General features: G+C 40.7%; 57 protein-coding genes (1 of these 57 cut by a window edge). 11 read left to right on the top strand and 46 right to left on the bottom strand.

Annotation, left to right across the window (positions count from 1 at the left end; translation table 11 throughout):
* Window positions 1-11 precede the first annotated feature (11 nt).
* From HMPREF9957_RS10380 to HMPREF9957_RS10330, 11 genes are all read right to left on the bottom strand, one after another.
* Window positions 12-668: a CBS domain-containing protein gene (locus HMPREF9957_RS10380; RefSeq protein ID WP_000268665.1), complete on the bottom strand. Its 657-nt coding sequence runs from the start codon at window positions 666-668 to the stop codon at window positions 12-14.
* A 413-nt stretch (window positions 669-1081) separates the two neighbouring features.
* Window positions 1082-1792, bottom strand: coding sequence for an ABC transporter ATP-binding protein (locus tag HMPREF9957_RS10375; protein WP_000062200.1), 711 nt, complete (start codon window positions 1790-1792; stop codon window positions 1082-1084).
* Window positions 1792-2556, bottom strand: coding sequence for an ABC transporter ATP-binding protein (locus HMPREF9957_RS10370; protein WP_001185997.1), 765 nt, complete (start codon window positions 2554-2556; stop codon window positions 1792-1794). Before HMPREF9957_RS10370 ends, HMPREF9957_RS10375 begins: the two co-directional genes overlap by 1 nt.
* On the bottom strand, window positions 2556-3512 hold the full coding sequence (locus HMPREF9957_RS10365; RefSeq protein WP_000662281.1) for a branched-chain amino acid ABC transporter permease: 957 nt from the start codon (window positions 3510-3512) through the stop codon (window positions 2556-2558). The genes HMPREF9957_RS10370 and HMPREF9957_RS10365 overlap by 1 nt, the downstream gene beginning before the upstream one ends.
* 3 nt (window positions 3513-3515) lie before the next feature.
* The gene (locus tag HMPREF9957_RS10360; protein ID WP_000941427.1) at window positions 3516-4385 is read right to left on the bottom strand and encodes a branched-chain amino acid ABC transporter permease; all 870 of its coding nucleotides are present in this window, start codon (window positions 4383-4385) and stop codon (window positions 3516-3518) included.
* A gap of 115 nt (window positions 4386-4500) precedes the next feature.
* A complete protein-coding gene (locus HMPREF9957_RS10355) occupies window positions 4501-5661 on the bottom strand; it encodes an ABC transporter substrate-binding protein (protein ID WP_000726114.1) in 1161 nt (386 codons plus the stop codon).
* Window positions 5662-5726: 65 nt separating this feature from the next.
* Complete coding sequence (locus HMPREF9957_RS10350) at window positions 5727-6014, bottom strand: YlbG family protein (protein WP_000462127.1); 288 nt, start codon at window positions 6012-6014, stop codon at window positions 5727-5729.
* Window positions 6015-6092: 78 nt separating this feature from the next.
* Window positions 6093-6683, bottom strand: coding sequence for an ATP-dependent Clp protease proteolytic subunit ClpP (gene clpP, locus HMPREF9957_RS10345; protein ID WP_000613475.1), 591 nt, complete (start codon window positions 6681-6683; stop codon window positions 6093-6095).
* 173 nt (window positions 6684-6856) lie between these two features.
* On the bottom strand, window positions 6857-7486 hold the full coding sequence (gene upp, locus HMPREF9957_RS10340) for a uracil phosphoribosyltransferase (RefSeq protein ID WP_000515974.1): 630 nt from the start codon (window positions 7484-7486) through the stop codon (window positions 6857-6859).
* A gap of 88 nt (window positions 7487-7574) precedes the next feature.
* Window positions 7575-8042, bottom strand: coding sequence for a deoxycytidylate deaminase (locus HMPREF9957_RS10335; RefSeq protein ID WP_000136979.1), 468 nt, complete (start codon window positions 8040-8042; stop codon window positions 7575-7577).
* An 18-nt stretch (window positions 8043-8060) separates the two neighbouring features.
* The gene (locus HMPREF9957_RS10330; protein WP_000004136.1) at window positions 8061-8618 is read right to left on the bottom strand and encodes a TetR/AcrR family transcriptional regulator; all 558 of its coding nucleotides are present in this window, start codon (window positions 8616-8618) and stop codon (window positions 8061-8063) included.
* Between the two features lie 124 nt (window positions 8619-8742).
* Here HMPREF9957_RS10330 and HMPREF9957_RS10325 point away from each other — a divergent pair, with 124 nt between their 5' ends.
* Genes HMPREF9957_RS10325 through HMPREF9957_RS10315 form a run of 3 tightly spaced genes read left to right on the top strand, consistent with a single transcriptional unit; the run spans window position 8743 to window position 11394 of the window.
* Window positions 8743-9588 (top strand): DegV family protein, encoded by an 846-nt coding sequence (locus tag HMPREF9957_RS10325; RefSeq protein ID WP_000219923.1) that lies wholly within the window; start codon window positions 8743-8745, stop codon window positions 9586-9588.
* Window positions 9589-9645: 57 nt separating this feature from the next.
* Complete coding sequence (aao, locus tag HMPREF9957_RS10320; RefSeq protein ID WP_000680048.1) at window positions 9646-10818, top strand: aminoacetone oxidase; 1173 nt, start codon at window positions 9646-9648, stop codon at window positions 10816-10818.
* Between the two features lie 54 nt (window positions 10819-10872).
* Complete coding sequence (locus tag HMPREF9957_RS10315) at window positions 10873-11394, top strand: DUF1697 domain-containing protein (protein WP_000400049.1); 522 nt, start codon at window positions 10873-10875, stop codon at window positions 11392-11394.
* 41 nt (window positions 11395-11435) lie between these two features.
* On the opposite strand, the gene HMPREF9957_RS10310 is transcribed toward HMPREF9957_RS10315, so the two are convergent.
* The gene (locus HMPREF9957_RS10310) at window positions 11436-12176 is read right to left on the bottom strand and encodes a MerR family transcriptional regulator (RefSeq protein ID WP_000274797.1); all 741 of its coding nucleotides are present in this window, start codon (window positions 12174-12176) and stop codon (window positions 11436-11438) included.
* Between the two features lie 234 nt (window positions 12177-12410).
* On the opposite strand from HMPREF9957_RS10310, the gene HMPREF9957_RS10305 reads away from it, so the two are divergent.
* Window positions 12411-13751: a sodium-dependent transporter gene (locus HMPREF9957_RS10305; RefSeq protein WP_001291628.1), complete on the top strand. Its 1341-nt coding sequence runs from the start codon at window positions 12411-12413 to the stop codon at window positions 13749-13751.
* Window positions 13752-13791: 40 nt separating this feature from the next.
* Here the strand turns inward: HMPREF9957_RS10305 and manA are convergent, their stop codons facing one another.
* From manA to lctO, 7 genes are all read right to left on the bottom strand, one after another.
* Entirely contained in the window at window positions 13792-14736 is a 945-nt protein-coding gene (manA, locus tag HMPREF9957_RS10300; RefSeq protein WP_001294274.1) for a mannose-6-phosphate isomerase, class I, read from the bottom strand.
* A gap of 162 nt (window positions 14737-14898) precedes the next feature.
* Window positions 14899-15246: a VOC family protein gene (locus tag HMPREF9957_RS10295; protein ID WP_000365359.1), complete on the bottom strand. Its 348-nt coding sequence runs from the start codon at window positions 15244-15246 to the stop codon at window positions 14899-14901.
* Window positions 15247-15400: 154 nt separating this feature from the next.
* Window positions 15401-17176, bottom strand: a complete 1776-nt coding sequence (spxB, locus tag HMPREF9957_RS10290; protein ID WP_000191829.1) for a pyruvate oxidase — start codon at window positions 17174-17176, stop codon at window positions 15401-15403.
* Window positions 17177-17387: 211 nt separating this feature from the next.
* The gene (locus tag HMPREF9957_RS10285) at window positions 17388-19631 is read right to left on the bottom strand and encodes a heavy metal translocating P-type ATPase (RefSeq protein ID WP_000136276.1); all 2244 of its coding nucleotides are present in this window, start codon (window positions 19629-19631) and stop codon (window positions 17388-17390) included.
* 9 nt (window positions 19632-19640) lie between these two features.
* Window positions 19641-20012: a cupredoxin domain-containing protein gene (locus HMPREF9957_RS10280; RefSeq protein WP_000935077.1), complete on the bottom strand. Its 372-nt coding sequence runs from the start codon at window positions 20010-20012 to the stop codon at window positions 19641-19643.
* Window positions 20013-20022: 10 nt separating this feature from the next.
* Window positions 20023-20418, bottom strand: a complete 396-nt coding sequence (locus HMPREF9957_RS10275) for a CopY/TcrY family copper transport repressor (protein WP_001167194.1) — start codon at window positions 20416-20418, stop codon at window positions 20023-20025.
* Window positions 20419-20693: 275 nt separating this feature from the next.
* A complete protein-coding gene (lctO, locus tag HMPREF9957_RS10270) occupies window positions 20694-21830 on the bottom strand; it encodes an L-lactate oxidase (protein WP_000120723.1) in 1137 nt (378 codons plus the stop codon).
* A 215-nt stretch (window positions 21831-22045) separates the two neighbouring features.
* On the opposite strand from lctO, the gene HMPREF9957_RS10265 reads away from it, so the two are divergent.
* The 4 genes from HMPREF9957_RS10265 to HMPREF9957_RS10250 are packed head-to-tail and all read left to right on the top strand — an operon-like array spanning window position 22046 to window position 25000.
* Complete coding sequence (locus HMPREF9957_RS10265) at window positions 22046-22726, top strand: amino acid ABC transporter permease (RefSeq protein WP_000384096.1); 681 nt, start codon at window positions 22046-22048, stop codon at window positions 22724-22726.
* The gene (locus tag HMPREF9957_RS10260; RefSeq protein WP_001154151.1) at window positions 22686-23363 is read left to right on the top strand and encodes an amino acid ABC transporter permease; all 678 of its coding nucleotides are present in this window, start codon (window positions 22686-22688) and stop codon (window positions 23361-23363) included. Before HMPREF9957_RS10265 ends, HMPREF9957_RS10260 begins: the two co-directional genes overlap by 41 nt.
* Window positions 23364-24122, top strand: coding sequence for an amino acid ABC transporter ATP-binding protein (locus HMPREF9957_RS10255; protein WP_000005000.1), 759 nt, complete (start codon window positions 23364-23366; stop codon window positions 24120-24122).
* 11 nt (window positions 24123-24133) lie between these two features.
* A complete protein-coding gene (locus HMPREF9957_RS10250; RefSeq protein WP_000771295.1) occupies window positions 24134-25000 on the top strand; it encodes a cysteine ABC transporter substrate-binding protein in 867 nt (288 codons plus the stop codon).
* A gap of 61 nt (window positions 25001-25061) precedes the next feature.
* On the opposite strand, the gene pyrE is transcribed toward HMPREF9957_RS10250, so the two are convergent.
* The 9 genes from pyrE to typA all read right to left on the bottom strand — a co-directional run bounded on the left by pyrE (window position 25062) and on the right by typA (window position 35702).
* Window positions 25062-25694, bottom strand: a complete 633-nt coding sequence (pyrE, locus tag HMPREF9957_RS10245; RefSeq protein WP_000170897.1) for an orotate phosphoribosyltransferase — start codon at window positions 25692-25694, stop codon at window positions 25062-25064.
* 33 nt (window positions 25695-25727) lie between these two features.
* Complete coding sequence (pyrF, locus tag HMPREF9957_RS10240; RefSeq protein WP_001206742.1) at window positions 25728-26429, bottom strand: orotidine-5'-phosphate decarboxylase; 702 nt, start codon at window positions 26427-26429, stop codon at window positions 25728-25730.
* A gap of 232 nt (window positions 26430-26661) precedes the next feature.
* Window positions 26662-27873: a cell division protein FtsQ/DivIB gene (locus HMPREF9957_RS10235; RefSeq protein WP_000031177.1), complete on the bottom strand. Its 1212-nt coding sequence runs from the start codon at window positions 27871-27873 to the stop codon at window positions 26662-26664.
* Window positions 27874-27882: 9 nt separating this feature from the next.
* Window positions 27883-28941 carry a UDP-N-acetylglucosamine--N-acetylmuramyl-(pentapeptide) pyrophosphoryl-undecaprenol N-acetylglucosamine transferase gene (locus HMPREF9957_RS10230; RefSeq protein WP_000724822.1) on the bottom strand — a complete coding sequence of 353 codons (1059 nt, stop codon included), beginning with the start codon at window positions 28939-28941 and terminating at the stop codon, window positions 27883-27885.
* A 1-nt stretch (window position 28942) separates the two neighbouring features.
* Window positions 28943-30295, bottom strand: a complete 1353-nt coding sequence (murD, locus tag HMPREF9957_RS10225) for a UDP-N-acetylmuramoyl-L-alanine--D-glutamate ligase (RefSeq protein WP_000863058.1) — start codon at window positions 30293-30295, stop codon at window positions 28943-28945.
* A gap of 103 nt (window positions 30296-30398) precedes the next feature.
* Entirely contained in the window at window positions 30399-31040 is a 642-nt protein-coding gene (locus HMPREF9957_RS10220; protein ID WP_000571287.1) for an ABC transporter ATP-binding protein, read from the bottom strand.
* A gap of 1 nt (window position 31041) precedes the next feature.
* The gene (locus HMPREF9957_RS10215) at window positions 31042-33063 is read right to left on the bottom strand and encodes a bacteriocin-associated integral membrane family protein (RefSeq protein WP_000732403.1); all 2022 of its coding nucleotides are present in this window, start codon (window positions 33061-33063) and stop codon (window positions 31042-31044) included.
* Between the two features lie 523 nt (window positions 33064-33586).
* Window positions 33587-33841 carry a DUF3165 family protein gene (locus tag HMPREF9957_RS10210; protein ID WP_000262803.1) on the bottom strand — a complete coding sequence of 85 codons (255 nt, stop codon included), beginning with the start codon at window positions 33839-33841 and terminating at the stop codon, window positions 33587-33589.
* Between the two features lie 19 nt (window positions 33842-33860).
* Complete coding sequence (gene typA / locus HMPREF9957_RS10205) at window positions 33861-35702, bottom strand: translational GTPase TypA (protein WP_000164111.1); 1842 nt, start codon at window positions 35700-35702, stop codon at window positions 33861-33863.
* A 161-nt stretch (window positions 35703-35863) separates the two neighbouring features.
* Between typA and HMPREF9957_RS10200 the strand changes: the two genes are divergently transcribed.
* Window positions 35864-36589, top strand: a complete 726-nt coding sequence (locus HMPREF9957_RS10200; RefSeq protein WP_001235012.1) for a 16S rRNA pseudouridine(516) synthase — start codon at window positions 35864-35866, stop codon at window positions 36587-36589.
* 33 nt (window positions 36590-36622) lie between these two features.
* Here HMPREF9957_RS10200 and HMPREF9957_RS10195 read toward each other — a convergent pair whose 3' ends face one another.
* The 7 genes from HMPREF9957_RS10195 to HMPREF9957_RS13195 form a co-directional block, all read right to left on the bottom strand.
* Window positions 36623-37006 (bottom strand): rhodanese-like domain-containing protein, encoded by a 384-nt coding sequence (locus HMPREF9957_RS10195; RefSeq protein ID WP_000259257.1) that lies wholly within the window; start codon window positions 37004-37006, stop codon window positions 36623-36625.
* Complete coding sequence (locus HMPREF9957_RS10190; protein ID WP_000600089.1) at window positions 37006-37275, bottom strand: YqgQ family protein; 270 nt, start codon at window positions 37273-37275, stop codon at window positions 37006-37008. The genes HMPREF9957_RS10195 and HMPREF9957_RS10190 overlap by 1 nt, the downstream gene beginning before the upstream one ends.
* 47 nt (window positions 37276-37322) lie before the next feature.
* Entirely contained in the window at window positions 37323-37919 is a 597-nt protein-coding gene (locus tag HMPREF9957_RS10185) for a response regulator transcription factor (RefSeq protein WP_000698195.1), read from the bottom strand.
* Entirely contained in the window at window positions 37900-38700 is an 801-nt protein-coding gene (locus HMPREF9957_RS13630; RefSeq protein ID WP_255263240.1) for a sensor histidine kinase, read from the bottom strand. The genes HMPREF9957_RS10185 and HMPREF9957_RS13630 overlap by 20 nt, the downstream gene beginning before the upstream one ends.
* A gap of 854 nt (window positions 38701-39554) precedes the next feature.
* Window positions 39555-41570, bottom strand: a complete 2016-nt coding sequence (locus tag HMPREF9957_RS10175) for an FtsX-like permease family protein (protein WP_000283296.1) — start codon at window positions 41568-41570, stop codon at window positions 39555-39557.
* 9 nt (window positions 41571-41579) lie between these two features.
* The gene (locus HMPREF9957_RS10170) at window positions 41580-42314 is read right to left on the bottom strand and encodes an ABC transporter ATP-binding protein (RefSeq protein WP_050541856.1); all 735 of its coding nucleotides are present in this window, start codon (window positions 42312-42314) and stop codon (window positions 41580-41582) included.
* Window positions 42315-42445: 131 nt separating this feature from the next.
* A complete protein-coding gene (locus HMPREF9957_RS13195) occupies window positions 42446-42553 on the bottom strand; it encodes a QVPTGV class sortase B protein-sorting domain-containing protein (RefSeq protein ID WP_004256158.1) in 108 nt (35 codons plus the stop codon).
* A gap of 709 nt (window positions 42554-43262) precedes the next feature.
* On the opposite strand from HMPREF9957_RS13195, the gene HMPREF9957_RS10165 reads away from it, so the two are divergent.
* Window positions 43263-44171, top strand: coding sequence for a LysR family transcriptional regulator (locus tag HMPREF9957_RS10165; RefSeq protein WP_025170721.1), 909 nt, complete (start codon window positions 43263-43265; stop codon window positions 44169-44171).
* Window positions 44172-44224: 53 nt separating this feature from the next.
* Here HMPREF9957_RS10165 and HMPREF9957_RS10160 read toward each other — a convergent pair whose 3' ends face one another.
* The 5 genes from HMPREF9957_RS10160 to miaA are packed head-to-tail and all read right to left on the bottom strand — an operon-like array spanning window position 44225 to window position 48676.
* Window positions 44225-44980, bottom strand: coding sequence for an SDR family NAD(P)-dependent oxidoreductase (locus HMPREF9957_RS10160; protein WP_001142149.1), 756 nt, complete (start codon window positions 44978-44980; stop codon window positions 44225-44227).
* Between the two features lie 20 nt (window positions 44981-45000).
* Complete coding sequence (rnz, locus tag HMPREF9957_RS10155; protein WP_000354334.1) at window positions 45001-45930, bottom strand: ribonuclease Z; 930 nt, start codon at window positions 45928-45930, stop codon at window positions 45001-45003.
* A 14-nt stretch (window positions 45931-45944) separates the two neighbouring features.
* On the bottom strand, window positions 45945-46568 hold the full coding sequence (locus tag HMPREF9957_RS10150) for a hypothetical protein (RefSeq protein WP_000129710.1): 624 nt from the start codon (window positions 46566-46568) through the stop codon (window positions 45945-45947).
* Entirely contained in the window at window positions 46561-47799 is a 1239-nt protein-coding gene (gene hflX, locus HMPREF9957_RS10145; RefSeq protein ID WP_000573168.1) for a GTPase HflX, read from the bottom strand. The genes HMPREF9957_RS10150 and hflX overlap by 8 nt, the downstream gene beginning before the upstream one ends.
* On the bottom strand, window positions 47792-48676 hold the full coding sequence (miaA, locus tag HMPREF9957_RS10140) for a tRNA (adenosine(37)-N6)-dimethylallyltransferase MiaA (RefSeq protein ID WP_000850178.1): 885 nt from the start codon (window positions 48674-48676) through the stop codon (window positions 47792-47794). Before miaA ends, hflX begins: the two co-directional genes overlap by 8 nt.
* A gap of 120 nt (window positions 48677-48796) precedes the next feature.
* Between miaA and HMPREF9957_RS10135 the strand changes: the two genes are divergently transcribed.
* On the top strand, window positions 48797-48967 hold the full coding sequence (locus tag HMPREF9957_RS10135; protein WP_001051780.1) for a DUF3042 family protein: 171 nt from the start codon (window positions 48797-48799) through the stop codon (window positions 48965-48967).
* Window positions 48968-49014: 47 nt separating this feature from the next.
* Here HMPREF9957_RS10135 and HMPREF9957_RS10130 read toward each other — a convergent pair whose 3' ends face one another.
* The 6 genes from HMPREF9957_RS10130 to HMPREF9957_RS10105 all read right to left on the bottom strand — a co-directional run.
* On the bottom strand, window positions 49015-49854 hold the full coding sequence (locus HMPREF9957_RS10130) for a thymidylate synthase (RefSeq protein WP_000158631.1): 840 nt from the start codon (window positions 49852-49854) through the stop codon (window positions 49015-49017).
* 96 nt (window positions 49855-49950) lie between these two features.
* A complete protein-coding gene (locus HMPREF9957_RS10125; RefSeq protein WP_000078563.1) occupies window positions 49951-50910 on the bottom strand; it encodes an ROK family glucokinase in 960 nt (319 codons plus the stop codon).
* 104 nt (window positions 50911-51014) lie between these two features.
* On the bottom strand, window positions 51015-52262 hold the full coding sequence (gene ldcB / locus HMPREF9957_RS13815; protein WP_001042487.1) for an LD-carboxypeptidase LdcB/DacB: 1248 nt from the start codon (window positions 52260-52262) through the stop codon (window positions 51015-51017).
* A 49-nt stretch (window positions 52263-52311) separates the two neighbouring features.
* Window positions 52312-52929 (bottom strand): alpha/beta fold hydrolase, encoded by a 618-nt coding sequence (locus HMPREF9957_RS10115; protein ID WP_000779716.1) that lies wholly within the window; start codon window positions 52927-52929, stop codon window positions 52312-52314.
* Window positions 52930-54651 (bottom strand): aminodeoxychorismate synthase component I, encoded by a 1722-nt coding sequence (pabB, locus tag HMPREF9957_RS10110; RefSeq protein WP_000554846.1) that lies wholly within the window; start codon window positions 54649-54651, stop codon window positions 52930-52932.
* A gap of 73 nt (window positions 54652-54724) precedes the next feature.
* A protein-coding gene (locus HMPREF9957_RS10105) for a ZmpA/ZmpB/ZmpC family metallo-endopeptidase (protein WP_000751574.1) crosses the window boundary here: on the bottom strand, window positions 54725-57671 show its 3' portion. 2858 nt of this gene lie beyond the right edge of the window; the window shows 2947 of its 5805 coding nt (coding positions 2859-5805); its start codon lies off the right edge, out of view; it ends in the stop codon at window positions 54725-54727.

Below are 57671 nucleotides of genomic sequence, written 5' to 3'. Positions count from 1 at the left end.
GGCTTCCCTTCTTACAAGACTTTTGCTGAAGTACGAGTGATTTCTTCCACTTGAATGCCATTTGCTTCAAATTTTTCTTTCAAGGCTGGTAAATCAATTGATCCATCGATTTGAACTTCGATAATCACCTTACCATCCTTACGCGGAATATTGACTGTATGCGAAATATTCAAATTTTCTTCAACGATTAGAGAAACAATCTTACCAAGGACACCAACTTCATCTTCTGTAACAAAGCGCACACGAATTCCTTCTTCTCCATAACCAGCAATTTCAAGAAAGGCTTGGAAAACGTCACGGTCCGTAATAACCCCATAGACTTGATGGTTATCTACGACAGGAAGAATACCAATCTTGTTTTTCAACATCAGATAAGTTGCATCTTCTAGACTAGCATAGCCAGAGACAGTGACAACATCGCGAATCATGACATCTTTTACTTTTGTCTTATTTAGAAGATAATTCATCTCATAGATAGACAGACTGGTTGCTTTTGATGGACTAGCTTGGGCAATGGTTCCCTCAGTTACCAAACCAACCAATTGATCATTTTCGATAACAGGCAAGCGGTGCAACCCTTGCTCTCTCATCAAATCTGCTGCATGAGATACTGTTGTATCTGGACTAATATAAACTACCTTGCGGGTCATAAAATCTTTAACTGCCATGAGACTTCTCCTTTTCTATTCTTATCCTTATTATACAATCTTTTTGTAAATCTATCAAACGCTTACATTTCTTTTTCAAAATTCAGAAAAGTATGAATAAGCTAGCAAAAAGAGCTCTGAAATCGAGCTCTGTGAATGAAGGATAGGTACGCTTCATTCGGTTTTTTCAATTATTAGAAATTAACTTTTCAATGTAGATGAAGATTGCTTTGCAATCTCTATCCGCAACCTAAACTAGTCTCCCAGACTATGCGATGTTTGCTTCGCAATCTTCATCCACCGACTAAAACAATCCACTGGATTCTGATGATTACTTCGCAATCTCTATCTGCCGACTAAAAAGGTCCCCCGGACCATAATGATGATTACTTCGTAATCTTCATCTGCCGACTAAAACAATCCACTGGATTGTTTTAGCCACCTAGATATGCTTTTCTGACTTCTTCTGATGAGGCGAGTTCTTTTCCTGTTCCTGATAGAACGATTTTCCCTGTTTCCAGTACATATCCTCGGTCAGAGATAGCGAGTGCCTTATTGGCATTTTGTTCAATCAAGAGGACAGTTGTCCCTTGCTTCTGGATATCTTGAATGATATCAAAAATCTCTTGGATAAAGATTGGGGCAAGTCCCATTGATGGTTCATCTAAAAGAAGAAGTTTTGGTGTTGACATAAGAGCGCGTCCCATGGCAAGCATTTGTTGTTCCCCCCCTGAAAGAGTTGCTGCATCTTGGTTCTTCCGTTCTTCAAGACGAGGAAAGCGTGAGAAAACCTTCTTCAAGTTAGCTTGATTTTCTTCACGATTTTTCTTTAAGAAAGCTCCCATTTCAAGATTTTCCATAACAGTCAAGCCAGGGAAGACGTGACGTCCTTCTGGAACTTGTGAAAGGCCACCTGCTACGATTTTCTGAGCCGGCATTTTTTGGATTTCTTGACCTAAAAATTCAATTTTTCCTGAACTCGGTCTAACCAAACCAGACAAGGTACGGAGAATGGTTGTCTTACCTGCACCATTGGCACCGATAAGGGAAACAACTTCTCCTTCATTCACTTCAAAGCTTACATCACGGACTGCTTGGATCATACCGTAATGCACAGAAAGATTATCAACTTTTAACATAGACATTAGGCTTCACCTCCTAGATAAGCTTCGATAACGCGTTTATTGGTCTTAATTTCGTCTGGAGTTCCCTGAGCAATCAAACGACCATATTCAAGTACGTAGATACGTTCTGTTACTTCCATGACCAGATTCATATCGTGTTCAATCAGCATGATCGTAATCTTAAATTCATCTTTGATACGACGAATTAACTCAGTCAATTCAGCTGTTTCCTGCGGGTTCATACCTGCTGCTGGTTCATCTAAAAAGAGAATTTTAGGTTCTGTAGCAAGGGCACGAACAATTTCCAAACGACGTTGTTGTCCGTAGGCAAGATTTTTAGCAAGAGTTTCTGCATCACCATCCAAATCAAAGATTTTCAGCAATTCCAAGGCTTTAGCCTTTAATTCTTTTTCACTCTTGTAAAAAGCTGGTAAGCGCAAAAAACTAGCAAAAACATGTTGTTTGTGATGGTTGCCAAAAGCAATCAAAACATTGTCCAAAACTGTTAAATCTTTAAAGAGACGGATATTTTGGAATGTACGTCCAAGTCCCAAAGAAGCAATCTTATAAGGTGACTTTCCATTCAAAAGGTGACCATCTAAGGTTACTGTTCCCTCACTTGGTTCATAAACACCCGTCAAGAGGTTGAAAAGGGTGGTTTTACCAGCTCCATTTGGACCGATTAGTCCAACCAGTTCCCCTTCGTTCAATTCAAGAGTCACATCTCCAACAGCTGTTAGACCGCCAAAATGTTTGGTTAACTGTTTTACTTCAAGTAATGCCATTAGTTTTGTTCCTCCTTCTTAGATTTTTTAAAGAAACGTGATAGGCTCAATTCCCATGTTCCAAGGAGTCCACCTGGTCTGAAAATCATTACCAATACCAAGGCCAAGGCATAGATAATCATACGCACACTAGCAACATCTTGGAGAAGCATATTCAAAATTCCAAGAACAATAGCCGATACAATGGCACCTGTAATGGAACCAAGTCCACCAAATACAACAATAATCAATACGTTGATTGAGTTGATGAATGTGTAATCCTTCGGTACAACAGATCCAATAAATCCTGCCTGAAGTGACCCTGCAATACTTGCAGTAATGGCACCAAAGACAAAAGCGATAATTTTAATTTTAGTCGTATTAACCCCAACTGACTCAGCAGCAATTTCATCCTCACGAACGGATAGGGTTGAACGACCAATTGGACTACGCAAGAAGTTCAAGGTTGCAATGGTTGTAATCACGACAAAGAAGTAAACCATTTGCCAAGTTGTAAAGTTAGGAATTCCCAAGATACCTGCCGCACCATTTGTAAGGCTTCCACCATTGATGATAAAGATACGGATAATTTCAGATACACCGAGAGTTGCTACCGCAAGATAGTCCCCCTTCAAGCGCAAGGTTGGAATTCCGACAAGCAAGGCAACTGCTCCTGAAAGCAAAGCCCCTACAAACATGGCTCCAAAGAAGGCACCGTAGGTTGGTGATTTAGAACCAATAATAGCTGCTGCATAAGCACCAATCGCCATGAAACCAGCATGACCAAGTGAAAATTGTCCTGAAAAACCAACGATTAAGTTAAGACCAACAGCCAGAATAATATTAATTCCGATTTGTTGTAAAATCTGTACATAGAATAGATTGAGTACTCCGACTGAAACCAATACACTAATCAAGCCATAGCCAGCTAACAAAAGGAGTAACCATAGAATATTAACTTTTAAATTTTCTTTCATCGCTTACACCTTCTCTTTCACATTTTTACCAAGGATACCAGCTGGGCGGACAATCAAGATCAACAACAAAATTCCATAAACAATGGCATCACGGAAGTCTGACATTCCAAAGGCTGTCGCAAAGGTTTCCAATAGACCAATCACAAAACCACCAAGAGCCGCACCAGGAATGATTCCGATACCACCAAGTACTGCGGCAACGAAAGACTTAAGACCTGGAGTAACCCCCATCAAAGGCTCAAGAGAGTTATAATAGAGGGCAATCAGAACACCAGCTGCACCCGCAAGAGCTGAACCCAAAGCGAAGGTAAAGCTGATCGTACGGTTTACATTGATCCCCATCAATTGCGCCGCATCGCTATCTACGGATACTGCACGCATGGCTTTCCCCATCTTTGTCTTTTGAACAATGACTTGTAACAAAATCATCAAAATCAAGGAAATGGCCAAAATCATTAACTGCACATTTGTTAGGCTAACTGGTCCCAAATCATAGCGAACTGTTTGAATCGCTTGAGGGAAAGCACGAGTATTAGCACCAACCAGATAGACCATCCCATACTCCAATAGGAAAGAAACCCCAATAGCCGTAATCAAAACAGCAATACGCGTAGAGTGACGCAAAGGTCGGTAAGCAAGGAACTCAATCACGACACCAAGAATAGCTGTCGCTAGCATAGCTACAATAAGCGCTACAAAGAAATTCATTTGGAAAGAATTAATCAAGAAATAACCGATAAAGGCTCCCATCATATAAATATCACCGTGGGCGAAGTTGATGAGCTTGATAATTCCATAAACCATGGTATACCCTAGGGCTAACAGCGCATAAACACTACCTAGAATCAAACCATTTACTAGTTGTTGGAGCATAAGATTCACTCTTTCTATTTATAATTCCGAGGGTTTTCCCTCACTTTTTGATAGGTTCTTAAACATCGAAACAGGGAGTGAGTCCGAGTCTCATTCCCTATTTCAACATTTTCTATTATGGTTTTACAACTTCTGCTGCTTCAACCTTACCATTGTTCATGGTCATCATGTAAGCAGTTTTGACTGTGTTGTGGTCTGCATCGAAGCTTGTTTGACCAGTTACACCTTCAAAATCTTTTGTTTTAGCAAGGTTATCCTTGATTTCACCTGAGTTTTTAGCACCTTTTGCTGCATTTGCTACAAGGTGAACTGAGTCATAAGCCAAGGCTGCAAATGTTGAAGGCTCTTCATTGTACTTAGCACGGTAAGCGTCAAGGAAGGCTTTAGCTTTAGCTGAAACTTCTACAGTAGTTGAGAAGCCTGAGATAAAGTAGATATTTGATGCTTTTTCAGGAGTTGCTTGTTGCACAAACTCTTCACCGTTGAATCCATCACCACCAACGATTGGCTTGTCAATTCCCATACCACGCGCTTGGTTTACAATTTTACCAGCTTCAGTGTAGTAACCAGGAACGATGATAGCATCAAAATCTTTCCCTTTCATTTTTGTAAGGGCTGCTTGGAAGTCTGTGTCACCTGCTACGAAAGTTTCATCTGCAACGATCTCACCCTTGTAGGATTCGCGGAAAGATTTAGCAATCCCTTTAGCATAGTCACTGGCATTGTCAGTGTAAAGAACAACTTTCTTAGCATTTAATTTTTCAGAAACATAGTTTGAGATAATTTTTCCTTGGAAGCTATCTTGGAAAGTTCCGATAAAGAGGTAATCTTGACCTTTAGTCAATCCATCTTGAGTCGCACTTGGTGAGATCAATGGAACACCTGCTTTTGTAGCGTTCGCTACCGCAGCTGCAGTTGCACCAGATGTCGCAGGTCCTACGATTGCTGATACTTTAGATTGGGTTACAAGGTTAGTTGTTACTGAAGCCGCCTCAGCTGTTTCAGACTTGTTATCTTTATCGACTACTTCGATTTGTTTTCCATCGATACCACCTGCGGCATTGATTTCATCAACAGCAAGTTGGGCACCTTTTTGTTCAGATGTTCCGTAGGCTGCTACGGCACCAGTTTCTTCAAAGTTAAATCCGATTTTGATTGTCTTTTCATCTACTGAGTTACCAGCAGCGTTTGACGCTCCAGACTTCACTTCTCCACAGGCTGCAAGAAGTGCTACACTTGCAAGCGCCACAAACGATAGGGCAAATTTTTTCTTCATTTTTTTGTCTCCTTATTTCTTAAATAAATAGCATGTTAAGAATATACCGAATTATCAGAAAATTGTCAACACTTTTCTTGAACTTTTTCGATGATAACGTTTTCCTCTCGATAAAGATTGCCCACAAAGGGTGTTTCCAGCTCTTGGATATGACAAACTCTGACTTTTTTGATAAATTTTTCCTTGCTCAAGCGCCCGACCAATTGCTCCACTTCTTGAGTTGGAACATAGAGTTGTAAGTAACGATGTTTCTTGGAATGATAGGTAATATCTCCATAATCCTGCAATTTTTTGGCATCACGATTATAGTAAAGATAGATAATCAAGCCAGATCGATTGACTTTTTCAAACATGATAAATCCTCTTTCTAAGAAATCTCCCCCTATTATACCAAAAAAAGCAAACTCAGTCGAGTTTGCCTTCTTTCATCATTAGTTCAATGAATTGTTGGCCATGATTTCATCAATAAAGCCATATTCAAGTGTTTCTTGGGCACTCATCCAGTTATCGCGTTCTGCATCTGCATGAACTTTTTCGATTGACTGACCTGAATTTTCAGCCAAGATTTTTTCCAAAGTATTACGAGTTTTAAGCAAGTGTTCTGCAGCAATCGCCATATCAGTTTGTTGTGTACCACCACCTGTACCACCCATTGGTTGGTGAATCATGTATTCAGCATTTGGAAGCATGAAACGTTTACCTTTTGCTCCACTTGATGCGATGACAGTCCCCATAGATGCGGCCATTCCCATAACGATGGTTTGGACATCTGCCTTGATAAAGTTCATAGTATCAACGATTGCCAAACCAGCTGAAACAGAACCACCAGGTGTATTAACATAAAGGTAAATATCTTTTGTACTATCTTGGGCATCCAAGAAAAGCAACTGGGCAATAACTGAGTTGGCCATGTTGTCTTCAACTGGGCCTGTCAGCATAATGATGCGGTCTTTGAGAAGACGTGAGTAAATATCGTATGAACGTTCTCCACGGCTTGTTTGTTCAATAACTACAGGAATCATTCATTTCTCCTTTTGAGTTTTAATTTTGTTGGTCAAATGACTGAAGATAAGACTATTATAATATCTTGGTCAAAAAAGGTCAAATTTTTGCTCTGTTTTCATTAGACAGAAACAAAAACTCAACCTCCTTTCACGACTAGAAATCCTTTTCCAAGTCAATCTTCTTTTCGATCTTATTTCGTACCGAACAAGCGGTCTCCAGCATCACCAAGACCTGGAACGATATAACCGTGTTCGTTCAAGCGTTCATCCAAGGCTGCTGTAAAGATTTCTACATCTGGATGAGCTTCTTGAAGAGCTTTAACACCTTCTGGAGCAGATACAAGGCAGACAAATTTGATATTTGATGCACCACGTTTTTTAAGAGAATCAACAGCCAAGATTGCTGAGCCACCTGTTGCCAACATTGGGTCTACGACAAAAATTTGACGTTGGTCAATGTCCTCAGGCAATTTCACCAAGTACTCAACTGGTTGAAGTGTTTCTTCATCACGGTACATACCGATGTGACCAACTTTAGCAGCTGGAACCAAGCTCAAGAGCCCATCAACCATCCCGATACCTGCACGCAAGATTGGAACGATGGCCAATTTCTTACCTGCCAATTGTTTTTGAACTGTTTTTGTAATTGGTGTTTCGATTTCCACATCTTCTAGTGGAAGATCACGAAGTACTTCATACCCCATCAACATTGCAATCTCATCTACTAGCTCACGAAAAGCTTTTGTAGAAGTATCTGTACGACGCAAGATTGACAATTTGTGTTGAATCAGCGGGTGATTAATAACTTCAATTTTTCCCATTTTTGGAATTCCTTCTTTCAATTTATTCTTCTTATTATACCAAAAAATGGTTTAAAAATCTTTCTAAACCATTTATTTTTGATAATTTTTACATTAGATCAGCCTCTTTAAGAGCTGCCTGTACTGTCTCAAGTGGTAAATGGGTTAATTCTGTTCCCTTTTCTTGATAAAGGTATTGGGCGTAGTCGTCCATTCGGTACTGGTTAATATAAACCACGCGCTTACAGCCGACCTGAAGCAATTGTTTTGTACAGTTCAGACAAGGAAAATGGGTTACATAGGCCGTAAAACCTCTAGGAACACCACGTTCTGCACCTTGGAGAATGGCATTGACCTCAGCGTGAAGGGTGCGAACACAGTGGCCTTCAATGACCAGACATTCGTGATCAATACAATGCTCAGTACCTGACACCGAACCATTGTATCCAGTGGAAATTACCTTATTATCCTTAACCAGAATTGCACCCACTTTAGCACGTTTACAAGTGGAACGATTGGCAATTAGTAGGGCTTGGGCTGCAAAATACTCATCCCATGCTAGTCTTTTTTCAGTCATCTCTTTTCTCCTTTTTCTCTATTTTTTAAAAAATGGTAACCGTAAATCCGCTATCTTTTCAGCAGGTACCTTCATGCCATCCTTGATCCATTTTAGAAGGACAGAGACGATGGCCGAGCTCCAGAAGGAATGAAGATAAGAGCTGACACCTTTTGATTTCCCATGGTACTTTTCTAGAAATTCCTGCATGGCTTGGACAAAGATTTTTTCCAGATGGTAATCTAAGGCCAATTGAATCACTCTGGCTTCCTTTCTTGCTTCTCGGAAAAGATGAACCCAGACCAGATAAAGATCTGTCTTTAAATCATAATGGTGCAGTTGTTCCATGATGTTGTGGACAGTTCGTTTAAAGACGCTTTCTAAAATCTCCTCTTTGGAATCATAATTACGGTAAAAGGCTGCACGAGAAACACCTGCACGTTTGACCAATTCAGAAATACTAATCTTGGTCAAGTCCTTTTTTTCCAAGAGCTGCAAGAGGGCTGTTTCGATGGCTTCTCTAGTTAATAAATTGGATTCTTGGTTTGATTTTCTGAGATTTTCAAGAGACTTTTCAGAGATTCTACGTTCAGACATAACAATTTCTTTCTACTTGTCACAACAGACGGATGAGGCTTTTGTTTCAAGGGTTTTCATGATATAATTGTAAAAAAAGACAGAACCTTTGTCAATGTATAACTGACAAAGATGGAGAATTTCTATGACTTGGAAGATTATTGCTGACTCTGGTTGTGATTATCGTCAGCTGGCAACACCAGCTATTGACACGACCTTTGTAAGTGTTCCCTTAACCATTCAAGTAGCTGATCAGGTCTTTGTTGATGATGCCAGTCTTGATATTGACCAAATGATGGAAACCATGTATGCAACTGCAGAAGCTTCAAAATCAGCTTGTCCAAGCCCAGATGATTATTTGCGAGCATTTGAAGGAGCCAAAAACATTTTTCTAGTAACCATCACTGGTACTCTTTCTGGCAGTCACAATAGCGCTCAACTAGCCAAGAATATTTATCTGGAAGACCATCCTGACACTAAGATTCATGTGATTGATAGTTTGTCTGCTGGTGGTGAGGTTGACTTGCTCGTAGAAAAATTGAATGACTTGATTGACCAAGGCTTATCTTTTGAAGAAGTGGTTGAAGCTATCACTGCCTATCAAGAAAAAACCAAGTTGCTCTTTGTTCTAGCCAAAGTCGATAACTTGGTAAAAAACGGCCGTTTGAGCAAGCTTATCGGTACGGTCGTTGGCCTTCTAAATATCCGTATGGTCGGAGAAGCTAGTGAAACTGGAACCCTTGAATTGCTACAAAAATCACGAGGACCAAAGAAATCGATTCAGGCAGCATATGAAGAGTTAGTGAAAGCAGGATATGCTGGTGGTCGTATTGTCATGGCTCAACGCAATAACGAGAAATGTTGTCAACAGCTCTCAGAGCGAATTCGCGAAACCTTCCCACAGGCGGATATTAAAATTCTCCCGACATCTGGTCTCTGCAGTTTTTATGCAGAAGATGGTGGTTTGCTGATGGGATATGAAATTGATTAATTGCATTCTTAACAAGAGGTGACTTCATCTCTTGTTTTTTTGTGGTACAATAGAGCTATGAAACATTTTGATACTATTGTCATCGGTGGGGGACCTGCTGGTATGATGGCTACGATTTCCAGTAGCTTTTATGGGCAGAAAACCCTCCTCATCGAAAAAAATCGGAAACTTGGAAAAAAATTAGCTGGAACTGGTGGGGGACGCTGCAATGTCACCAACAATGGTAGCTTGGACGACCTGCTAGCAGGCATCCCTGGAAATGGGCGCTTTCTTTACAGTGTCTTCTCCCAATTTGATAACCATGATATCATTAACTTTTTTACAGAAAATGGTGTTAAACTTAAGGTCGAGGACCATGGACGCGTCTTTCCTGCTAGTGACAAGTCTCGTACCATTATCGAGACCTTGGAAAAGAAAATCACTGAGCTAGGCGGTCAAGTCGCTACTCAAACCGAGATTGTTTCGGTTAAAAAAATCGACAACCAGTTTGTCCTTAAGTCCGCAGACCAAACCTTCACTTGTGATAAACTCATTGTCACAACAGGTGGGAAATCCTATCCTTCTACTGGTTCGACTGGTTTTGGTCACGAGATTGCCCGTCATTTTAAGCATACCATTACCGATCTTGAGGCCGCTGAAAGTCCTTTGTTGACAGATTTTCCACACAAGGCCTTGCAAGGAATTTCATTGGACGATGTGACCCTAAGCTATGGTAAGCATGTCATCACTCACGATTTGCTCTTTACCCACTTTGGTTTGTCAGGCCCTGCTGCCCTGCGTATGTCTAGTTTTGTCAAGGGTGGGGAGGTGCTCTCGCTAGATGTTTTGCCTCAACTTTCTGAGAAGGACTTGGCTACATTTCTAGAAGAAAATCGGGAAAAATCTCTAAAAAATGCCTTAAAAACTTTGCTTCCAGAACGCTTGGCAGAATTTTTTGTGCAAGGCTATCCAGAAAAAGTCAAACAACTGACTGAAAAGGAACGCGAACAACTTGTCCAGTCTATCAAAGCACTCAAAATCCCTGTGACCGGAAAAATGTCCCTTGCCAAGTCCTTTGTTACCAAAGGAGGCGTCAGTCTCAAAGAAATAAATCCTAAAACTCTGGAAAGTAAACTGGTCACTGGCCTCCACTTTGCAGGCGAGGTCATGGATATTAACGCCCACACAGGTGGCTTTAACATCACTTCTGCCCTCTGTACCGGCTGGGTGGCAGGATCAAATCCAATCTAAATCTAAATCTAAATTATTCAATGGCTAAATCAGCCCCAAAAGAAAGGAAGTCCTTTGGAACATATTATCTTGTTAAGGGGAGTTACTCCTAATGGAAAAAATGCTATCCCTAAAATGTCTTATCTAGTAGATATCTTGACAGAAGCTGGTTTTCAACAAGTTCGAACCTATATTCAAAGTGGGAATATCATTCTTGAAAGTGACTTAGATTTAGAAAAAATACGAGAACGTGTCCATACTCTAATAAAGGAAAAGATTGGAGCCAATCTCAAAATAATCATTAAGAATAAGGATGATTTTGAAAACATTGTCCAAGAAAACCCGTTTGGAGAACACTATCTTTATGACCGTATACACGTGATTTTTTATCAAGAATCTATTCAAAGTCTCCCTTTAGAAAAATTGAAAATTGATTACGGTGAAGAAGAAATTTGTATCGGTAACCACTGCCTTTACCTCTATCTCCCTAGAACTGCTAAACAAAAGAAACTCCATACCAACTATCTTGAAAAGCTTTTTAATGTAGATTTGACAATGCGAAAACTAAATGTAGTAGAAAAATTATTAAGCAAGTAGTGCTTGAATTTAGTAAAAATCGGAAGATCACTCCTCCGATTTTATTTTGTCTGAGTTTGGACATAGTGGGCAATGACATCTGATGTATACTGGGCTGTTCCAGTTCCAAATTTGTCAATGTTTTCCTTAAATTCTGGATTGTAGACGTAGCCTTTACCGATATGACCGAATACCTCAATAGAGCAGTCGAATCCATAAGTACGGATGGCTTGCAAGAGTTTAGCAGCTTCTTCTTGGTTTTCTGTTGCTGTTACAGGTAGACCAGCTTGAAGATTTTGTGACAAGGCTCGAAAAACTTGGTTGAAGGCAGCCGTAGCCTCGTCTTCGTGACCTTTCTGGCGCTCCAGCGCTTGGTCCATGACTTCTTGTCCATATTTCTCTACCGCCTCTTGGTGGTATTTTTGATGGTCTTGATAGTTAAATCCAGCAAATTTCTCTTGAATGCTCATTTCTCTTTCTCCTTTTTGTTCTTGAATGGTTTTTTGCAAGGTTGAAATCAAAGTATCCAGATGTTCCCTTTCTCGAGTCAAATAGTCCAACTGCCTGGTCAAATGAGGCAATAAATCTGTCTTTTCTTCCTTTAATAGCTCTGCTATTTTTTCTAAAGAAAAGCCTAGATATTTGTAATAAAGAATAACCTGAAGGCGTTCCAAATCCTCCTGATTATAGGTTCGATAGCCGTTTCCCGACTTTAAAGGAACCAAAAGTCCTATCTTATCGTAGTGGTGTAGGGTCTTGACAGAGACGCCCGAAAGCTGCGCAGCTTCTTTTATATGATACATGATTTCCTCCTTACATTGATAGTATAACCCCTACCCTTAGGTCAGAGTCAAGCGATTTTGCGAAATTTTTTGCTTTATCATAACATGAAAATGGTTTTCTTGACAGACCTTAGAAAACATGATAGGATAGTCAAGTCTATCAATCAAAAGAAAGGCTCACTTTGAGTACTGATGAGGCTAGTTGCCAAGGGCAGTAGCTTTTTCTTTTGTAACACTAATTTTAGGAGTTTAACTATGTCTGAAAAATCGCAATGGGGTTCTAAACTGGGCTTTATTCTAGCATCTGCTGGTTCAGCCATCGGACTTGGTGCCGTTTGGAAATTCCCTTACATGACTGCTGCTAATGGTGGAGGAGGCTTTTTACTAGTCTTTCTCATCTCCACTATTCTAATCGGTTTCCCTCTACTGCTTGCTGAGTTTGCCCTCGGCCGAAGTGCTGGTGTTTCAGCTATCAAAACCTTTGGAAAACTAGGCAATAATAGCAAGTACAACTTTATCGGTTGGATTGGTGCCTTTGCCCTCTTTATCCTCTTATCTTTCTACAGTGTTATTGGGGGATGGATTTTAGTCTATCTAGGCATTGAGTTTGGAAAATTGTTCCAACTTAGCGGAACGGGTGATTATGCTCAGTTATTTACTTCAATCATTTCAAATCCAGTCATTGCCCTAGGGGCTCAAGCGGCCTTTATCCTATTGAATATCTTCATTGTATCACGTGGGGTTCAAAAAGGGATTGAAAGAGCTTCGAAAGTCATGATGCCTCTGCTCTTTATCATCTTTGTCGTCATCATCGGTCGTTCTCTCAGTTTGCCAAATGCCATGGAAGGGGTTCTTTACTTCCTAAAACCAGACTTCTCTAAGCTGACAAGTGCTGGTCTCCTCTATGCTCTGGGACAATCTTTCTTCGCCCTCTCACTAGGGGTTACAGCCATGCTGACCTATGCTTCTTACTTGGACAAGAAAACCAATCTAGTCCAGTCAGGAATTTCTATCGTTGCCATGAATATCTCAGTATCCATCATGGCAGGTCTCGCCATTTTCCCAGCCATGTCAGCCTTTAACATCCAGTCTGAAGGAGGACCAAGCTTGCTCTTTATTGTCTTGCCTCAACTCTTTGACAAGATGCCTTTTGGAACCATTTTCTACATCCTTTTCCTCTTGCTTTTCCTCTTTGCGACGGTCACTTCTTCTGTCGTGATGCTGGAAATCAATGTGGGTAATATCACCAACCAGGACAACAGCAAGCGTGCTAAATGGAGTGTTATTTTAGGAATCTTGACCTTTGTCTTTGGCATTCCTTCAGCCCTATCTTACGGTGTTATGGCGGATGTTCACATTTTTGGGAAGACCTTCTTTGACGCTATGGATTTCTTGGTTTCCAATCTTCTCATGCCATTTGGGGCTCTCTGCCTTTCACTTTTTACAGGCTATATCTTTAAAAAGGCTCTTGCAATGGAGGAACTTCATCTCGATGAAAGAGCATGGAAACAGGGACTGTTCCAAGTCTGGCTCTTCCTTCTTCGTTTCATCATTCCAATTATCATCATCGTGGTTTTTATCGCCCAATTTATGTAATCAAAAAGGACTTGAGTAGTGAACTCAGTCCCTTTCTTTTTTATGGATGACTAACAATCACTTCCAAATCTTGTCCTTCTAGGGTCCAAGCTTCAACATCACTTGGTAGGATAAAGTGGCTACCTTTTTGGATTGGATAGTTTTTCCCATCAACAGTTAGCTGACCTTGGCCAGCTAAGACACTAAACAAGCTATAGTCAGCTGTCTTTTCGAAGTCAACTTTTCCAGTAATTTCCCACTTGTAAACTGCGAAGAAATCATTAGAGACAAGGAGAGTTGAGCATAAATCATCAGCTTTGACAGTTACAGGACGGCTATTTGCAGGCTCACCAATGTTCAAGACATCAATGGATTTTTCAAGGTGAAGTTCACGCAAGTTTCCCTTGTCGTCCTTGCGGTCAAAGTCATAGACGCGATAGGTGGTATCGCTAGACTGCTGGGTTTCAAGAATCAAGATGCCCGCACCGATAGCATGCATGGTGCCACTTGGCACATAGAAGAAATCTCCAGCTTTAACTGGTACTTTTGTCAACAAGTCATCCCAATTCTTGTCCTCGATTTGCTGACGGAGTTCTTCTTTTGACTTGGCATTATGGCCGTAGATAATCTCAGAACCTTCATCCGCTGCAATGATGTACCAGCACTCTGTTTTTCCGAGTTCGCCTTCATGCTTGAGTCCGTAAGCATTGTCTGGATGAACTTGAACACTGAGCCAGTCGTTGGCATCGAGAATTTTGGTCAAAAGTGGAAATACAGGCTCTGGACGGTTGCCAAACAATTCACGATGCTCTGCATATAAAGTAGCCAGGTTTGTTCCCTCGAAACGACCATTGGCAACTTTAGAGACACCATTTGGATGGGCTGAGATAGCCCAGTATTCTCCGATTTTTTCACTTGGGATGTCGTAGCCAAACTCATCACGTAGCTTGGTACCACCCCAGATTTTTTCTTGCATAGCTGATTGTAAAAATAATGGTTCTGACATCTTGGTCTCCTGTCTGATTTTTCTCCCCTCATTATAGCAAAAAAAGAGTTCGAATTGAACTCTTTTTAACATCTTATAAAGTAGGGAGAAGATTTTATAAAAATAGTGAATAAATTCCTTCTTATGCTATAAGTTTTATTAGCGATCAAACTCTACTATATCCTATTTCATACGATAAAAATCAATCACTAGACCAGCAGGACCACTTACTAGCAGAGATTCGGTTCCCCAATCAGTTACAACTGGCCCATGTAAAATCTCGACACCAATCTCTTTTAAACGTTGGTAATTCTGATTTAAATCCTCAACCTCGATATGAAGAATGATTCCTGACTGAAAGTTTTCCAAAGGAACCAAATGATTTTGTGACAACATCAGACAGTGACTGCCAATCGTAAACTGAGCAAAACCATCATCAGCATAATCTGCCTTTTTATCCAAAATGCGCTCCAAGTCAGCACAGACTTGGGGAACATCTGAAACGATAATATCTAATTGATTTAAATCCATTTACTATCCTCCATAAAAAGACCGGATTGCTCCGATCTTTTCAAGTTTCTCTCTATGAAAATCAAAGAATAAACAAGGCATCAAACCGCAGGCAGTACTGGAGTACGGCAAGGTGAAGATAACGCAGTTTACATTTGATTTTCGACGAGAGAAATTATTTAATTGCGCGTGATTGCAACCCTTCTTCTTCCAAGAAGAGGCGGAATGGTACGAGTTCTTCTGCTTCGTATTTTTCCTTGAAGGCTTTGATTGCTTCTTCTGAGTGAAGTTTTGGATCCAATTCAAGTACTTCTACTGGAAGTGGACGGTGTGGAGTGATGCGAGCATCGATCACAACAGTTTTACCTTCTTTGTTCAATTTAACAGCTTCTGCAACAACTGCATCGATGTCTTCGATACGGTCAACTGTAAATCCAACAGCTCCTTGAGCTTCAGCGATTTTCGCATAGTCAGCATTAGGGAAGTCACAACCAAACAAGTGTTTGTTTGTGTCTTCGTATTTGTCCTTGATGAAGGCATATTTACCATTTGAGAAGACAACGTTGATAACTGGAAGGTCGTATTGAACGTTTGTGATAACGTCTGGGTAGCACATGTTGAATGCACCGTCACCCATGATGTTCCATACTTGGCGATCTGGATTGTCTTTCTTAGCAGCGATACCACCAGGAAGGGCAATACCCATTGTCGCAAATAGTGGAGATGTACGCCACATGTTCTTAGGTGTCATGTGAAGGTGACGAGTAGATGTTTGAGTAGTGTCACCTACGTCGATTGAATAGATAGCGTCTTGATCAGCATGTTTGTTGATTGCATTGTAAACTTGATATAATTGCAATTCACCCTCAGTTTTACCTTCGATTTTGTTCATGTAATCACGCCAGTTTTGGTTGTTCTTAACGTTTGCACGCCACCATGGAGTTGATTCAACTGGATTCACTTTGTCAAGGATTGCTTTAGCTGCTTGACCTGCGTCACCAAGGATTGAAGCGTCTAGGGCATGACGTTTACCAAGTTTGTAAGGGTCGATATCCACTTGGATGAATTTTTCAGTGTTCTTGAATGCTTCGTAAACTTCAGCAAATGGGAAGTTTGAACCAAGGAAAAGAACTGTGTCTGCTTCAAAGACAACTTCGTTAGCTGGTTTCCAACCAACACGGTAAGCAGAACCTGTCAAACCTTCATAGTTCCATTCAAAGGCTTCAAAGTTTTTACCAGTTGTGATGATTGGTGCTTTGATTTTACGTGACAATTCAGTAATCACTTCACCAGCTTTAACACCACCATAACCAGCATAGATAACTGGACGTTCAGCATTGTTCAAGATTTCAACAGCTTTGTCGATTTCAACTTCGTTCAAAGCAGGAGCGATGAATGAGCGTTCGTATGAACCTGATCCATAGTATGAGTTTTCGTCGATTTCTTGGAAACCAAAGTTTACTGGGATTTCAACAACAGCTGGACCTTTTTTAGAAACTGCAGCACGGCAAGCTTCGTCAATAACTTTTGGCAATTGCTCAGCGTAAGCTACACGTTTGTTATATACAGCGATACCGTTGTACATTGGGTTTTGGTTCAATTCTTGGAAAGCATCCATGTTCAATTCGTTAACTGGACGTGATCCAAGGATCGCTAGGAATGGAGTGTTATCCATAGCTGCATCGTAAACACCGTTAATCAAGTGAGTCGCACCTGGACCACCTGAACCAACTGCAACCCCGATTGAGCCACCGAATTTAGCTTGCATAACCGCTGCAAGAGCACCTGTTTCTTCGTGGCGAACTTGCAAGAAGCGGATATCTTTTTCTTCAGCCAAAGCGTCCATTAATGAGCTGAGTGTTCCTGATGGGATACCGTAGATTGTATCTACGCCCCATGTTTTCAATACGTTAAGCATTGCTGCAGATGCAGTAATTTTCCCTTGAGTCATAGTGATAACTCTCCTTCAAATATTTTTAAATCTACTAAAAAAGGTTTCATATAGTTTTTGAAAACGTTTCAGTAAATTTTTACATTACTAATTTACCACATTTAGTTCGACTTTTCTAAGAATCTGCTCAGAAGTTTTTATTCTCTATTACAGTACAGTTTGAAAACGTTTTTAAACTCTGTTTTATAATAAAAAGCGAGCAAGCTCGCTTTTAATCTATTTTACTAAAGTTTAACAGAAGGGAACTAGTCAGAACAGATACAGAACTAAAGGCCATAGCTAGACCTGCTAGTTCTGGATTGAGGGCCAGTCCAACACCTGAAAAGACTCCTGCTGCAATCGGAATTCCGGCGACATTGTAGATAAAGGCCCAGAAAAGATTGAGCAGAATTCGATTAAAGGTTTTCTTACTCATGTCAAAGGCACGAACCACTCCTAGGAGGTTATTAGTTGTCAACACCAAATCTGCTGACTCGATGGCAATATCTGTTCCAGCTCCCATAGCAATCCCCACATCTGCTACACTGAGGGCAGGGGCATCATTGATACCGTCCCCAACAAAGGCTACTTTGCCAGACGCTTGTAGTTTATGGATTTCATGGGCTTTTTCTTCTGGCAAGACACCTGCAATGACCTCTTCGATTCCGATTTGATCTGCAATAGCACGCGCCACACCTGCATTGTCTCCTGTCAGCATGACTGTTTTAAGACCTCGTTTTTTCAACTGACTGATGGCAAGCTTAGCATTTTCCTTAGGAATATCTTGCAGAGCAAGCAAGCCTTTGATTTCATTGTCAACAGCCAAGAACACAACTGTCTTAGCTTCTTTTTCCAGTTGTTCTAGTTTTTCTTGATAAATGCTAGAAATATCCATGCCATCCAGCATTTTAGCATTTCCAAGCAAAACTTGTTTTCCATTGATTTGCCCTGAAACACCTTTTCCGTGCAAGGCTTGGAAATTTTCAACAGTTTGAAGCTCAAGTCCAGCTTCACTCGCTCGTTTCACAACGGCTTCAGCCAGTGGGTGTTGAGAAGCTTCTTCCAAGGAAGCTGCCAATCCAAGCACTTCTACTTCGTCGCCGATGATATCTGTGACCACAGGTTTCCCTTCAGTCAAAGTCCCTGTTTTATCAAAGACGATAGTTTGAACTTTCTGTATTTCCTGTAGAACCGTTCCATTTTTGAGGAGAACTCCCATCTTGGCACTGCGTCCTGTCCCCACCATAAGGGCTGTCGGTGTTGCAAGTCCCAATGCACAAGGGCAGGCAATAATCAGAACTGCTACTCCATAGAGAAGCGAAGACACAAAGCTCGCTCCAAGCACAACTACACTATCCCTGAGCAAGACGAACCAAACCCAAAAGGTCACAATCCCTAAAATGACAACTGCTGGGACAAAAATCCCTGAAATTTTATCCGTCAAGTCCTGAATCGGCGCACGACTTGTCTGAGCTTTCTTCACAAAATCCACAATCTGAGCCAAAACAGTCTCTGAACCAACTTTTTCTGCTCTAAAAACAAGTGTTCCACTATTATTGATGGTTGAACCAATGACGGTATCTCCAACTGTCTTGTCCACAGGCAGACTCTCACCTGTCACCATAGACTCATCAATACTAGAGATACCTTCTACTACAACACCATCAACCGCAATCTTTTCACCGGGACGCACTCGAATCAGGTCACCTACCTTGACTTGCTCCAAGGGGACTTGAACATAGTTATCCTCACGCAAGACTTCTGCAGTTTTAGCCTGCAAGTCAAGTAATTTCTCCACAGCTTGGGAAGTATTTTTCCGCATTTTCTCCTCAAAAACGGCTCCCATAAGAACGAAGAAGAAGATAAATGCAGCACTTTCAAAGTAAACGGGGAGACCAGCGAAGAGGGCAACTAAGCTATAGAAATAGGCCACTAGGGTTCCCAGAGCAACCAAGGTATCCATGTTGGCATTGTGCTTTTTAAAACTAGCCCAAGCACTTTGGATATAAGGACCACCTGCTACTAGCATAATCGGTGTTGTGGCTAAAAAGGTGCCCCAACGCATGACTTGGTGACTAATTCCTCCTGTCGACATCCCAATCATGAGGATCACAAGAGGCACAGTAAAGATACTAGTAATCCAAAAACGCTGTAAAAGTGATAGAGATTTTCGAGTCTTCTCAACTACGGTATAACTTCCCTTTTGCATCTTCATACCACAAGAAAATTCATGTTGACCTAATTCTTGAGGTGTAAAACGAATGACTTTCTCTTCGTCTACGCCGATTGGTTCTAAGATGCCTTCTTCTTCAAACAGAATTTCCTTATAACAGTTTGAAGGAGTAGTACGATGAAAGGTGATCTCAGCTGGAATCCCTTTTTGAAGCTGTATATGAGCTGGATGGTAGCCTTTGTCTGCCGTGATACGGATTTTTTGAACACCATTTTCAAGATTTGCTTTTACAATTTCAGTCATATCATTCTCCTATTCTACAATCATCTTGCCGTGCATCATATTCATGCCACAAGAGAAACCATACTCTCCAGCCTGCTCAGGCGTGATTTCCACTACATACTCTTCGCCCATAGGCAGGTCCGCATGTACACCAAAATCTGGAAAAACAATTTGGTCCAGACAGGGTGAAGGGTCCTTACGGTCAAAGACAATGCGGGCTGGCACTGATTTCTTGAGGATAATCAACTCAGGCGTATAGCCTCCCATGACCTCCACTCGAATCTCTTGGTAGCCGTTTTTTTGCTGGGCCTTTTGTCCAGATTTTTCAGGCTTTTTGAAAAACCAAAACAAGATAAACGCGATAAGGGCAATACAAACAATGGTTACAATACTATTTAACATGACGTCTCCTTTACATACAATTACATTTTACTTTTGTTACAGCGCTTAATTTCTTCTCAGAAATCACAGCTTCCAAGTCTTCCAAGTCAGCCTGAGTAAAATCACATTCGGCAATCAAGTCAGCCAACAAGTTCTTAATCCTACGAGAACAAACCTTGTCCTTGATATCTTGGACAAGTAAATCCTGACTTTGGTCCAAAGTTAAAAGGGCTGAATAGACAAAGAACTTGCCTTCCTTTTTCCGAGTCAAACACTCTTTCTCAACCAAACGAGCCAAAAGAGTTTGAATGGTTGACTTGGACCAGTCGAACCGCTCCGCCAGAACCCTGATCAAATCCGTACTAGTCTGTTCCCCTTGCATCCAAATAATCTTCATGACCTGCCATTCTGCATCTGAAATCTGCATAATTACACCTCCTAAATCTACATTTGTCGATTACAATCATTAGTATACTCAAAAAATCTACATTTGTCAATTATAAAATTCAAATTTTTCTCTTTTTTTAAAATCTTTATGACAAAAGTGTTTAATACTCCATAAAAATCAAAGAGCAAACTAGAAAGCTAGGCGCAGACAGTACTTTAGTACGGCAAGACGACGCTGATGTGGTTTGAAGAGATTTTTGAAGAGTATAAAACACAAGCAAAAACCTCCACATCAAGTGGAGGCAAGCTGTTTTATCAATACAATTTTAAGTCGCGTGGGTCAACTGGAAAGGTTGGGTTGTATGGGTTATGACGAAGTTTAAAGTGTTTAACATCTTCAATAGTCTGAGTTCCAGACAACTGCATGACTGTCTTCAATTCCGCATTCAAGTGTTCAAAGACTTGACGCACACCAACACTACCGCCGAGAGCCAAGCCATAGATGACAGGGCGACCAATAGCTACCAAGTCTGCTCCTGAAGCCAAGGCTTTAAAGACGTGTTGACCACGACGAATACCTGAGTCAAAGACAATTGGCACACGTTTATCAACTGCTTCTGCTACTTCTTGAAGTGAGTCAAAGGCAGCTGGTCCACCGTCAATTTGACGGCCACCATGGTTGGTTACCCAGATACCAGAGGCACCTGCAGCAAGAGAACGTTCAACGTCCTCACGGCATTGTGGTCCTTTGACATAAACAGGAAGTCCAGAGTATTCAGCGATAAATTCTACATCACGTGGAGACAAGCGTTGTTTAGCTGATTTGTAAACAAAGTCCATTGATTTACCAGCACCTTCTGGCAGGTATTCTTCAACAATCGGCATGCCAACTGGGAAGACAAAACCATTACGCTTATCCACCTCACGATTGCCCCCTACAGTTGCATCTGCCGTCAAGACAATCGCTTTATAACCTTCAGCCTTCACACGATCCATGATGTGGCGGTTGATACCGTCATCCTTACTAAAGTAAAATTGGAACCAATGAGGTGTCCCTTGAAGGGCTTCCGTAATTTCTGGAAGGTCGACAGTAGAGTAAGAGCTGGTTGTATAAAGAGAACCAAACTCATGCACACCACGCGCAGTAGCCACTTCACCCTGTTCATTTGCCAATTTATGAGCTGCAACAGGCGCCATAATGATTGGTGAAGACAATTTTTCACCTGCAAATTCAATCTCTGTACTTGGATTTTCTACATTGCAAAGTGTATGAGGAACGATGAGTTTGTGGTTAAAGGCACGAATATTCTCACGCAAAGTGAAAGTATCTTCCGCCCCACTAGCGATATAGCCAAATGCTGCTTTAGGGATAACTTGTTGCGCCATTGGCTCCAAATCATAGGTATTGATGAAATCTACATGGCCTTCTGCATTGCTTGTTTTGTATGACATAAAATGCCCTCCTTAATAAGTAAGCGTTTACTTTGTGTGTTACAAAAATATCTTAACTCTTTTTTCAAAACTTTTCAAATATTTTGTTTGGAAATTTCAGAAATTGTAAGACAATGATAAAAAATCCTTATAACGGTAATAAAAAATAGATATTATCCAAAGAAGATTTTAAGTGCTACAATAACTGTATTATTTCTAGATAGGAGGTTCTATTTTTGGATTGGTCCATTGTTGAACAATATCTACCACTATATCAAAAGGCATTCTTTCTAACCTTGCATATTGCAGTTTGGGGTATTCTGGGATCCTTTCTGCTCGGCTTAATCGTTAGTATCATCCGACATTACCGCATCCCTGTTTTGGCGCAAGTAGCGACAGCCTATATTGAATTGTCACGCAATACGCCCCTTTTGATTCAACTCTTCTTTCTCTACTTCGGGCTTCCTCGAATCGGGATTGTCCTATCTTCAGAAGTCTGTGCCACTTTAGGACTGGTCTTTTTAGGAGGCTCCTATATGGCAGAATCTTTTCGAAGTGGGCTGGAAGCTGTTAGTCAAACCCAGCAGGAGATTGGATTGGCTATTGGTCTGACACCTGTACAGGTCTTTCGCTATGTGGTTCTTCCGCAAGCAACAGCGGTGGCCCTACCGTCTTTTAGTGCCAATGTCATTTTCCTCATCAAGGAAACCTCAGTTTTCTCAGCAGTGGTTTTGGCCGACCTCATGTACGTCGCCAAGGACTTGATTGGGCTCTACTATGAGACAGACATTGCGCTAGCTATGTTGGTAGTTGCTTATCTGATGATGCTTTTACCCATCTCACTGGTCTTTAGCTGGATAGAAAGGAGGCTCCGCCATGCAGGATTCGGGAATCCAAGTACTCTTTCAGGGAAATAATCTCCTGCGAATTCTACAGGGATTGGGTGTCACGATTGGGATATCCATCCTGTCTGTCCTCTTATCCATGATGTTCGGAACAGTCATGGGAATCATCATGACCTCCCATTCTAGAATCGTACGATTTTTAACACGATTGTATCTGGAATTTATCCGTATCATGCCCCAACTGGTGTTGCTCTTCATCGTTTACTTTGGCTTAGCTCGAAACTTTAATATCAATATCTCAGGTAAGACTTCAGCTATTATCGTCTTTACCCTCTGGGGAACAGCTGAAATGGGGGACTTGGTCCGTGGAGCTATCACTTCCCTTCCTAAACATCAGTTTGAAAGTGGACAGGCGCTCGGCTTGACCAATGTTCAACTTTACTACCACATTATCATCCCACAGGTTTTGAGAAGACTGCTACCGCAGGCCATTAACCTTGTCACTCGGATGATCAAAACCACTTCCTTAGTCGTATTGATTGGAGTTGTAGAGGTTACCAAAGTTGGACAACAAATCATTGATAGCAATCGCCTGACCATCCCAACTGCTTCCTTCTGGATTTATGGAACCATTCTAGTCTTGTATTTCGCAGTCTGTTTCCCTATTTCCAAACTATCCACTCACCTAGAAAAACATTGGAGGAACTAAATGTCTGAAACTATTTTAGAAATCAAGGAACTAAAAAAATCCTTCGGAGACAATCCCATCCTCCAAGGACTTTCTCTAGATATCAAAAAAGGGGAAGTTGTGGTTATTCTGGGGCCATCTGGTTGTGGAAAAAGTACCCTCCTTCGTTGCCTCAATGGCTTAGAAAGTATTCAAGGTGGAGATATCCTACTGTATGGTCAGTCTATCGTTGAAAATAAAAAAGACTTTCACCTGGTTCGCCAAAAGATTGGCATGGTCTTTCAAAGCTATGAACTCTTTCCCCATCTGGATGTCCTACAAAACCTCATCCTAGGCCCTATCAAGGCTCAGGGAAGGGACAAGAAAGAAGTGACAGAGGAAGCTTTGCAATTACTGGAGCGTGTCGGTTTACTAGATAAACAACATAGCTTTGCGCGTCAATTATCTGGTGGACAGAAGCAACGGGTTGCAATTGTCCGTGCCCTCCTCATGCATCCAGAAATCATCCTTTTTGACGAAGTGACTGCTTCGCTGGATCCAGAAATGGTGCGTGAAGTTCTGGAACTCATCAATGACTTGGCCCAAGAAGGCCGTACCATGATTCTAGTAACTCACGAAATGCAGTTTGCCCAAGCTATTGCAGATCGGATTATCTTCCTCGACCAAGGGAAAATCGCTGAAGAAGGAACTGCTCAAGCCTTCTTTACCAATCCACAGACCAAACGAGCCCAGGAATTTTTAAACGTCTTTGACTTTAGCCAATTTGGCTCATATCTATAAAGGAGATTTTTATGAAACTACTCAAACCACTTTTAACTGTTTTGGCACTTGCCTTCGCCCTTATCTTTGTCACAGCTTGTAGCTCAGGTGGAAATGCTGGTGCATCGTCTGGTAAAACCACTGCCAAGGCTCGCACTATCGATGAAATCAAAAAAAGCGGTGAGCTACGAATCGCCGTATTTGGAGATAAAAAACCGTTTGGTTACGTTGACAATGACGGTTCCTACCAAGGTTACGATATTGAACTTGGGAACCAACTGGCTCAAGACCTTGGTGTCAAGGTTAAATACGTTTCAGTCGACGCTGCCAACCGTGCTGAATACTTGATTTCAAACAAGGTGGATATTACCCTTGCCAACTTTACAGTAACTGACGAACGTAAGAAACAAGTTGATTTTGCCCTTCCATATATGAAAGTTTCTCTGGGTGTCGTATCACCTAAGACTGGTCTCGTTACAGACGTCAAACAACTTGAAGGCAAAACCTTGATTGTCACAAAAGGAACGACCGCTGAGACTTATTTTGAAAAAAATCACCCAGAAGTAAAACTCCAAAAATACGACCAATATAGCGATGCCTACCAAGCCCTTCTTGACGGACGTGGAGATGCCTTTTCAACTGACAATACTGAAGTCCTAGCTTGGGCGCTTGAAAATAAAGGATTTGAAGTAGGAATTACTTCCCTCGGTAATCCAGATACCATTGCGCCAGCAGTTCAAAAAGGCAACCAAGAATTGCTAGACTTCATCAATAAAGATATTGAAAAATTAGGCAAAGAAAACTTCTTCCACAAGGCCTATGAAAAAACACTTCACCCAACCTACGGTGACGCTGCTAAAGCAGATGACCTAGTTGTTGAAGGCGGAAAAGTCGACTAATACTCAATGAAATCACAAAAAGAAATCAGGTAATCCTAGTGACTACCTGATTTTATATGTTTTAGGCATTTTGCCAATTTTCTTGGTCTTCTTTAAATCGTTTTAGAAGATCGAGTCCTTCTGGCGTAATGTAACCTTCTTCTTGGGCTAGATGGATAAGCTCGCTATAGTTTGAAAGTGTTACCAATTTCACACCAGCATCCGCAAAGTTCTTATCTGCTTTTGGCAATTGGTAGCTGAAAATCGCTACAACTCCAAGCACATCTGCTCCTTCTCGCTTAGCTGCGGCTACGGCTTCAAGAACAGAACCACCAGTTGAAATGAGATCTTCAACCACTACCATTTTTTGACCTTGAGCTACGCGACCTTCGATTTGATTACCAGCACCGTGATCTTTTGGTTTGCTACGGATATAGGCAAAAGGTAGATTCATCTTATCAGCAATAATAGCTCCGTGAGGAATCCCTGCTGTCGCAGTTCCTGCAATGACTTCTACCTCAGGAAAGGCTTCTTTGATAGCATCCACAAAACCATTTTCAATGAGCGTACGAGTTTCTGGATAGGCTAGTGTCACACGGTTATCCGTGTAAATAGGCGACTTGATACCAGATGCCCAAGTGAAAGGCTCCTCTGGTTTGAGATAAACTGCTTGGATTTTCAAAAGGTGGCTAGCGATATCTTTAGCAAGTGTCATGGTCTTCTCCTTTTATTTTTCTAATCTAGTTCTTTAATTCCAGTCCTGTGTCCATTCATCCTTGATAGCATGATAAGCTGCAACAGGATCCTCAGCTTGAGTAATGGGACGTCCCACTACGATATAGTCACTACCGATTTGATAGGCATCTGCTGGCGTCATCACGCGTTTTTGGTCTCCAACAGCAGCTCCGGCCGGACGAATGCCCGGTGTCAGACAGATAAAATCTGGATTGGTAGCCTGCTTGATGACTTCCACTTCCTGAGCCGAGCAAACAACACCATCTAATCCCGCTTCAGCTGTTTTCTTAGCATAATGAATGACAGACTCTTGCAGGCTAGTTTGGATATTTTGAAACTCCTGCATCTGGGCTTCTGACGTTGATGTGAGCTGCGTTACAGCGATCAATTTGGCTTGTGTCCCCAGACCTTCACGCGCAGCCTTCATCATCTCTACACCGCCAGCAGCATGAACATTAGTCATATCCACTCCAAGCTGAGACAAGACCTTCATGGCTGACTTGACTGTATTGGGAATGTCATGCAGCTTAAGATCCAAAAAGACACTATGACCCAAACCTTTTAAATAGGACACAATCTCAGGCCCTGTTGCGTAATAAAGCTCCATCCCTACCTTTAGATAAAGGCTTTCTTCCTCTGGAAAAAGAGCTAAGAATTCCTTGACTGCCTCAAAACTAGGAAAATCAAGAGCAATGACTGGACGATGTTCTCGCATAGGTTTCTCCTTTTACCTTTGCTAGTGAGAGAGTCTGGGCAACAGAAGCCACGAAAAAAGGAACCTGCCAACAGCAAGGTTCCACGAAAAATGGGTAGTCTCCACCCTTTCACCGTCTAACCTTAGCTGCCTCTCTGGACTGCTTTAAAGGTTTTTTACTATTCTATTATTTCTACTAGCACTTGTCAAGTAAAAACATGGCAACTAAAGAGCTATGAAAGAAAAGGTAAACCTAGCGACGTGATGAACGCTGACTTGTTTGGTTTCGATTGCTCTCTTCCTCTTGTTTTTTCTTTTCTTCTTCTAAACGTTTACGTTCTTCTTCCTGCTTCTTCTCAGCTTCCTTAGCCTCTTGTTTGGCTTTTTCCTCAGCCTCCATAATTAATTTATCCGCCACAGTGTAGCTGTAGATTCCAGCTTCCATGTCAATCACACTCGGTTCTGACAATTGAGGCTTAATCTTGCTGTAATAAGGCAATTTCTTGCTCATTTCAGACAGGGGAATCAAGACTTCGTCCGAATCATTCATAGTCAATCGAATTAAATCGGAAGTCACCTTGCTTGGGGCTAGTTCCACCTTTTGGATCGCAGACTTGAGTTCTGGGCTAATTTGAGAAAGTTCTGAGACAAAAGCCTTGATTTGTTCACTATCATTAAAGAGAACTGATAAATAAGTTTCTGGTAAACTGACCAGGCTCACAGAACTAGTTTCAAGCTGACCGCTGGAAAGAATAGGATAATGATTTTCACCAGAAACATAGTAGGCCACAATATCGTATTCCTTGACCTTGATAGTGAACTTGGTTGGAAATTGATAAACAAGCTGAGCTGATTCAACCCAATAATTAGACTTAATCTGCTCTTCATATTTTGCCTTGTCTAGCAGAAGGTTAATCGTATAATCCGAATCCTGAATGCCTGAAGCCTGTCGAATATCATCAGCCGTAGTTTGCACCGTTCCCTCAACACGGATATCCTTCATGGTCGCATAAGGACTGAGCAAATAAGCAGAGACAATCAATAAAAGCAGACTTGGAAATAAAATCGTGAAGCCTCGTAAGATATGGAGGCCAGGAATCTTTGCTTTGGCTGGTTTTTCCTTTTTAGCAAGATTTTTATCCTGTTCCTCCTTCTCTTTAGACCCTGATTCTTCTATCTCTTCTTCCTCTTTGTCAGCCTCTGAGGATGCTACTTTTTCGTCAGACTCTCCCTTAGCTGATTCTGGGTCTTTTGGATCAAATTCACTCTTCTGGTTCTCAGTTTCATCTGACTCTTCGGATTTTGAAGCCATTCGAGCTTGTCTTTCCTTTTCCTTCTCCTCAGCTAAGGCTGCCTCTTCTTCAGCCTTCTTTTTTAGGTATTCTTGGTTTCGTTTCTGCCATTCTGATAACTCTTTCAATTCTTCGAGGATTTCTTTGCCCTCATTTTTCTTATCTTTTGACATTTACTTTCCTTATGATAAATCTTTTTTCAACAATTGATAAAAATCTGCTAGAGATTTCAATTCCTTAGAAGCCTTCATCTTGGCTTGATAGTCTTCCTTGTGGCTTAGTAAGTGAGAAAGCTTCTCTTCCAAACTATCCAAGATCAAATCGCTTTCTTGAAGGTCTTCTGCATAGCCTTTTTTTACAAAGTAAGCTGCATTTTCAATCTGGTCACCACGACTTGCTTCACGACCAAGTGGCACAATAACATGCAATTTTGCCATGGCCAAGAGCTCAAAAATCGTATTGGCACCACCACGTGTCACAACAATATCAGCCAATTCCATCAAGGGTTGATAGAGATTGGTCACATAGTCAACACGAAAGAGATTTTGGCTCAACTCATTCAGGCTAGAATCTCCAGTCAGATTGATAATATTGTAGCGCTCTGTCAGTTCTTTCTTATGGTCTGTCACCAATTGGTTAAAGACACGAGCTCCTGCAGAACCACCGACAAACAATACAGTTGGCAATTTAGGATTAAAGTGGGTTTGAATATCCACCAATTCATCCGATTCTGGACCTTTTTGGTCTGAAACCTTGGTCACTGCTCCCACATGCTCAACCTTAGATAAACTCGAAGCTTGTTCAAAGGTTGAATACATCTTCGTCGCAAATTTATAGGCAATTTTATTGGCCAAGCCCATAGACAGGTCAGATTCGTGAATAAAGACAGGCACTCCTGACACACGCGCAGCGATAACAGGCGGTACAGAGACAAAGCCTCCCTTTGAAAAAAGAGCCTGTGGACGAAGTCGCAACATGATAAAGAGTGACTGGACAATTCCCCAACCAACTTTGAAGACATCCAGCATATTTTGCCAAGAGAAATAGCGACGCAATTTCCCAGTCGCAATGGAATGGAAGGTGACATCCAAACCTGACTTAAGGATTTCTTGGTGTTCGATGCCACGCTTGTCCCCGATATAGTGGACTTCCCAGCCATCTTCGATGAACTTGGGCATTAACAAAAGATTGAGGGTGACGTGTCCAACCGTCCCCCCACCTGTAAAGACAATTTTTTTCATATTATTCCTTTAACTCCGCTACTGTGTCGATAAAGAGGTCGCCACGTACTTCAAAGTTAGCATACATATCCCAGCTAGCATTGGCAGGACTGAGAAGGACTACATTTCCTTGAGTCGCAAGCTCATAAGCCTTGCGGGTCGCATCTGCAATATCAGTCGCATCCACATATGCCACTCCAGCCTTATCTGCTGCTCGTTTGACACGTTCGGCAGACTGACCGAGAATGACCATCTTCTTAAGTCCAGTAATATCTGGCACCAATTCGTCAAACTCATTGCCACGGTCCAAACCACCTGCAATCAAGATGACCTTGCTGTTGTCAAATCCTGACAAGGCTTTTTGGGTAGCCAAGATATTGGTTGACTTGCTATCATTATAGAACTTGACACCCTGAATTTCATCCACAAATTGAAGACGGTGTTTAACACCACCAAAGGCTGAAAGAGTTTCTTTGATGGTTTGGTTGTCTACACCACGAAGCTTGGCTACAGCAATCGTCGCAAGGGCATTTTCCACATTGTGGCTACCTGGAACACCGATTTCACTAGCTGCCATGACAACTTCCCCACGGAAGTAGAGATGACCATCTTCCAGATAAGCTCCATCAACCTTTTCAAGTGTTGAGAATGGTACAACTGTAGCTTGTGTTTTAGTAGCCAATTCTTTTGCCAAGTCTTGGTTAAAGTTCAAGACAAGGAAATCAGCCGCTGTCATCTTGTTCTGGATATTCCACTTGGCTGCTACATATTCCTCAAAAGAACCATGATAATCGATATGAGTTGGCATGAGGTTGGTAATAACCGCAATCTCAGGATGGAATTCTTGAACGCCCATGAGTTGGAAAGAAGAAAGTTCCATGACAAGCGTGTCCTTGTCTGACGCAGTTTGTGCAACCTGACTGGCAGGATAGCCGATATTTCCTGATAAAAGACCATGTTGGCCAGCAGCAGTCAAAACTTCCCCAATCATAGTCGTTGTGGTTGTTTTACCATTTGAACCAGTAATACCAACAATCGGTGCTTCTGAAATCAAGTAAGCCAATTCCACCTCAGTCAAGACTGGAATTCCCTTTGTCAAAGCCTTTTCAATCATGGGATTGCTGTAGGGAATGCCTGGATTTTTCACCATAAGGGCGAACTCCTCATCCAAGAGTTCCAAAGGATGGCCACCTGTGATGACCTTGATCCCCTCTTCCAGCAAACTTTGCGCAGCTGGATTGTCCTCGAATGGTTTCCCGTCATTTACTGTCACAATAGCACCTAGTTTGTCCAACAAACGAGCTGCAGATTCACCAGACTTGGCCAAACCTAAAACAAGGACTTTCTTATTTTTAAATTGATCTATTACTTTCATGTCTCAAACTCCATTTCTACTCCTACTATTTTACCATTTTTATGAAAATAAAAAAGCCACAAAGTGTGTTTGTGACTCTTTCTTCTAACTGAATCTCGCCATATCATCTATGTGATAAATCGGTAACTCGAATGACTTGGTCCACTTGCTCCCAAATCAGAGGATTGTGGGTCGCAATAATAATAGTTCGATTCGGATTTTTTAAAGATTCTAGGATAGAAAGTAATTCCTCAGAGTTTTTGGGGTCTAGTGAAGCGGTTGGTTCATCTGCGAGAATCAAAGGTGGATCCTTTAAAATTATCTTCGCTAGTGCAACACGTTGTGCTTCTCCTCCTGATAATTCAAAGATAGGTTGCTTTAAATCTAAATAAGAGAGGTTAACACGGTTTAGAGCTTGTTTCATCAAAGACATTTTCTCTTTTTCTTTCAACTTTTTACCAACTAAACCCAGATTGAGATTCTCTTTGACGGTTTGGCTTTCAATTAAGCCAAAATCTTGAAATAAGTATCCCAAGTAATCTCTAAAGAAAACAGAAGGCTTGATGTCCTTGAGAGAAGTACCATCATAGATGATTTGTCCTTTGTCATATGGCTCTAATCGTCCAATCATATTCAAGAGTGTTGTCTTACCACAGCCACTTGTACCGATTAAGGCATAAATTTTCCCACCTTCAAAATGAAGATTCGTATCTGAAAATAGCTGACGGCTTCCAAATTTTTTAGATATATTCTTTAGTTCAATCATCCTATTTTCCTTTCATAATTGTCATAGAAACACGAGATTCTTTCTGAGCTTGACGGTAAAGCGTCAAAACTGCACTAGCTAGAAAGACTAATAAAGTGAGCAAGCCAATCACCAAGTCTCGACTGCTTAAAATAAAGAGACTAGCACCAAATACAAAACTGGCAAATTGACTAACCATATACTGAGCATGTGTTTCAAAAAATCGTAAACCTGAAATTCGTTTAATCAAAATATCTCGGCGGAATTGCTCGAAATATAGAAGATTGACAGAATAAAAGAGTAACAAGGAACTAGCTATCCCCACAATAGCTCCTAAGATTAAAGTTGCTGTTTCAGTTTGAACTTCATTATAACGAGTTAGATAAACACTTCTTCCTTCTTTAAGATAGGATACTTGCTCATAAATCCCAGCTTTCTTTAAGAGTTCTAGCCCACTCTCATATCCTTTGATAAAGAGTTGTTTTCCAGCATTGATAGACCAACTAGATTTGGAAATGATACTATCACCTGTAGATGTTGGAGTAAATACAACTAAAATCGGATCAGTTAAGTACTGGATGGATACTGGGCTTTCACCGTTATTATAAATAAATCGCTTTTCTCCAGTTGGAAGATAGATAACAATCGCTCTCATTTCATACTCTAAAGGAGCACTTGCCTCCTCACCAGATTTTCCATAATAACTCAATCTTTCTTCAAAAGCTTTCTTAAGTTCTGCTTCCTGTGAACGAAGAGATTCTGGTAATAAGAGTCCAAATTCCCCTTTTTGAAGATGGGCTAGTTTCTGTCTAGTCTCACCATTTACAGATACATTTTCCTTGTCCAAATAACTTGGACTGACATAGAGAACATTAGCATCTGGACTATAGGTATCCAGTGTCTCTCCCTGTTCATTTTTTCCTTGAGGATTTGCAAAATGAATGAGATTATCTTTTACAAATAGAGCCTGTTCTTCTTCGATTGCTTCCTTGGCAAAGGAATACCACTTATTCTGATTTTCTGTATCTTTTCCTCTATCACCTAAACCAAAAGAAATTTGATAATAATCTGCTCTATCCTTCCATGCTTGTTTTGAAATTTCAAGTTCTTTCAATCGTTGGTAAGACGTCAAACCTGTCTTAACAGCGTAGCCTACTGTAAAGACAGCAACTAACTGACACAATAGGGTTAAAGCCATCAAGCGTTTAAGGGGTAATCTGCCCTTGATAACGGGAACCAATGCTTTGTAACTCAAACTCATTAGGTAAAGGAGCATTAGTAAAATTGAAATCCCCAATAAAAACAAAAGATAAAAACTAATCCCAAAACCATAGGTAGCTAACAAGATAGGATAAAACAAACCTTGACTAAAAAGAACGACTCCCCCACCTAGGAAGGAAAGGAGGGCTGATAGAAGGAGCCACTTGATATCAGTTGATAAAGAATGCCCCATGATTGATAAGAGTGTCTGACCAGAAAAGAGTTTTATACCTGCTACTCTCATTTCCTTAATCCGAGTGATAATCACTAAAGCAAAGAAAGATAAGCCAAATATTGCTAAACTAATTAAAATAAGTGGATTTAGTAATATTCGAAAAGCAAGAGAATAGGGCGGTGTCTTTCGGTCAGCAATTGCTTTATAACCCAAATCTCCTAATTTATCGGCTAGCTTTTCTTTCGTCAAGGAGCCTGACAAAAGGAGATAACTATTTAGCGGATCACTACGTTCACGACTTTCTTGACTAGCTTCTTGGAATTCTTTTGGTAAAGTTCCCTGACCATAAGTTGCATAAGTAAAGTGAGTCGTCCCATCCTTACTCGGCTCTACGATTCTTCTAGCTATTAAACTCTGTTCTGAGTTTACAAAATTCTCTAATTCCTTTTCAAATACCTCACGCGTCGGTTCCTGAGTATCCTTTTTGACACGAAGTAAGGAGACGGAATCATAGCTTGCATATAAATATTGTGGCGCACGTAAGACAATAATCCAAGCAAGGAAGAAGCTGAGAAAAAAAGTTGATAGTAATATGAATAGTTTCTTCATAGTAGACTCCTTGTATAAGAGAATAACCCTATAGAACAAAGATTTTATGTTTTATAAATTCTTAGAATTATTTTCCTAGTTTAATCAATCACACCCTGAACAACAAGACAATAATACTCTTCAAAAATCTCTTCAAACCGCGTCAACGTCGCCTTGGATTATATATGTGACTGACTTCGTCAGTCTTATCTACAACCTCAAAGCAGTGCTTTGAGCAACCAGCGGCTAGTTTCCTAGTTTGCTCTTTGATTTTCATTGAGTATAAATTTAATCCTTTCTTATTTTGAAAACGATTTCTTATAACTTAAGTATATCACTTTCTATATAATCTATCAACATATTTTACCAAAATATTATTAGTAATAGAATTTTGCAATTCCCTAAAAAATAGATGTCATTAACGAATTTTATTCTAGTTTTTCCCATTCATATTATCCAAGCAAAAGAGATGATGTTATAGTAAAAAAACAATTCAAACTATTGTAAAATTCCTACCAAAAAAAGAGAGCCGAAACTCTCTTTTTTATCTTCTTTTACTTTTTTTGACTGGCATGAGTGTGATGTCTCTCACACTAAAGTAAGCTAGGATTAACATGGCTATTGCTAGGAATATTTCTGTTGGTAATTGAAAAATTTTCAGAAAAGATAGAGCCAACAAAACCAAAAGTGCCACTAAAATACATACCATAGCGACGATATTGACTGTCCCTTTAATGCTTTCTGGTGTTGCAAATACATAGAGTAGGAGCAGTAAAATTCCTAGGACTAAATAGACCATCTTTCTCTCTTTCTAGCTCTTATTCAGCTGATTTTTTCTTCTTGTTAGCTTTCTCACGCTCTGCTTTGTTAAGGATTTGTTTACGCAAACGGATAGACTCAGGCGTTACTTCCATGTACTCATCGTCGTTCAAGAACTCAAGAGACTCTTCAAGTGTCAAGATACGAGGTGTCTTGATAACAGCTGTTTGGTCCTTAGTAGCTGAACGAACGTTGGTCATTTGTTTCGCCTTAGTGATGTTAACTGTCAAGTCATTTTCACGAGAGTTTTCACCGATGATCATTCCTTCATAAACCTCAGTACCTGGGTTGACAAAGATCGTACCGCGTTCTTCGATAGACATGATTGAGTAAGTTGTAGCCTTACCAGCATCGATAGAAACAAGGGCACCACGGTGACGACCACCAATTTCACCTGGAATCAATGGCAAGTATTGGTCGAAGGTGTGGTTCATGATACCGTAACCACGAGTCATTGACAAGAACTCAGTTGAGTAACCAATCAACCCACGCGCTGGAACAAGGAAGACCAAACGAGTTTGACCATTACCAGTTGAAATCATATCCAACATTTCACCCTTACGTTCAGAAAGGCTTTGGATAACAGAACCTTGGTATTCTTCTGGAGTGTCGATTTGAACACGTTCGAATGGTTCACATTTAACACCGTCGATTTCTTTTACGATAACCTCTGGACGAGATACTTGAAGTTCATATCCCTCACGACGCATTGTTTCGATAAGGATTGACAAGTGCAATTCTCCACGACCTGAAACTGTCCATTTATCTGGTGAATCAGTTGGGTCAACACGAAGGGAAACGTCTGTTTGCAATTCAGCCTGCAAGCGTTCTTCTACCTTACGAGAAGTTACCCATTTACCTTCTTTACCAGCAAATGGTGAGTTGTTGACCAAGAAAGTCATTTGAAGAGTTGGCTCATCGATGTGTAGGATTGGAAGAGCTTCAACTGCGTCTGTCGGAGTGATGGTTTCGCCGACAAAGATATCTTCCATACCTGAAACGGCAATCAAGTCACCTGCTTTTGCTTCTTGGATTTCACGACGTTCCAAACCAAAGAAACCGAAGAGTTTTGTAACACGGAAGTTTTTAGTTGTGCCGTCAAGTTTAGAAAGGGTAACTTGGTCCCCAACCTTAACAGTACCACGGAAGACACGACCGATACCGATACGTCCAACGAAGTCATTGTAGTCCAAAAGTGATACTTGGAACTGCAAAGGCTCATCTGAGTTATCTACTGGAGCTGGGATATGGTCGATAATTGTGTCAAAGATTGGCGCCATAGTCGCTTCTTGGTCAGCTGGATCATCTGACAATGAAGAAGTTCCGTTGATCGCTGAAGCATACACCACTGGGAAGTCAAGCTGGTCGTCATCAGCCCCAAGCTCGATGAAAAGTTCCAAGACTTCGTCCACTACTTCTGCTGGACGAGCTGATGGTTTGTCGATTTTGTTAACAACCACGATTGGCACAAGGTCTTGTTCCAAGGCTTTTTTCAATACGAAACGAGTTTGTGGCATGGTTCCTTCGTAGGCATCTACGACCAAGACAACACCGTCAACCATTTTCATGATACGCTCAACTTCTCCACCGAAGTCCGCGTGTCCTGGTGTGTCCATGATATTGATACGAGTTCCGTTATAGGCAACGGCTGTATTTTTAGCAAGGATAGTAATTCCACGCTCTTTTTCGATATCATTTGAGTCCATAGCACGCTCAGCCAATTCAGTACGTGCATCAAGCGTTTCTGATTGTTTCAATAATTCGTCAACGAGGGTTGTTTTACCGTGGTCAACGTGGGCGATAATCGCAATGTTACGGATATCTTCTCTTAATTTTGTCATGATTTCCTCTATAATATTCAAAATTTATTTTCTAACTGAACGATTATACCATAATTTCAGGTAAATAACATAACTCAAGCAAGTGTAAATGTTTTCACTATGCTTTTCTTTTCACATCAAGCCTTTTCAAAGCAAGCGACTTATGATAAGATAGGCACAGTATGCGTTTAGATAATTTATTAGCCCAAGAAAAAATCAGTCGAAAGGCCATGAAACAAGCCTTACTAAAAGGAGAAATTTTAGTCGATGGTTGCCCAACCCGCTCCCTAGCCCAAAATATCGATACAGGACTGCAGGAACTCCTTTTTCAGGACCGAATCATTCGAGGTTATGAGCACACCTATCTTATGCTTCATAAGCCTGCTGGTGTCGTTACAGCCAACAAAGACAGGGAACTTCCAACTGTCATGGACCTGCTGTCACCTGACATCCAGTCTGACAAGCTCTATGCCGTCGGCCGACTGGACCGAAATACGACGGGACTCCTCCTCTTGACTGACAACGGTCCCTTGGGCTTTCAACTCCTCCATCCCCAATATCATGTCGATAAGACCTACCAAGTTGAGGTTAATGGACTTCTGACACCTGACCATATCCAAACCTTTCAAAAGGGAATTGTCTTTTTAGATGGCACTGTATGTAAACCTGCAAGACTAGAGATTCTATCTGCAAGTCCTTCCCTCAGTCAAGCCTCTATCACCATTTCAGAAGGAAAATTTCATCAAGTCAAGAAAATGTTCCTTTCGGTTGGTATCAAGGTGACTTCTCTCAAACGCACTCATTTTGGGCCTTGGAGTTTGGATGACAATCTTCAAGAAGGAGACTACCGTCCCCTCAACTCAGAAGAGCTGACAAGCATTCGTGAATTTCTCAGAAAAAGTGGTTAAAAAATGAGCTCGGAAACATCCAAGCTCATTTTCTTATTTCTCAACTTTGACTTTCCCTTTCCAAGAATCCAATCCATAAGAAAGGATATAAATCTCAGAAAAACCTTGTTTTTTCAAGTAAAGGGCTGCATTTGTAACTCGTTGCGCACGTTGGTTTTCGTAAAGAAGGACAGGTTTATCCTTACGAAGGGCTGCAAGACTAGTCTTCAACTGACTTGAAGGAATATTGCGGGCCCCAAGGATATGTTTTCTGTGGAATTCTGCTGGGTCACGCAAATCGATCAATTGACCCGTACGAATCAAGGCTTCAAATTCCTCATTGTCCACAATTTTAGCCGCACGGCGAATACGAAGATAGTTAAAGCCCATCCACGCCAACATTGCCAGTATAAGTGCCCACAAAATCCAAGTAACCATTAGTTCTTTTCTCCATTTTTCTCAATATAATCCAATTCTATCTTGTGCTCTCTGCGAAGAACCGCTTCCGCTTCCAGATAGTCTAATTTGTCCATCAACCCTGCATCGTAAATCCGAGAGAGCTCCAACTTCATCAGTTCAATATCATATAAGCGTTTTCCCATGTAAACAATAATACCAAATCGTTTGAGGAATTGCTGCACATCATAGAATGTTTTCATAAAACTCATTCTAGCAAAATTTTGTGTTTTTTTCAAGAAGAGAATCACACAAGAAGTATCACAGAAATTAAAAAAGCTACATCTTCTGCAGCTTTTTAATCAGGTGGAAAATAGCCCAACTGCTCAGCGATGTGAATCGCCTCCTGCCTGTTAGTCACTCCCAATTTTGAAAAGATATTGGCCAAGTGATTGGAAACTGTACGTTTACTCACATAGACCTTGTCACAGACATCATCAATGGTCAAGCCATTTCTAACCAGTTCTAGTATCTCGATTTCTCGTGGTGTTAACACCTCTACCATCACTTCATCTGAAAAGATCTTACCACCTAGATAAATCTTTTCCAGTTTTTTCACCAACTCATCTGGGTCCATACTTTTGTCCAAAAAGCCATAAGCCCCCATAACTTTAGCTCGGTGTTCATACATTTTTTTACTGTAACCTGTCAAAATCACAACCTTACTAGAACAACCATTGTCGATAATCTCTTGTGCCAAGGCCAGCCCATCATCTTGATACAGACTCGTCAGGTTGATATCAATCAAAATAATGTCGTAGTCATTAAAAGCAATCTCCGAAATAGTCGAAAAATTATCTACTAACTGGACCTTTTTAATGTTTTCCGATAACTCTAAAATCATCTTGATACTTTGGCTAAATAATTTATGATCATCAATTAACAAAATTTTCATAGCACAACTCCTTATCAATCGGGAGAGTAATTTCTACACGAAATCTCTTATTATTTTCAAAAATCTGCATCTGACCACCTAAAACACTAATTTTATTAGACATATTTTTCAAGCCATAACCTAAGGATTTTTCTGTTTGAAGGCAGTCATTTTCAGAAATGATAAAAATAGTGTCATCATGCACATCAATCTTCAAAGAAATCCTTCCACCACTAGCGTACTTAACGGCATTGGTCGTCAGTTCCTCAACCAGACGATAGGCAATTTTATCGTAAGGAGATAAAAGCCTAAAGTGGACAGGAAACTGTGTGACAACTTCATTTTCTGCGTGATAGCGCTTGACAATCCGATTAATCAGCCCTTGATACTGGATGTCTAACTGCTCGTCTATTTCTACCATTGGCTGATAATAATCCATCCGCTCGCGAATTCGCTGAACCAACTCCTCTGTCACCAGATTGATCTGTTCACCAAAAGCTTGATTGCTACTATATTTATTGAAATTTTTTATTGCCATCACATTTTGCAAGATTTCATTGTGAAGAAATTCGGAGAACTGTTGTTCTGTGTCTTCATTTGCCAGCAGACTTTTCACCATACGATTACGCTTTAAAAAGAGAACTTTTACATAATCCCTAGCATCTAGCATTTCAGCAGAACGAAAGAGGCGAATCAATTCTTCCGAACAAATCCCGAACAATAGTAACATGATATTCAAGACCAAAAAGCTCGTGTTTAAGTCTAAATGAAAGATGATGAAAATACCTACTAATAAAAACATAACTAGTAAAAATAAGTGTGAAAAAGCTTTTATATAGGACAATTTTAACTCTGATACTTTTTTTTGAAGAGAGCTGACAATCGTTTTGAAGTGTAAAAAAGCTAAGATGCCAAGAATTTCCAGATACCAGACTAGGTTCATCACTCCTGAGCCCGTCGTATTGATATACAAAAAGAAATAAGAAAGAGGCAATATTAAAGCTAATATCCACAAATTTCGTCTCTGATACTTGAGTTTACTTTTCAACTCTTTATGATATAAAATCAGTAAAATCAAGGGAACAAGGTTTAAAAAGAAAGACGTAAACAAGGACAGAAATAGAAAAATTGAAGGACTTAACAGATACGAACTAACAGCGATTAGTGTCAACACAAAGGACACACTCAACAGTTCTTCTCCTATTTTCTCTCCCAGAAAGATAATAGACAGAGAACTATATACCAATAAAAAAGAGTTGAGCGGATGAAGAATATCAAAAAAGTGCAACAGGGTGTTCGTAACTCCTTGATTAAATATGGATTGCCAGCTAATGAGAAACATCATCAGGAGCAACCAAAGTTTCAACTCACTATACCGAAAGGTCACAATATTACAAATATAACTAAATGCAATTAAAGCAATAATCAGCAATAAAACCATCTGCAAGGAAAAATCTGTCGAAAAGTCCAGAGGAATCCTATAATAAATATAAATCATTAAAGCTAGATGATTAAAAATCGTCAACCACCACAATAAAAGTGAGTTTTTCGAGAGCGATTTGACAAACTGTTTCATATGTATCCACTTCCTGAACTACTTTAATATCATTATAACACAATACCAGAATTGTCGGATAGGCAACTCTGGTATTTGACTTAATTTTCAATAATTTGCCAACTTACTCTGTAAGTCACTAGCAAGTAAAGAACAAAGAGTAAAACCGCTACTCCCAGATAGGTGATATCTATAGAAATGCTGGTATTAGCGAAATTCTCAAAATAACCCAAAAGAGCGGTACTCAAGGCAAGTGCTAGCGGACCTGCGATGACCAGCGGAACCAAGAAATAACTTAGAATCTGTTGCAAAAGAATAGAGCGATTTTGCTTTCTCTTGTTCCCAAGAAGGTATAAGATTTGATAATCATTTACACTATCCAAAGCACTTGTAGAAGTTTGAAGGGACAAGATACTAAGGGAAATAATGATAAAAATAACACTGACAAAAATCATGACAAAGACGATGACGCCCATAAATCCAAGATAAATCTCAAAAATTCTTCCTTTGGTTTGATAGGTGAACGAATTCAACTCTGCTCCATCACGAGTGAAGTAGTATTTTTCTATCCACTGACTTAAGAATGTTTCTACTTTCCGTTTATCGATATTTTCCTTGAAATTGGCAACATAGGTCGTGTGGTCTTCCGTCAATCCAACTACTACCTTATCTGGTACAATTAAGGTTCCTGTGTCATTTGTACCCACTGACGATAAAAAGTAAACTGTTTCAAGTGGCTTTGAAGAGGCAAGGTTGAGAGAATGACCGTTAATCATGAGGGTTTTGGTCGTTGATAGAAATTCCTGAATCTGCTTGGCAGTTCCTTTATAATTGGCATTGACTAGAAATTGGTCTTCTGCCAAGTCAACCTCTCTTTCACCTTGCAGTTTGCGGAGATGATTGTAGGCAGAAATTCCTAAAATCGGTACTTTTGATTCAGGAAGTTCCTTATCATGCGCCCAGAGATTGCTAGTATCAATCAAATCTTTATAGGTTAAATCACTAGAATAGATAGGATAGCTGTACTCTTCTTTGATGAAATTAAAGTCAAAGCCATCGGCTTTCAATCTGTCTTTGACAGATTCCTGAGAAAATTGAAACTCTTTACCACGGTAGAGATTGACAGTTACATCATAAGGTGAGTATTTGTTCAGCTCTCGGTTCATAGTCGTATAGGCACTACCACTAAAAACTAGTAAGCTGAGAGCCAGTGTCAAGGTCAAGGATAAGACAGCCAACGTGACCGAATTACTATCAGCTTGTTTTGAAAATTGACGGATTTTAAAAGTGTTTAGTTTGTTATAGTAGGTTTGAGGCAGTTTTCTAAGGGAGACCAAGATAAAATGGCTCAAGGTATTGTAAAATAAAATCACAAAAATCACGAAGACAGATACCAGCAAGATACCCCAGCTTTTCAAGAATGATAGATGGTGATAGTCTGAAAAATAGAGAGCACCAAAACCGATAACAGCTGTCGAAAGAATAAAGAGAAGTGCTTGAAGAACTGGCTTGCCTTTTGCTAAGACAGATTTTTTGACCCCATTTTCTTGAATGAGTGCAATGATATTTTGCTTTCTAAAGGTAAGAATGTCCATGACACCAACAATAAAACTGGTTACCAAATAGGAATAAATTAGTAAGATGACAGACTTGCTATCAAAGAAAACCAGATTACCAAAGTAATTAGCCATAAAAAACTCAGATGCAATCTTAGCTAGAATGACCAGTAAGATCACTCCAAGCAAGAAACCTAGAATCAAGGAAAAGATATTGACCAGCATGGTTTCAAAGAACAGGGTACGGATAATCTGCTTCTTCTTCATTCCCAGCGTTGCATAAAGTCCCAACTCTTTCTTGCGCCGTCCCATCACAAAATTTGTGGCGTAAACGATGAGAAAGGCAATCGCCGATAGAATCAGATAGGAAAGCAAGCCCATGTACTGGCTCATCACCGTCGTTAACATTTCCTTTGCTCCTGATAAACTTTGCATCACTGGATGGCTTGGTAAAGCATTAAAAGCGTAGAGCAAGCTATAAATCAAGGTCAGACTGAAAAAATAGATGGTATAGGTTTGTAAATTTCGAAATACATTTCGTAAAATCAATTTTGGATACATACTCTCCTCCTATCTGGTACGGCTGTAAATCTCTTGCAAATACTGTTCATTAGATAAGCTGTTACGTTCCAAATCATCCATAATCTTTCCATCGCTAAGTAGCACCATCCGTGAAGAGTACTTGGCTGCGGCAGGGTCATGCGTAACCAGTAAAATGGTAATACCAAAACTTTTATTGATTTCCTGCAAAAGCGCCATCAGTTTTTCAGAATTGGCAGAGTCCAAGGCTCCTGTCGGCTCATCTGCAATAATCAGTTTAGAATCATCAATCAAGGCTCTAGCAGTTGCCACACGTTGTCGCTGACCACCTGATAACTGATTAGGAAACTTATCTTTTAAGTTCTGGATGGCCAGCTTATCCAAAATTTCCTCAATCTTATTCTGATGTTTTTTGATAGTTTTCCCCTGAATTTGAAGAGGTAGGACGATATTTTCATAGACCGTCAAGGTTTCCACCAAGTTGTAAGCTTGGAAAATATAGGAAATGTTTTTAGCACGATAGTCAGCTAGTTCATTTTCCTTGGCATGGATGATGTCAAAATCTTCAAATCGAATCTCACCTGATGTTGGTTTATCAATCGTTGAAATACAGTTGAGGAGTGTTGTTTTTCCACTACCACTGGCACCCATAATTGCCAGAAATTCTCCTTTTTCAACGGACAAGTTCACATCTAATAAAGCATGAACGATATTATCCCCTTGACCAAATGTTTTCGTTAATCCTGTCACGATAAGCTGTTTCATCATTTCATTCCTCCGTTTCTTTATTACGCTCTCATTATACGGTTTCTTTCAAGGTTTGCCATGAGTATTTTGTGCAATACATTCAAGTAATAAAAAAACCGATTCCTTTTTCAGGTATCGGTCGATGTTGATTATTTGCGATCGTTTCTTTTTTTCATAAAGTAAACAATCCCTATGACAACAACTCCTAAGACCAGTACAGGTGCATAGAATTCTAGTGTTCCAATAATTCCTTCCATTTTATCCTCCTGTCAAAAAATAGAGGTGGTTTTATCCACAGCGCACGTTTGGCGAAGTACATTCATAAGAATGTGTAAATCACCAAGCACAGCGCCCCTGTGCTGTTAATCTAACAGCCGTATCCTACCCAGCAGCAGATTTTCCATCCAATTCTTGGCTATTAATTTCCATAATCCAAAGAATCAATCTCAAAGTTGTCTTGTTTTATTTGTATTTCTCCCGTAAATATAACACCAAATCAAAATGTTGTCAATGTTTTGTAATAAAACACTAGAATTATCCTTTTGTTTTATCTAACAACGAACATTATTTCTCGTACACTCATAGGAATAGGTGAAACACAATCCACACAGATTTGCTAGCGTCATTTTAAAAGCTGTGTACCACTAGCTTCTGATTGCGCGGAAAGTTCTTGCTTTTCAACCTCGAAACTTAGAGAATCAATTTCTAAACGATTTGTATTTTTAGCCATAAGGTTGCCTCCTTCCTTCTTTTAGATGATCATCTTTACAATAACTAGTATAAACTCTAGTACTGGATAAATAATGAGTAAATCGTGCAAATTTCTTATTTTCGAGGAAAATTTTTAATCTTATTTACTAAATGATTTAGAAGTGTCTTCTTAACTACTTTACAGAGACTCACACAATGCTCTTGATTTTCCTATCTTCTTTGGCGATTCTGACGCAAGTGTGGTACAATAAAAACATGAGAATTCAACAATTACACTATATTATCAAAATCGTCGAAACTGGCTCCATGAATGAGGCAGCCAAGCAACTCTTTATCACCCAGCCGAGTCTTTCCAATGCTGTGAGAGATTTGGAAAATGAAATGGGCATTGAAATCTTTATCCGCAATCCCAAGGGGATCACCTTGACCCGTGATGGGATGGAGTTTCTCTCTTATGCCCGTCAGGTTGTCGAGCAAACTCAGCTTCTAGAGGAACGTTATAAAAATCCTGTCGCCCACCGTGAACTTTTTAGCGTTTCATCCCAGCACTATGCCTTTGTGGTCAATGCATTTGTCTCTCTGCTCAAGAAAAGTGATATGGAGAAATACGAGCTCTTCCTTCGTGAAACTCGGACTTGGGAGATTATCGACGACGTCAAGAACTTCCGTAGTGAGGTCGGTGTCCTATTTTTGAACAGCTACAATCGTGATGTTTTAACCAAGATGCTGGATGACAACCACCTGCTGGCTCACCATCTCTTCACAGCCCAACCCCATATCTTTGTCAGCAAGACCAACCCTCTGGCAAAGAAAGACAAGGTCAAACTGTCTGATTTGGAGAATTTCCCTTACCTCAGCTATGACCAAGGGACGCACAACTCCTTCTACTTTTCAGAAGAAATTCTTTCCCAAGAACACCACAAGAAATCTATCGTAGTCAGCGACCGTGCTACCCTCTTTAATCTCTTGATTGGTTTGGATGGATATACCATCGCAACAGGAATTTTGAACAGCAATCTCAACGGAGACAACATCGTTTCTATCCCACTGGACATTAACGACCCAATTGAGCTGGTCTATATCCAGCATGAAAAAACCAGCCTCTCTAAGATGGGCGAACGCTTTATCGACTATCTACTAGAAGAAGTCCAGTTTGATAGTTGAGAAATAATAAGAACCAATATGTAGGCTAGCAACAACCTGCATATTGGTTCTTTTTATTTATAATTAAAAGTCTCCCCTGCCAACTTATCAGCTAGCTTGGGAAAGAGAGTATAAAACTTATGGGCTAGGTTCAACAACATCGGGAGATTGAGTTCTCGTTTGTTTTTTCCTATAATCTTGACAATCTTTTTAGCCACTGCATCTGGCTCTAGCAGGAAACGGTCAACAGATTTGAGATAGGTGCCATCTGGGTCGGCTTGGTCAAAAAATCCTGTACGGATTGGTCCTGGATTGACTGTTGTCACATAGACTCCATAGGGCATAAGTTCGAGACGTAACGCATTTGAAAAGCCAATGGCCGCAAACTTGGTCGCTGAGTAGAGACTGGACTTGCCAGTAGCGATTAAACCTGCCATGCTGACGATATTGATGATATGGCCTTTTCGACTTTCCTTCATTCGAGCCGCAAGGCGACGAGACAGATTCATCAGGGCAAAGGTATTGACCTCAAACATCTGGTGAATATCTTGGTCAGAAATCTGGTCAAATTCCTCAAAAATCCCGTAACCAGCGTTGTTTATCAAGACATCAATCTTGCCATAGCGGAGATAGAGGTCAGTTACCAGAGATTCTAAGGCTAAGTCATCGGTAATATCAATTTCAATCAATTCTGCTTGTAGATGATTTCCATATAGCTCCGACATTTTTTCCTTATTTCTACCAAGCAAGATGAGTTGGTCATTTGGCAGGAGTTTGACCATTTCTTGGGCTAGGCCACCGCTAGCTCCAGTAATGAGAATAGTAGGCATACTGTTCCTTTCTCAATCTTTTAGATTTCCACTTCTTCCAAGTCTTTGACCACATGGACATTTTCAAAGACACTAGCAGCGTCTTTTTTGAGTTTGCTGATATCTTTTGAGAGGAAGCGAGCACTGATATGATTGAGCAAGAGGCGTTTAGCACCTGCTTCTACTGCTACTTGTGCAGCTTGCATATTAGTTGAGTGGCCATGGTTACGAGCAATTATTTCATCGCCCTTGCCATAAGTCGATTCATGAACCAGGACATCAGCATTGACAGCCAGACGCACACTGGCACTAGTTTTACGAGTATCACCAAGAATAGTGATAATTTTACCTGGACGTGGCGCTGAGATATAGTCTACTGCCTTTATTTCAGTACCATCTTCGAGAACAACGTCCTGACCGTTTTTAATTTTTCCAAAAAGTGGGCCAAATGGGACACCAGCAGACTTGAGTTTTTCAGCATCCAGCGTTCCTTCCAAGTCCTTTTGAATGACACGATAGCCAACACAGAAAATAGTATGATCCAGCTCCTCTGCATACACCGTAAATTTATCGGTCTCAAGGATTTTCCCTAAAGAATCTTGGTCAAACTCATGAAAATGAATGCGGTAAGGCAGGCGAGAACCTGACACACGAAGGCTGGTTAAGACAAATGATTTGATCCCTTGCGGTCCATAGATTTCCAAATCTGTCTGCTCTTCATTGGCCTGAAAGGCACGACTAGAAAGGAAACCTGGCAAGCCAAAGATATGGTCTCCATGCAGGTGGGTGATAAAGATTTTGCTGACCTTACGTGGTCGAATTGTGGTTTCCAGAATGCGATTTTGCGTACCTTCTCCACAGTCAAAGAGCCAAACTTCGTTAATCTCGTCCAAGAGTTTCAGGGCGAGACTTGAAACGTTGCGGGCTTTAGAGGGCTGACCTGCCCCCGTTCCTAAAAATTGAATATCCATTCGATACTTTCTAATTAATCAATATATAACATGGCTGTGCGGTTTTCCGATCGGAAATAGCGCTTGCCAGAAAAAGCAGCAGCTTCTTGCAGTAAATCCTCTTGGCTGTAACCTTTAAGACGCTTGCGACCATCAGCCAAGCTTTCCAAATCAGTCAAAGCTGTTAGACTCTCCATGCTAACAACTTCCTCATCTCCAACAGCCTTCATGTAAATCTTGCCAGATTCTTCAAAGACTAGTTGATGGGGGAAAATTTGCGCAATTTCAAAGAACAAGTCATCTGAGATTACCTCTTCATTTTCAGAGAAAATCCGACCCAGTCCCTCACTTTCATAACAAAAACCAAAGGATTTACCAGACAGGTTTAGGCGAATAAAGGGCTTGTTTTCTAAGGTGAAACTTGGCTCAGTATTGTAAAGATTCAGTTCCTGACTGAGTTCCGCAAAATAATCGGTTGCAGCTTGAGGACTCTTTTTTTGGTAAAGTTCTGCAAAGTAAGCATTGACCACGCTAGGCGGAGGTGTGATGAGAGCCAACTGCTCCTGCTCTGTCTTGCCAGCTAGAAGCTGATCCAGATATACCTTATCCAGACTTGTATAACCTCCATACTTTAGAGCCAACGTTTTGATATCAGTCATAAAATTCTTCTAACCTCCATTTGTTTTTCTCAGAAATGTAGCCTGTAATCACTTCGCCGTCTTCCTGATAATCACGTTCTTCCAAAATCGCAACACTTTCTAAATCATGAATCTTGTAGGACTTAGAAAAAGGCACGCGCAGGGTAAAGGTCTCAAAAATATCCTTGATTTTTTCTAAAAATAGTGCCTGCAAATTCTCACGACTATCCTCAGCCTTGGCAGAAATGAGGGCGTATGGCGTTTGAGTCGGCGTAAAATCCTCCACCAAATCCGCTTTATTATAGAGGGTCAGGCGAGGAATATCTTCCATATCTAAGTCTTTCATAATAGACAGAACCGTTTTTTCATGCTCCTCATGGTAAGGATTGCTGGCATCGATAACATGAACCAGAAGGTCCACATGCTTGCTTTCCTCCAAGGTTGACTTGAAACTGGATACCAACTCTGTCGGCAAATCTTGGATAAAGCCAACTGTATCTGTCAATGTTACTTGGAGATTGCCCCCAAGATGGATACTCTTAGTCGTCGCATCCAGAGTCGCAAAGAGCTCGTCAGCCTCATACTGGGTCTTACTGGTCAAGGTGTTCATGATAGTTGATTTCCCTGCATTGGTATAACCAATCAAACCAATCTTAAAGGTGCTAGACTCCAAACGCTTTTCTCTGACAGTCGCCCGATTTTTCTCAACCACCTTGAGCTGGCGCTCGATATCCGTGATTTGATTGCGAACACTACGACGGTTCAGCTCCAGCTGGCTTTCACCAGGTCCACGGGAACCAATTCCCCCTGCCTGACGGCTGAGCATAATTCCCTGACCAACCAAGCGAGGCAAGAGATATTTGAGCTGGGCTAAGTGGACTTGGAGCTTCCCTTCATGGCTTCGAGCTCGCATGGCAAAGATATCCAGAATCAACTGCATACGGTCAATGACCTTGACACCGAGAACTTCTTCTAAATTGACATTTTGCCTTGGCGTCAGACGGTTGTTGACGATGACAGTGGTAATTTCTTCTGCATCCACCATGAGCGCAATTTCTTCTAACTTACCAGAGCCGACGAAGGTCTTGGAATCATATTTTTCACGTTTTTGTCTGTAGCTATCTACAACGACTGCCCCAGCTGTCTTAGCTAGGCTGGCCAATTCTTCCATGGAGAGGTCAAAATTGTCCATGCCCTGCAATTCCACACCAATTAACAAGACGCGTTCCTCTTTTTTCTCCGTTTCAATCATCTAAAAACTCCTCTATCTGGCTTAAAATGCGGTCTTGCACACCAGATTCTCCAATCTGATAAAAGGTGACCTGCATGCGATTACGGAACCAGGTTAACTGACGCTTGGCAAAACGACGGGTCGCCTGTTTGAGACTCTCACTAGCTTCCTCCAAGGTTTGCTCTCCACGGAAATAAGGAAAGAGTTCCTTGTATCCAATACCTTTAGCAGCCTGCACATCAGGGTAATGGTCAAAAAGCCACTTGGCCTCATCCAAAAGCCCAGCCTCAAACATCAAGTCCACTCGGTGGTTGATACGCTCATAAAGTTGACTACGTTCATCATCCAAGCAGATAATCAATGGTTCATACAAGGTCTCTTGATTTTCCAAATCCTGACCAAAATGGGCAATTTCCAAGGCACGCATCGCACGACGACGATTAAACTGGGGAATCTCAAGGCCAGCTTGCTCCACCAGATGGGCTAATTCCTCATCTGTATAAGGCTCCAAGCTAGCCCGATAGGCCAAAATTTCCTCATGGGGAGTCTCCCCACCTAGGTGGTAGCCTTCAAGCAAGCTCTGGATATAAAGCCCAGTCCCACCGGCTATAATGGCTAGCTTGCCACGACTGTGAATATCCTCAATAGCCATCTTAGCTTCTGAAACAAAATCAAAAGCCGAGTAAGACTCGGTTACCTCTCTAACATCGATTAAATGATGAGGAACAGCTGCCTGCTCATCTGGACTAGCCTTAGCCGTCCCTATATCTAGACCTCGATAGACTTGTTGGCTATCTCCACTAACCACTTCGCCATTAAAACGCTTGGCCACTTCAATAGCAAGAGCCGTCTTTCCAACAGCAGTTGGTCCAACAATCACAATTATTTTTGTTTTCATCTTTTTTCCTTGAAAAATTCCCATTTTTTCGTTACTATTATTATAACACAAAAAGGTCAGTCAGAAAAATGTGACCTCTTGAGGAGGCTGGCTGATTAAGAAGATAAAGGAGGAAGACTCATGGCTAAAGGATTCGCTAAAGGTCTTGTAACAGGTGTCGCAGGAACTGTCGCTGCCGTCGCAGGTGCAGTATACGCATTTAAAAAGAAAGTGATCGAACCAGAAGAGCAAAAAGCAGCTTTCATCGAAGAAAACCGTAAAAAAGCAGCTCGCCGCCGCGTATCACGTTAAGAAACAAAAGAAGTTGGGATTATTCTCAACTTCTTTTTTCTATTCTTTTAAATAGCTAGATCAAACTTCAACTGCGGCTTGACAGGGTCATAATCCACCAACTCAAAGTCCTCTGCTTTAATATCAAAGAAATTAGTCCCATCTGGCACATTCAAAACCAAACGTGGTTGGCAGTTTGACGGCTCACGTCGAAGCAATTCCTGAGCTTGTTCAAATTGATTGTCATAGATATGGAGATTGTTGATAAAGTAGAAGAACTTCCCAACCTTCCAGCCGAAATGCTTGGCAATCATCATTTGAAGAGCCACATACTGCATAGCATTGATGTGGTGGGCCACTAGCATATCATTCGAACGCTGAGTCAAGGTCGCATCCAGATAGATTTCTCCGTCTACACGGCGGACATCAAACATGGTCTGAAAGGCACATGGGAGTAGCCCATCTGTTTCTTCGAAAGCTTGGTAATCCCAGAGAGAAATGATATTCCGGCGGTTCCAAGGGTTGGTTTCCAACTGCTTGAGAAGCTTATTGATGATGTCGTGTTTCTTAACAACTGCACCATAGCGCTCACCAATGGTTCCTGTATCTCCCACTTCCCAGTCATTCCAATAGTGAACATTGTACTTATCATTAAGCACTTCTAGGCTATTAGACTGGTCTTGGTAAATCCAAAGTACTTCCTTGATGGCGGATTTAATTGCAATGGGACGCAAGGTTGTGATGGGAAATTCGCCCTTAGCCAAATCATACTCGGCAAATGCACCCGTTACATACTTGGAGTTGGCAACAGTCCCATCCTTGTACTTAGGACGAGCCTGCTCTGAGAAAACACCTTCCTTTAGAATGCGTTCAATATTCTCTTTAAAAATCGTATCTGCTTTTGTCATTTACTCTCACCTCATTTATTTCCTAACTAGTATAGCATAAAAAAGAAAAGAGGAACATTACTAACTCTAGGTTAGCATTTTTCCTCTCTCATTATCTTATTGCAATACAAGTGATGCTGCTCCGATAACCCCAGCGTCGTTCCCTAGAGTTGCAAGTGCTAATTTCGTTGAGGTACGTACTTGTGGGAAGCTATTTTCGTCGTAGACTTTTTGAACACCTTGTAGAAGGAATTCTCCCGCAGCTGATACACCACCACCGATAACGATTGTTGATGGGTTTAGGATTGAACCGATGTTGGCACAAGCAATTCCCAAGTAACGTGAGAAGTTACGGTAAACGATCAATGCAAGGTCGTCTCCTTCTTTTGCGAGGTCAAAGACTGTCTTAGCAGTTACTTCTTCTCCGTTATCAATCAAGCGTTTCAAGGCTGCATCGCCTTCGTATTCATCAGCATAGCGACGAGTCAAGTTGACAATCCCTGTTGCTGAAGCAACTGTCTCAAGACAGCCTTTTTTACCACAGGTACATGCGATTGGTTGGTCAAAGTCAACAGTGATGTGGCCAAGCTCACCTGCTGCACCAGCAACACCGTGAAGCAATTTGCCTTCTGCGACGATACCGCCACCAACACCTGTACCAAGTGTCATAAAGACAACGTCTGGTTGGTTATCACCAGCCCCCATCCAACGCTCACCAAGAGCCGCTACATTGGCATCATTATCAATGAAGAATGGAATACCCAAGGCTTTTTCAATTTTTTCTTTAATTGGTTGAAGGGTTTTCCAGTTCAAGTTGTAGGCACCAATAACTGTTCCTTTTTCACGGTCAACCACACCTGGTGATCCCATTCCAATACCTTGGAAGTCCGCCGCTACCAATCCAAGCAAGTCCAAACGATGTTGAATAGACTCAATCATATCATCAACGATATGACTTCCCTCATCCAAAATGTTGGTCTTGATAGACCATTTTTCTTGGATTTCTCCTGCTGTTGTTAAGATTGCAAATTTGATAGAAGTTCCACCAAGGTCAATCCCAATAATCTTTTGACTCATCATATTCTCCTTTTTCATTGTGTAGTAATTGAAAATGCTTACACTACTAGTATAACAAAATTCACTCATTTATGCAAAGGTTTGCATTCAACTAATATGAATTTTTAATCCAGATAGTCTCCACCATCAAATCCATAATATTCCTCTAGTGTCAAACCACTTGCAGCAATGTCTTTAGCTTCTTTCCCAATATAGCGCAAATGCCACTCCTCATGCATATAACCAGTTATACTTTCCTTACCACGAGGATATCGAACAACAAAGCCATAGTCTGGTGCATGATCCAATAACCATTGAGCCGCACCAGCATCTTCAACTAATTGACCATCTGTGCCAATCACATCAAAAGCAAGTCCTGTCTGATGTTCACTATATCCAGGACGGGCGGAATAACGATCCGCAGCAGCCTGTCCCTCTTGGTTCACATAACTTTGATACAATTGTGCTTGAGTTGCATAACTTCTAAATCCACTATAATTATCGCTAATAGCGTAGCCTTCTTCCTTCATCTGTTCAATCAGTTTTAAAAAGGCTGCTTTTGCAGTAGCATTTTCACCTGGATAGTAATCTTTAGACATAGGATAGTGTTTATTAGCAACCACAATTTCATCATACTTCCCTTGAAGGCTATAATAGGACCCTTTATTGCTTACTTTTGAATTAGCTTTCCACAAACCAGTGGTATCTACATAATAACGTCCACCATCAACCCATTCATTGACAGCCATTTTACCATCTGATTTCAAATAGTAATTCCCTTGCCACGTGCTGTAAGCGTAAGATCCATCTGATGTCAAGTAATACCAAGCTTGGTAAGAAGAGTCATAAACCCATTCACCTTTAGCCATTTTACCATCTGATTTCAAATAGTAATTTCCTTGCCATGTACTATAAGCATACGAACCATCTGATTTCAAGTAATACCAAGCTTGATAGGATGAATCATAAATCCATTCGCTCTGGGCCATTTTCCCGTCTGCTTTCAGGTAATAGCTTCCCTTCCAAGCATTTTTCACTGGATTTCCATTTCCATCAAAGTAGTACCAAGCGCCATCCTGCTTAACCCAACCACTTGTTGTTGATGAACTTGTATCAGTTTGAGTTGTAGTCTCTTGTTTTGCTTTAAAAGCACCCTTAGGGGCATTTTTCAATTCACAAGCCACACCATCATGGTCGCGATCTAACTTGGCAGAATAACCAGGATCCCCCTTATGAAAATCTGAATAGCCATTAGCCCAAGCTTCCTTACAGCTAGAAAAATGGATGTTTTCTTCTGCTAAAACAGATTGTGAAAACAAGGCTAAAACTGACAACGTCGCCAAACTCATTTTAAAAAATAGACGTTTGTTCATTACTTTCTCCTATAGGAATGTTATCTATTTCAATATTATTTTATCAAACTTATGTCAGCAATTCAAGGAAACTTCTGGTCTTTTCTACAAACTCCTTTGGTTTTTCCTTATTCAAGACATGAGGGCCGTCTGGGATAATCTGAAATTGGGATTCTGATATTAGTTTATGAAGACTTCTCATAGAACTAAGATTCGGTTTATCTTTGCTGCCACAAATTAGTAAGGTTGGATAGGGGCAAATCCCTGCTATATCCGTTAAATCAAGTGTCTTCAATTCCTCAGAAACTCCGACCATAAGAGCTTTGTCTGCTCCCTGTTTTTCAAATACTCTTTTGGGAAGTAATTTAAATAACAGCAACTGAAGATAAAATAGGATATTCCCTGCTAACTTTAGCGGACATCCTGACAGAACCAAAGCTCGGAGATTTGGTAAATCATAACTGGAAAGTTCTAGTGCCAGGGCAGCACCTAAGGACAATCCAACCAAAACAAAAGGTTCTGTCTCTTGAGATAGATGCTGATAAACTCGCTCCTTAGCTTTTTGATAGCTACTAACTCCAGAAGGAAATAAGTCTAAAGCTTCAGAGGGATAATCTGTTAGTAGATTCCGAACTTCTTTCCAACTCTCTGCTGACTGCCCTAAACCGTGTAAAAATACCAGTTTCATCTAGTTCTCCTCTAGGCTTAATTCATACAAACCTCTCACTGCATTACAGGCGTAAATATCTTCTGCTTGGGCTAAATCTGCCAAGGTCAAGACTGTCTCTTCTACCTGTCCTGTTTCCAGCAAGTGCTGACGATAAATTCCTGGCAAGATACCGAGTCTGATAGGCGGTGTGTAGAGTTTCCCAGCAATTTTCAAAACCAAATTTCCGATAGAGGTTTCAAGCAGTTCTCCTGACTTATTGCAGTAAATCTTCTCTTGCTCCCCTAGGTTTAAATGAGGTCGGTGAGTCGTTTTGAAGTAGATAAAAGCTTGTTGCAAATTGGCTTCCTGAAGGCAGAGTTTGGCCTGACAGAAATGTGGACTAAGAGGTGTTAAGATTTGTCGACTAAGTTCTATCTTTCCAGACTTACTGAGACTAATTCGCAAACGGTAGTCTTGATCAACATCACAAGCTTGGCACTCTGCCTCTATCTTTTGTCTCAGTTCTTCTGCATCATAAGGAAAGGCAAAATATCGACTTGCTTTTCTCAGTCTTTCCAGATGCTGTTCTTCAAACAGAAGTTGTTTTTGGCTGATTTTTCCAGTTGAAATTAATTGGAAACGAGCTTGTTTACGATAGAGAACAGCTGCCTTTTGATGAACCTCACGGTATTCAGATTCCCAAGTGCTATCCCATGTAATGCCTCCTCCAACTCCATAGATGGCTTTCCCCTTGTAGAGTTGAATAGTCCGAATGGCCACATTAAAAATCCGTCGTCCATTTGGAAGCAAGAGACCAATGGTTCCACAGTAGACTCCACGCGGTTGTGGCTCTAAGTCCTTGATAATCTCCATTGTCGCAATTTTCGGTGCGCCCGTTATGGAACCACAAGGAAAGAGTGAGCGGAAGATTTCAACAAGGTTCACATCCTCTCGCAACTGACTCTTGATGGTCGAAGTCATCTGCCAAACCGTTGAATACTGTTCTACTTGGCAAAGATGCTCCACGTGCTCGCTCCCCACTTCAGAAATACGGTTCATATCATTGCGCAAGAGGTCTACGATCATCATATTTTCAGACCGATTTTTAGGATCCTGCTCCAACCAGCCAGCCTGTTCAAGATCTTCTTGGTCAGTTACCCCACGCTGAGTCGTTCCCTTCATTGGACGAGTCGTTAATTCTCGGCCATTTTGCTCAAAAAAGAGCTCTGGACTCATGGAAATCACTGCCATCTCGTCATGTTCAACATAGGCATTGTAGCCCGCCTCCTGCTCTACCACCATACGATTGTAGATGGCAAAAGGATTGGCAGACAACTCCTGCTTGAGTTGGACGGTGTAGTTGACCTGATAGGTATCTCCCTGCCGCAAATGATGATGTATCTGTGCAATAGCCTTTTCATAGTCTGCTGCAGACGTTACTTCCTGCCAATTTGACGGCATATCAACTTCGTCATAAGTTAACGGAATACTAGATTTCTCTACACTATCATGAACCGTAAAGTAGAGCAGATACTCTCCCAACAAGGGTGCAGGGTGAACAGCTAATTTCTCCTCAAAAGCCGGTGCCGCCTCATAGCTAACATAACCAACCACATAATAGCCTTGCTCTTGGTAGCTTTCCACTTGTGCCAGCAAATCTGCCACTTCTGTTACATTTCTCGTTTTTAACTCTTTAATCGGCTGGGTAAAGATGTATCTCTCCCCCAAAGTCCTAAAATCAATCACTGTTTTTCTATGCATATTTCAAGTATAGCATAAAAAGGCAGATCAAGAAAAACTTAATCTACCTTTTTACTCATCTATTTAATACAATCTATGCTTTAAAAAGATTTCCTGAGAATCCGTCTGTATTTTTAAGAAGTGCTTTGAAGACTTTTGATTTAAGTTCCACCGTTTTAGCTGTTCCTCTACCTGCTAGATCAGCCTCAACCGCTTTATCAAATAAGACTTTTAGTTCAGCATAATTTGTAATTTGTTTACCATCAATCTCAATGGCAGTAAATCCTTTGTCAGCTTTTGCTTTGACTTCCCTGAACCATTCTTTCTTCCAGTCTTCAAGGTTAGTGAATCTTCCATTAGAAACTTTCTTGATAATAAAGTCGTCGCCGAGTAAACCTTTATTTTCACTGTTTGCAGCACCTTGATATTTGCTAGATGCATATCCAACAAATCCATTCTCATATCCGAAGTAACCCCACATACGGAATGTATTGTGTTTGAAGGATGCAGCACCAGGTGCACCTTGACTCGTATTACCGCCATAGATACCGGTCATCATATTCATATTAACATAAGCTGACCCAAAGTCTGATGGATTATAAGTACCATCTCCAGGAGCACCATGTTTAGTAATCAAGTTGTTATCTACCAAATCATCAATTGTATTGATGACTACTTTTTTCTCATCCTCTGTCAACTCACGAATTTTATCGAACTGATGACCTGAATTTCCACTACGGTATTGTCGATCCATTTTCTTGAACCAGCGACTCGTATTTCCATTTAACTGCGGTAATACAGCATCAGCCTCAAGATGGTCTAACATCATCATTGCTTCGTTATAATTCTTCATATAATGATCAATCGCTTCACGTGAATTTAACTTATCAGGATCTGGGTTATACCATTGATTTCCATCATTTTGACGATGATAAGCCATATTAATACCAAGAGCACCATATTCACCATTAGAAGTAGAACTATCAGGCGTTTGTAACATACCCTGCGCATACGCTTCAAGATCTGTACCTTGACGATGTCCATGACCACCAAGATAGGCCATACGGTCATTGACGTGAGTAGTCTCATGTGTAAAGGCAGAAATACCGAATGGTTCAAACATATTTGTTATCATGAAGAAAACTTGTTCATCATTTTGTGGTGAACCATAAATTCTAGCAGTCGCACCCATACGCCAATCTGTCTGATGCCAACGACCGGTCGGACCAAATAATTCACGAACAGGGGTTGCGACTTTTCCACCGTCAGCATAACCCATACGATTAGCTCCGCCAATACCTGCATAAGCTTGGTTATCCCATACTGGTGTTGGGACCATATTTTGGCTCTTAAGTAGTTGATCACGAACATTTGGAAGTGCAAGACGTGACCAGAAGTCTAAGTATGTTTGTTGAGCTTTTGCAACTTCTTGAATACGTGCTTTATAGGCTTCACGTTCAGCTTCAGTGTTCTTACCATATTTCTCAAACGAGCTGTATGCCATGGTATTATAAGTTGAAATCAAGATAATATGTGATTTTTTCAAGTTCAACAATGGTAGAATCATACGAGCATGCATGTTATTATTTAGACCATCAAAGACGCGATGACGTTTATTTTTGAAGTCTGGATTTGTTGTTTCAGGTTCTACAACATAAACATTTTTCGCTGAGTGAATAAACCAATCATTAAGATCCGTGTCATTTGTGAAGAGATGCATATTATAATCTAAGAAACTACGTAAATCACCTTTACCAGTATCTCCTGCAATCATTTCACGGTACGCATCTTGAGTTCTATCACCCTTCAAGTTCTTTTCTTGTGAGCCAATTCGAATTAATCTGTCAATAACACTTGGTGTCTTGCCATAGAAATCTGGTTTAAACATCATCATATTCTTAATGTTCAAGTCACCATATTCAATTCCATAATAACGATTGAGGTAAGTAAGTGCCATCATAATTTTAGCTTTGTTATCTTCCACTTTCTTAAGAAGTGCTTTCATGGCTGCCTCATCACCATTTAACTGATGATCTTCATTTTCAACAAGAGCTTTTACTAACTTATCAAGATTTGCTTTTGTATCTACAAAACTTTCTTCAAGGTATAATGCAGGAACATTATTTGAAATCGTACGAACTTCAGGAGATTCAAGAGTAATTGTATCTAATTTCGCTTTCACATCGGCAATCAAAGCATCACGATTTTTCACAATCATATTTGGTGTGTAAACTACGTCACCCAAACCATCAATGCTATATTCACGCACTTGCTGAACTTTAGAATCGGCTTTGATCGTAACAGCTTTTTCTTCTTTCGTACCATCAGCATAATGAATCATAATCTTATCAACATCTGACAAGTCTGTTACAAATTGTCCATCTTTCATACCAGTTACAGATAATACTTCAGTCGTTAATAATTTAGATCCTTCTGGAATCTTATTCCCTTGATTGATAATCCACTCTTTATTGTAGAACGGTTGAAGTTTTTCAATATTACGGTATGCAAGTTCACGTTCTGCATTATAATCTTGAGTAGTTTTGTACGTGTCTTCTTTATACGCTACGTGATTCAGTTTATCAGTCAAATATGGTGTGATTTCATATTTATCAGCTGTGATATTGAACGAAGCAATACGTTTATCCGCTTCTGCTTGATTGACACCCTTAATTTGTTTCGAACGGTTATAAGAAACGTTACCTGATGCAACATCGTTCACATACACATTGTTCTTGAAGTAATCAAATCCGAAGTATGGGTCACCTGAGTCAACTGATCCAGAACCATACATCATCTCACCATTTGTCACTTTCATCATGCTTACGTTATTTTCAACCCAACCCCAGTCATAGTTTTCATGAATTAAACCACCACTTTGATTGTTCGTTTGAAGCGTCATGGTACCTTTGACAACAGATTTTGTTAATCGACCTTTTTGTTTAACATCATTTGGATTTCCACCATGGTTGACTTTGGCAACAAGTCCACCAAATTTAGCATTGTTAGCTTTAATGTTCGCGTCAACATAAGAACTGTCT

The sequence above is a fragment of the Streptococcus mitis SK1080 genome (genome assembly GCF_000220085.1).
Classification (GTDB): Bacteria; Bacillota; Bacilli; order Lactobacillales; family Streptococcaceae; genus Streptococcus; species Streptococcus mitis_K.
Note: the sequence above shows the minus strand (reverse complement) of the source record. Positions and strands in the feature narration are given on the sequence as shown.

Coding starts and splice junctions, on each gene's coding strand:
- HMPREF9957_RS10125 (WP_000078563.1), bottom strand. CDS start 50,910: ATGAGTCAAAAGATTATTGGGATTGACCTTGGTGGAACTTCTATCAAA.
- HMPREF9957_RS10255 (WP_000005000.1), top strand. CDS start 23,364: ATGTCTGAAACTATTTTAGAAATCAAGGAACTAAAAAAATCCTTCGGA.
- HMPREF9957_RS10250 (WP_000771295.1), top strand. CDS start 24,134: ATGAAACTACTCAAACCACTTTTAACTGTTTTGGCACTTGCCTTCGCC.
- HMPREF9957_RS10210 (WP_000262803.1), bottom strand. CDS start 33,841: ATGGTCTATTTAGTCCTAGGAATTTTACTGCTCCTACTCTATGTATTT.
- clpP (WP_000613475.1), bottom strand. CDS start 6,683: ATGATTCCTGTAGTTATTGAACAAACAAGCCGTGGAGAACGTTCATAC.
- miaA (WP_000850178.1), bottom strand. CDS start 48,676: ATGAAAACAAAAATAATTGTGATTGTTGGACCAACTGCTGTTGGAAAG.
- HMPREF9957_RS10325 (WP_000219923.1), top strand. CDS start 8,743: ATGACTTGGAAGATTATTGCTGACTCTGGTTGTGATTATCGTCAGCTG.
- spxB (WP_000191829.1), bottom strand. CDS start 17,176: ATGACTCAAGGGAAAATTACTGCATCTGCAGCAATGCTTAACGTATTG.
- ldcB (WP_001042487.1), bottom strand. CDS start 52,262: ATGAACAAACGTCTATTTTTTAAAATGAGTTTGGCGACGTTGTCAGTT.
- HMPREF9957_RS10115 (WP_000779716.1), bottom strand. CDS start 52,929: ATGAAACTGGTATTTTTACACGGTTTAGGGCAGTCAGCAGAGAGTTGG.
- HMPREF9957_RS10235 (WP_000031177.1), bottom strand. CDS start 27,873: ATGTCAAAAGATAAGAAAAATGAGGGCAAAGAAATCCTCGAAGAATTG.
- pyrE (WP_000170897.1), bottom strand. CDS start 25,694: ATGACACTTGCTAAAGATATCGCTAGCCACCTTTTGAAAATCCAAGCA.
- rnz (WP_000354334.1), bottom strand. CDS start 45,930: ATGGATATTCAATTTTTAGGAACGGGGGCAGGTCAGCCCTCTAAAGCC.
- HMPREF9957_RS13630 (WP_255263240.1), bottom strand. CDS start 38,700: ATGTTTTTATTAGTAGGTATTTTCATCATCTTTCATTTAGACTTAAAC.
- HMPREF9957_RS10280 (WP_000935077.1), bottom strand. CDS start 20,012: ATGTTAAATAGTATTGTAACCATTGTTTGTATTGCCCTTATCGCGTTT.
- HMPREF9957_RS10215 (WP_000732403.1), bottom strand. CDS start 33,063: ATGAAGAAACTATTCATATTACTATCAACTTTTTTTCTCAGCTTCTTC.
- HMPREF9957_RS10370 (WP_001185997.1), bottom strand. CDS start 2,556: ATGGCATTACTTGAAGTAAAACAGTTAACCAAACATTTTGGCGGTCTA.
- HMPREF9957_RS10355 (WP_000726114.1), bottom strand. CDS start 5,661: ATGAAGAAAAAATTTGCCCTATCGTTTGTGGCGCTTGCAAGTGTAGCA.
- HMPREF9957_RS10350 (WP_000462127.1), bottom strand. CDS start 6,014: ATGTTTGAAAAAGTCAATCGATCTGGCTTGATTATCTATCTTTACTAT.
- HMPREF9957_RS10165 (WP_025170721.1), top strand. CDS start 43,263: ATGAGAATTCAACAATTACACTATATTATCAAAATCGTCGAAACTGGC.
- HMPREF9957_RS10195 (WP_000259257.1), bottom strand. CDS start 37,006: ATGGTTACTTGGATTTTGTGGGCACTTATACTGGCAATGTTGGCGTGG.
- HMPREF9957_RS10200 (WP_001235012.1), top strand. CDS start 35,864: ATGCGTTTAGATAATTTATTAGCCCAAGAAAAAATCAGTCGAAAGGCC.
- HMPREF9957_RS10135 (WP_001051780.1), top strand. CDS start 48,797: ATGGCTAAAGGATTCGCTAAAGGTCTTGTAACAGGTGTCGCAGGAACT.
- pabB (WP_000554846.1), bottom strand. CDS start 54,651: ATGCATAGAAAAACAGTGATTGATTTTAGGACTTTGGGGGAGAGATAC.
- HMPREF9957_RS10310 (WP_000274797.1), bottom strand. CDS start 12,176: ATGTATCATATAAAAGAAGCTGCGCAGCTTTCGGGCGTCTCTGTCAAG.
- HMPREF9957_RS10380 (WP_000268665.1), bottom strand. CDS start 668: ATGGCAGTTAAAGATTTTATGACCCGCAAGGTAGTTTATATTAGTCCA.
- HMPREF9957_RS10185 (WP_000698195.1), bottom strand. CDS start 37,919: ATGAAAATTTTGTTAATTGATGATCATAAATTATTTAGCCAAAGTATC.
- HMPREF9957_RS10365 (WP_000662281.1), bottom strand. CDS start 3,512: ATGAAAGAAAATTTAAAAGTTAATATTCTATGGTTACTCCTTTTGTTA.
- hflX (WP_000573168.1), bottom strand. CDS start 47,799: ATGATTGAAACGGAGAAAAAAGAGGAACGCGTCTTGTTAATTGGTGTG.
- manA (WP_001294274.1), bottom strand. CDS start 14,736: ATGTCAGAACCATTATTTTTACAATCAGCTATGCAAGAAAAAATCTGG.
- HMPREF9957_RS10175 (WP_000283296.1), bottom strand. CDS start 41,570: ATGTATCCAAAATTGATTTTACGAAATGTATTTCGAAATTTACAAACC.
- HMPREF9957_RS10275 (WP_001167194.1), bottom strand. CDS start 20,418: ATGCAGATTTCAGATGCAGAATGGCAGGTCATGAAGATTATTTGGATG.
- upp (WP_000515974.1), bottom strand. CDS start 7,486: ATGGGAAAAATTGAAGTTATTAATCACCCGCTGATTCAACACAAATTG.
- HMPREF9957_RS10260 (WP_001154151.1), top strand. CDS start 22,686: ATGCAGGATTCGGGAATCCAAGTACTCTTTCAGGGAAATAATCTCCTG.
- HMPREF9957_RS10295 (WP_000365359.1), bottom strand. CDS start 15,246: ATGGATTTAAATCAATTAGATATTATCGTTTCAGATGTTCCCCAAGTC.
- HMPREF9957_RS10130 (WP_000158631.1), bottom strand. CDS start 49,854: ATGACAAAAGCAGATACGATTTTTAAAGAGAATATTGAACGCATTCTA.
- pyrF (WP_001206742.1), bottom strand. CDS start 26,429: ATGCGAGAACATCGTCCAGTCATTGCTCTTGATTTTCCTAGTTTTGAG.
- lctO (WP_000120723.1), bottom strand. CDS start 21,830: ATGTCATACAAAACAAGCAATGCAGAAGGCCATGTAGATTTCATCAAT.
- HMPREF9957_RS10335 (WP_000136979.1), bottom strand. CDS start 8,042: ATGACTGAAAAAAGACTAGCATGGGATGAGTATTTTGCAGCCCAAGCC.
- HMPREF9957_RS10305 (WP_001291628.1), top strand. CDS start 12,411: ATGTCTGAAAAATCGCAATGGGGTTCTAAACTGGGCTTTATTCTAGCA.
- HMPREF9957_RS10220 (WP_000571287.1), bottom strand. CDS start 31,040: ATGATTGAACTAAAGAATATATCTAAAAAATTTGGAAGCCGTCAGCTA.
- HMPREF9957_RS10230 (WP_000724822.1), bottom strand. CDS start 28,941: ATGAAAAAAATTGTCTTTACAGGTGGGGGGACGGTTGGACACGTCACC.
- murD (WP_000863058.1), bottom strand. CDS start 30,295: ATGAAAGTAATAGATCAATTTAAAAATAAGAAAGTCCTTGTTTTAGGT.
- HMPREF9957_RS10360 (WP_000941427.1), bottom strand. CDS start 4,385: ATGCTCCAACAACTAGTAAATGGTTTGATTCTAGGTAGTGTTTATGCG.
- typA (WP_000164111.1), bottom strand. CDS start 35,702: ATGACAAAATTAAGAGAAGATATCCGTAACATTGCGATTATCGCCCAC.
- HMPREF9957_RS10160 (WP_001142149.1), bottom strand. CDS start 44,980: ATGCCTACTATTCTCATTACTGGAGCTAGCGGTGGCCTAGCCCAAGAA.
- HMPREF9957_RS13195 (WP_004256158.1), bottom strand. CDS start 42,553: ATGGAAGGAATTATTGGAACACTAGAATTCTATGCACCTGTACTGGTC.
- HMPREF9957_RS10285 (WP_000136276.1), bottom strand. CDS start 19,631: ATGACTGAAATTGTAAAAGCAAATCTTGAAAATGGTGTTCAAAAAATC.
- HMPREF9957_RS10170 (WP_050541856.1), bottom strand. CDS start 42,314: ATGAAACAGCTTATCGTGACAGGATTAACGAAAACATTTGGTCAAGGG.
- aao (WP_000680048.1), top strand. CDS start 9,646: ATGAAACATTTTGATACTATTGTCATCGGTGGGGGACCTGCTGGTATG.
- HMPREF9957_RS10330 (WP_000004136.1), bottom strand. CDS start 8,618: ATGTCTGAACGTAGAATCTCTGAAAAGTCTCTTGAAAATCTCAGAAAA.
- HMPREF9957_RS10150 (WP_000129710.1), bottom strand. CDS start 46,568: ATGACTGATATCAAAACGTTGGCTCTAAAGTATGGAGGTTATACAAGT.
- HMPREF9957_RS10375 (WP_000062200.1), bottom strand. CDS start 1,792: ATGTCTATGTTAAAAGTTGATAATCTTTCTGTGCATTACGGTATGATC.